57 protein-coding genes and 1 tRNA gene (1 of these 58 running past the window's edge) are annotated in these 55,766 nt (G+C 62.6%); 29 read left to right on the forward strand and 29 right to left on the reverse strand.

The window, feature by feature from the left end; translation table 11 throughout:
* Positions 1-250 precede the first annotated feature (250 nt).
* On the reverse strand, positions 251-2,506 hold the full coding sequence (locus ACIQ17_RS02640; RefSeq protein ID WP_398465088.1) for a TonB-dependent receptor: 2,256 nt from the start codon (positions 2,504-2,506) through the stop codon (positions 251-253).
* A 139-nt stretch (positions 2,507-2,645) separates the two neighbouring features.
* On the opposite strand from ACIQ17_RS02640, the gene nikR reads away from it, so the two are divergent.
* Positions 2,646-3,083: a nickel-responsive transcriptional regulator NikR gene (nikR, locus tag ACIQ17_RS02645; RefSeq protein WP_398465090.1), complete on the forward strand. Its 438-nt coding sequence runs from the start codon at positions 2,646-2,648 to the stop codon at positions 3,081-3,083.
* Between the two features lie 223 nt (positions 3,084-3,306).
* Here the strand turns inward: nikR and ACIQ17_RS02650 are convergent, their stop codons facing one another.
* On the reverse strand, positions 3,307-4,125 hold the full coding sequence (locus ACIQ17_RS02650; protein ID WP_398465092.1) for an aldo/keto reductase: 819 nt from the start codon (positions 4,123-4,125) through the stop codon (positions 3,307-3,309).
* 143 nt (positions 4,126-4,268) lie between these two features.
* Here ACIQ17_RS02650 and ACIQ17_RS02655 point away from each other — a divergent pair, with 143 nt between their 5' ends.
* Entirely contained in the window at positions 4,269-4,397 is a 129-nt protein-coding gene (locus tag ACIQ17_RS02655; protein WP_398465094.1) for a hypothetical protein, read from the forward strand.
* Between the two features lie 90 nt (positions 4,398-4,487).
* Here the strand turns inward: ACIQ17_RS02655 and ACIQ17_RS02660 are convergent, their stop codons facing one another.
* From ACIQ17_RS02660 to ACIQ17_RS02685, 6 genes are all read right to left on the reverse strand, one after another.
* Positions 4,488-5,438: a 2-hydroxyacid dehydrogenase gene (locus tag ACIQ17_RS02660; protein ID WP_398465096.1), complete on the reverse strand. Its 951-nt coding sequence runs from the start codon at positions 5,436-5,438 to the stop codon at positions 4,488-4,490.
* Positions 5,439-5,444: 6 nt separating this feature from the next.
* Complete coding sequence (locus ACIQ17_RS02665) at positions 5,445-7,064, reverse strand: ABC transporter ATP-binding protein (protein ID WP_398465098.1); 1,620 nt, start codon at positions 7,062-7,064, stop codon at positions 5,445-5,447.
* Positions 7,064-7,903, reverse strand: coding sequence for an ABC transporter permease (locus ACIQ17_RS02670; protein WP_398465100.1), 840 nt, complete (start codon positions 7,901-7,903; stop codon positions 7,064-7,066). The genes ACIQ17_RS02665 and ACIQ17_RS02670 overlap by 1 nt, the downstream gene beginning before the upstream one ends.
* Complete coding sequence (locus ACIQ17_RS02675) at positions 7,900-8,871, reverse strand: ABC transporter permease (RefSeq protein WP_398465103.1); 972 nt, start codon at positions 8,869-8,871, stop codon at positions 7,900-7,902. The genes ACIQ17_RS02670 and ACIQ17_RS02675 overlap by 4 nt, the downstream gene beginning before the upstream one ends.
* An 84-nt stretch (positions 8,872-8,955) precedes the next feature.
* Complete coding sequence (locus ACIQ17_RS02680) at positions 8,956-10,521, reverse strand: ABC transporter substrate-binding protein (protein WP_398465105.1); 1,566 nt, start codon at positions 10,519-10,521, stop codon at positions 8,956-8,958.
* Between the two features lie 65 nt (positions 10,522-10,586).
* Complete coding sequence (locus ACIQ17_RS02685) at positions 10,587-11,360, reverse strand: class II aldolase/adducin family protein (protein ID WP_398465201.1); 774 nt, start codon at positions 11,358-11,360, stop codon at positions 10,587-10,589.
* Positions 11,361-11,499: 139 nt separating this feature from the next.
* On the opposite strand from ACIQ17_RS02685, the gene ACIQ17_RS02690 reads away from it, so the two are divergent.
* From ACIQ17_RS02690 to ACIQ17_RS02705, 4 genes are all read left to right on the forward strand, one after another.
* Positions 11,500-12,198 carry a GntR family transcriptional regulator gene (locus ACIQ17_RS02690; protein WP_398465107.1) on the forward strand — a complete coding sequence of 233 codons (699 nt, stop codon included), beginning with the start codon at positions 11,500-11,502 and terminating at the stop codon, positions 12,196-12,198.
* Positions 12,195-13,220 (forward strand): histone deacetylase family protein, encoded by a 1,026-nt coding sequence (locus ACIQ17_RS02695; protein ID WP_398465109.1) that lies wholly within the window; start codon positions 12,195-12,197, stop codon positions 13,218-13,220. Before ACIQ17_RS02690 ends, ACIQ17_RS02695 begins: the two co-directional genes overlap by 4 nt.
* Before the next feature lie 26 nt (positions 13,221-13,246).
* The gene (gabT, locus tag ACIQ17_RS02700) at positions 13,247-14,524 is read left to right on the forward strand and encodes a 4-aminobutyrate--2-oxoglutarate transaminase (protein ID WP_398465111.1); all 1,278 of its coding nucleotides are present in this window, start codon (positions 13,247-13,249) and stop codon (positions 14,522-14,524) included.
* Positions 14,525-14,599: 75 nt separating this feature from the next.
* Positions 14,600-15,889, forward strand: a complete 1,290-nt coding sequence (locus tag ACIQ17_RS02705) for an ArgE/DapE family deacylase (RefSeq protein WP_398465113.1) — start codon at positions 14,600-14,602, stop codon at positions 15,887-15,889.
* A gap of 75 nt (positions 15,890-15,964) precedes the next feature.
* Here the strand turns inward: ACIQ17_RS02705 and ACIQ17_RS02710 are convergent, their stop codons facing one another.
* The gene (locus ACIQ17_RS02710) at positions 15,965-16,381 is read right to left on the reverse strand and encodes a hypothetical protein (protein WP_398465115.1); all 417 of its coding nucleotides are present in this window, start codon (positions 16,379-16,381) and stop codon (positions 15,965-15,967) included.
* Positions 16,382-16,611: 230 nt separating this feature from the next.
* Between ACIQ17_RS02710 and ACIQ17_RS02715 the strand changes: the two genes are divergently transcribed.
* The 6 genes from ACIQ17_RS02715 (at position 16,612) to ACIQ17_RS02740 (ending at position 22,133) form a co-directional block, all read left to right on the forward strand.
* Complete coding sequence (locus tag ACIQ17_RS02715) at positions 16,612-17,070, forward strand: DUF6455 family protein (RefSeq protein WP_398465117.1); 459 nt, start codon at positions 16,612-16,614, stop codon at positions 17,068-17,070.
* A 458-nt stretch (positions 17,071-17,528) separates the two neighbouring features.
* Positions 17,529-18,749, forward strand: a complete 1,221-nt coding sequence (locus ACIQ17_RS02720) for an ABC transporter substrate-binding protein (RefSeq protein WP_398465119.1) — start codon at positions 17,529-17,531, stop codon at positions 18,747-18,749.
* A 164-nt stretch (positions 18,750-18,913) separates the two neighbouring features.
* Complete coding sequence (locus tag ACIQ17_RS02725; RefSeq protein WP_398465121.1) at positions 18,914-19,768, forward strand: branched-chain amino acid ABC transporter permease; 855 nt, start codon at positions 18,914-18,916, stop codon at positions 19,766-19,768.
* A 1-nt stretch (position 19,769) separates the two neighbouring features.
* The gene (locus ACIQ17_RS02730; RefSeq protein WP_398465123.1) at positions 19,770-20,699 is read left to right on the forward strand and encodes a branched-chain amino acid ABC transporter permease; all 930 of its coding nucleotides are present in this window, start codon (positions 19,770-19,772) and stop codon (positions 20,697-20,699) included.
* Entirely contained in the window at positions 20,696-21,439 is a 744-nt protein-coding gene (locus ACIQ17_RS02735; protein WP_398465125.1) for an ABC transporter ATP-binding protein, read from the forward strand. The genes ACIQ17_RS02730 and ACIQ17_RS02735 overlap by 4 nt, the downstream gene beginning before the upstream one ends.
* The gene (locus ACIQ17_RS02740) at positions 21,426-22,133 is read left to right on the forward strand and encodes an ABC transporter ATP-binding protein (protein ID WP_398465127.1); all 708 of its coding nucleotides are present in this window, start codon (positions 21,426-21,428) and stop codon (positions 22,131-22,133) included. Before ACIQ17_RS02735 ends, ACIQ17_RS02740 begins: the two co-directional genes overlap by 14 nt.
* A 38-nt stretch (positions 22,134-22,171) precedes the next feature.
* On the opposite strand, the gene ACIQ17_RS02745 is transcribed toward ACIQ17_RS02740, so the two are convergent.
* Positions 22,172-23,386, reverse strand: coding sequence for a DUF3419 family protein (locus ACIQ17_RS02745; protein ID WP_398465129.1), 1,215 nt, complete (start codon positions 23,384-23,386; stop codon positions 22,172-22,174).
* Between the two features lie 254 nt (positions 23,387-23,640).
* On the opposite strand from ACIQ17_RS02745, the gene ACIQ17_RS02750 reads away from it, so the two are divergent.
* Complete coding sequence (locus ACIQ17_RS02750; RefSeq protein WP_398465203.1) at positions 23,641-24,264, forward strand: class I SAM-dependent methyltransferase; 624 nt, start codon at positions 23,641-23,643, stop codon at positions 24,262-24,264.
* A 105-nt stretch (positions 24,265-24,369) separates the two neighbouring features.
* Here ACIQ17_RS02750 and ACIQ17_RS02755 read toward each other — a convergent pair whose 3' ends face one another.
* Positions 24,370-25,341, reverse strand: coding sequence for a UPF0104 family protein (locus ACIQ17_RS02755; protein WP_398465131.1), 972 nt, complete (start codon positions 25,339-25,341; stop codon positions 24,370-24,372).
* Positions 25,342-25,578: 237 nt separating this feature from the next.
* On the opposite strand from ACIQ17_RS02755, the gene ACIQ17_RS02760 reads away from it, so the two are divergent.
* Positions 25,579-25,797, forward strand: coding sequence for a hypothetical protein (locus ACIQ17_RS02760; protein WP_398465133.1), 219 nt, complete (start codon positions 25,579-25,581; stop codon positions 25,795-25,797).
* A 19-nt stretch (positions 25,798-25,816) separates the two neighbouring features.
* On the opposite strand, the gene ACIQ17_RS02765 is transcribed toward ACIQ17_RS02760, so the two are convergent.
* From ACIQ17_RS02765 to ACIQ17_RS02805, 9 genes are all read right to left on the reverse strand, one after another.
* Entirely contained in the window at positions 25,817-26,020 is a 204-nt protein-coding gene (locus ACIQ17_RS02765; RefSeq protein ID WP_398465135.1) for a hypothetical protein, read from the reverse strand.
* A gap of 209 nt (positions 26,021-26,229) precedes the next feature.
* The gene (locus ACIQ17_RS02770; protein ID WP_398465137.1) at positions 26,230-26,943 is read right to left on the reverse strand and encodes an ABC transporter ATP-binding protein; all 714 of its coding nucleotides are present in this window, start codon (positions 26,941-26,943) and stop codon (positions 26,230-26,232) included.
* A complete protein-coding gene (locus ACIQ17_RS02775; RefSeq protein ID WP_398465139.1) occupies positions 26,924-27,688 on the reverse strand; it encodes an ABC transporter ATP-binding protein in 765 nt (254 codons plus the stop codon). The genes ACIQ17_RS02770 and ACIQ17_RS02775 overlap by 20 nt, the downstream gene beginning before the upstream one ends.
* Positions 27,685-28,686: a branched-chain amino acid ABC transporter permease gene (locus ACIQ17_RS02780; RefSeq protein WP_398465142.1), complete on the reverse strand. Its 1,002-nt coding sequence runs from the start codon at positions 28,684-28,686 to the stop codon at positions 27,685-27,687. The genes ACIQ17_RS02775 and ACIQ17_RS02780 overlap by 4 nt, the downstream gene beginning before the upstream one ends.
* Positions 28,683-29,552 (reverse strand): branched-chain amino acid ABC transporter permease, encoded by an 870-nt coding sequence (locus tag ACIQ17_RS02785; protein WP_398465144.1) that lies wholly within the window; start codon positions 29,550-29,552, stop codon positions 28,683-28,685. The genes ACIQ17_RS02780 and ACIQ17_RS02785 overlap by 4 nt, the downstream gene beginning before the upstream one ends.
* Before the next feature lie 8 nt (positions 29,553-29,560).
* Positions 29,561-31,192 (reverse strand): amidohydrolase, encoded by a 1,632-nt coding sequence (locus ACIQ17_RS02790; RefSeq protein ID WP_398465146.1) that lies wholly within the window; start codon positions 31,190-31,192, stop codon positions 29,561-29,563.
* 71 nt (positions 31,193-31,263) lie between these two features.
* Positions 31,264-32,430: an ABC transporter substrate-binding protein gene (locus ACIQ17_RS02795; protein WP_398465205.1), complete on the reverse strand. Its 1,167-nt coding sequence runs from the start codon at positions 32,428-32,430 to the stop codon at positions 31,264-31,266.
* 115 nt (positions 32,431-32,545) lie between these two features.
* On the reverse strand, positions 32,546-33,982 hold the full coding sequence (locus tag ACIQ17_RS02800; protein ID WP_398465148.1) for a glutamine synthetase family protein: 1,437 nt from the start codon (positions 33,980-33,982) through the stop codon (positions 32,546-32,548).
* Between the two features lie 27 nt (positions 33,983-34,009).
* Complete coding sequence (locus ACIQ17_RS02805) at positions 34,010-35,377, reverse strand: Rieske 2Fe-2S domain-containing protein (protein ID WP_398465150.1); 1,368 nt, start codon at positions 35,375-35,377, stop codon at positions 34,010-34,012.
* Positions 35,378-35,681: 304 nt separating this feature from the next.
* Between ACIQ17_RS02805 and ACIQ17_RS02810 the strand changes: the two genes are divergently transcribed.
* The 4 genes from ACIQ17_RS02810 to ACIQ17_RS02825 all read left to right on the forward strand — a co-directional run bounded on the left by ACIQ17_RS02810 (position 35,682) and on the right by ACIQ17_RS02825 (position 38,336).
* Positions 35,682-36,905 carry an NAD(P)/FAD-dependent oxidoreductase gene (locus tag ACIQ17_RS02810; RefSeq protein WP_398465152.1) on the forward strand — a complete coding sequence of 408 codons (1,224 nt, stop codon included), beginning with the start codon at positions 35,682-35,684 and terminating at the stop codon, positions 36,903-36,905.
* A gap of 11 nt (positions 36,906-36,916) precedes the next feature.
* On the forward strand, positions 36,917-37,702 hold the full coding sequence (locus ACIQ17_RS02815; protein ID WP_398465154.1) for an IclR family transcriptional regulator C-terminal domain-containing protein: 786 nt from the start codon (positions 36,917-36,919) through the stop codon (positions 37,700-37,702).
* A 17-nt stretch (positions 37,703-37,719) separates the two neighbouring features.
* The gene (locus tag ACIQ17_RS02820; RefSeq protein ID WP_398465156.1) at positions 37,720-38,067 is read left to right on the forward strand and encodes a 5-carboxymethyl-2-hydroxymuconate Delta-isomerase; all 348 of its coding nucleotides are present in this window, start codon (positions 37,720-37,722) and stop codon (positions 38,065-38,067) included.
* A gap of 140 nt (positions 38,068-38,207) precedes the next feature.
* Positions 38,208-38,336 (forward strand): hypothetical protein, encoded by a 129-nt coding sequence (locus ACIQ17_RS02825; RefSeq protein ID WP_398465158.1) that lies wholly within the window; start codon positions 38,208-38,210, stop codon positions 38,334-38,336.
* A gap of 410 nt (positions 38,337-38,746) precedes the next feature.
* On the opposite strand, the gene ACIQ17_RS02830 is transcribed toward ACIQ17_RS02825, so the two are convergent.
* Positions 38,747-38,823, reverse strand: a tRNA-Pro gene (locus ACIQ17_RS02830).
* Here ACIQ17_RS02830 and ACIQ17_RS02835 point away from each other — a divergent pair.
* The 3 genes from ACIQ17_RS02835 to ACIQ17_RS02845 are packed head-to-tail and all read left to right on the forward strand — an operon-like array spanning position 38,796 to position 41,819.
* Complete coding sequence (locus ACIQ17_RS02835; RefSeq protein ID WP_398465160.1) at positions 38,796-39,899, forward strand: L-threonylcarbamoyladenylate synthase; 1,104 nt, start codon at positions 38,796-38,798, stop codon at positions 39,897-39,899. The two genes, ACIQ17_RS02830 and ACIQ17_RS02835, sit on opposite strands and share 28 nt — an antisense overlap.
* A gap of 37 nt (positions 39,900-39,936) precedes the next feature.
* Positions 39,937-41,394 carry an FAD-binding oxidoreductase gene (locus tag ACIQ17_RS02840; RefSeq protein ID WP_398465162.1) on the forward strand — a complete coding sequence of 486 codons (1,458 nt, stop codon included), beginning with the start codon at positions 39,937-39,939 and terminating at the stop codon, positions 41,392-41,394.
* Positions 41,391-41,819, forward strand: coding sequence for a GNAT family acetyltransferase (locus ACIQ17_RS02845; RefSeq protein ID WP_398465164.1), 429 nt, complete (start codon positions 41,391-41,393; stop codon positions 41,817-41,819). The genes ACIQ17_RS02840 and ACIQ17_RS02845 overlap by 4 nt, the downstream gene beginning before the upstream one ends.
* Before the next feature lie 2 nt (positions 41,820-41,821).
* Here the strand turns inward: ACIQ17_RS02845 and ACIQ17_RS02850 are convergent, their stop codons facing one another.
* Positions 41,822-42,583 (reverse strand): SOS response-associated peptidase, encoded by a 762-nt coding sequence (locus ACIQ17_RS02850; protein ID WP_398465167.1) that lies wholly within the window; start codon positions 42,581-42,583, stop codon positions 41,822-41,824.
* 61 nt (positions 42,584-42,644) lie between these two features.
* Here ACIQ17_RS02850 and ACIQ17_RS02855 point away from each other — a divergent pair, with 61 nt between their 5' ends.
* The 4 genes from ACIQ17_RS02855 (at position 42,645) to ACIQ17_RS02870 (ending at position 44,682) form a co-directional block, all read left to right on the forward strand.
* Positions 42,645-43,160 carry a hypothetical protein gene (locus tag ACIQ17_RS02855; RefSeq protein ID WP_398465169.1) on the forward strand — a complete coding sequence of 172 codons (516 nt, stop codon included), beginning with the start codon at positions 42,645-42,647 and terminating at the stop codon, positions 43,158-43,160.
* Between the two features lie 9 nt (positions 43,161-43,169).
* On the forward strand, positions 43,170-43,586 hold the full coding sequence (locus ACIQ17_RS02860; protein WP_398465171.1) for an NUDIX hydrolase: 417 nt from the start codon (positions 43,170-43,172) through the stop codon (positions 43,584-43,586).
* A 77-nt stretch (positions 43,587-43,663) separates the two neighbouring features.
* Entirely contained in the window at positions 43,664-44,038 is a 375-nt protein-coding gene (locus tag ACIQ17_RS02865; RefSeq protein ID WP_398465173.1) for a TIGR02301 family protein, read from the forward strand.
* Between the two features lie 8 nt (positions 44,039-44,046).
* Positions 44,047-44,682, forward strand: coding sequence for an HAD family hydrolase (locus ACIQ17_RS02870; RefSeq protein WP_398465207.1), 636 nt, complete (start codon positions 44,047-44,049; stop codon positions 44,680-44,682).
* Between the two features lie 11 nt (positions 44,683-44,693).
* Here ACIQ17_RS02870 and ACIQ17_RS02875 read toward each other — a convergent pair whose 3' ends face one another.
* Entirely contained in the window at positions 44,694-45,149 is a 456-nt protein-coding gene (locus ACIQ17_RS02875; protein WP_398465175.1) for a cupin domain-containing protein, read from the reverse strand.
* 17 nt (positions 45,150-45,166) lie between these two features.
* A complete protein-coding gene (locus tag ACIQ17_RS02880) occupies positions 45,167-46,441 on the reverse strand; it encodes an acyl-CoA dehydrogenase family protein (RefSeq protein ID WP_398465177.1) in 1,275 nt (424 codons plus the stop codon).
* Positions 46,442-46,590: 149 nt separating this feature from the next.
* On the opposite strand from ACIQ17_RS02880, the gene ACIQ17_RS02885 reads away from it, so the two are divergent.
* Positions 46,591-47,370 carry an enoyl-CoA hydratase-related protein gene (locus ACIQ17_RS02885; protein ID WP_398465179.1) on the forward strand — a complete coding sequence of 260 codons (780 nt, stop codon included), beginning with the start codon at positions 46,591-46,593 and terminating at the stop codon, positions 47,368-47,370.
* 94 nt (positions 47,371-47,464) lie between these two features.
* Here the strand turns inward: ACIQ17_RS02885 and ACIQ17_RS02890 are convergent, their stop codons facing one another.
* The 3 genes from ACIQ17_RS02890 to ACIQ17_RS02900 are packed head-to-tail and all read right to left on the reverse strand — an operon-like array spanning position 47,465 to position 49,631.
* Complete coding sequence (locus ACIQ17_RS02890; RefSeq protein ID WP_398465181.1) at positions 47,465-47,833, reverse strand: DUF6285 domain-containing protein; 369 nt, start codon at positions 47,831-47,833, stop codon at positions 47,465-47,467.
* Between the two features lies 1 nt (position 47,834).
* Positions 47,835-48,836: a phosphotransferase family protein gene (locus ACIQ17_RS02895; RefSeq protein ID WP_398465183.1), complete on the reverse strand. Its 1,002-nt coding sequence runs from the start codon at positions 48,834-48,836 to the stop codon at positions 47,835-47,837.
* Between the two features lie 3 nt (positions 48,837-48,839).
* The gene (locus ACIQ17_RS02900) at positions 48,840-49,631 is read right to left on the reverse strand and encodes an enoyl-CoA hydratase/isomerase (protein ID WP_398465186.1); all 792 of its coding nucleotides are present in this window, start codon (positions 49,629-49,631) and stop codon (positions 48,840-48,842) included.
* Between the two features lie 159 nt (positions 49,632-49,790).
* On the opposite strand from ACIQ17_RS02900, the gene ACIQ17_RS02905 reads away from it, so the two are divergent.
* Positions 49,791-50,573 (forward strand): SDR family NAD(P)-dependent oxidoreductase, encoded by a 783-nt coding sequence (locus ACIQ17_RS02905; RefSeq protein ID WP_398465188.1) that lies wholly within the window; start codon positions 49,791-49,793, stop codon positions 50,571-50,573.
* Between the two features lie 119 nt (positions 50,574-50,692).
* Here the strand turns inward: ACIQ17_RS02905 and ACIQ17_RS02910 are convergent, their stop codons facing one another.
* Entirely contained in the window at positions 50,693-52,360 is a 1,668-nt protein-coding gene (locus ACIQ17_RS02910; protein WP_398465190.1) for a flavin-containing monooxygenase, read from the reverse strand.
* A gap of 294 nt (positions 52,361-52,654) precedes the next feature.
* Here ACIQ17_RS02910 and ACIQ17_RS02915 point away from each other — a divergent pair, with 294 nt between their 5' ends.
* Both ACIQ17_RS02915 and ACIQ17_RS02920 read left to right on the forward strand, forming a co-directional pair.
* Positions 52,655-53,788 carry a nitronate monooxygenase gene (locus ACIQ17_RS02915; RefSeq protein ID WP_398465192.1) on the forward strand — a complete coding sequence of 378 codons (1,134 nt, stop codon included), beginning with the start codon at positions 52,655-52,657 and terminating at the stop codon, positions 53,786-53,788.
* Positions 53,789-53,805: 17 nt separating this feature from the next.
* The gene (locus ACIQ17_RS02920) at positions 53,806-55,317 is read left to right on the forward strand and encodes an acetyl-CoA acetyltransferase (protein WP_398465194.1); all 1,512 of its coding nucleotides are present in this window, start codon (positions 53,806-53,808) and stop codon (positions 55,315-55,317) included.
* 189 nt (positions 55,318-55,506) lie between these two features.
* On the opposite strand, the gene ACIQ17_RS02925 is transcribed toward ACIQ17_RS02920, so the two are convergent.
* Positions 55,507-55,766, reverse strand: partial view of an efflux RND transporter periplasmic adaptor subunit gene (locus tag ACIQ17_RS02925; RefSeq protein ID WP_398465196.1) — the final stretch only. Its footprint extends 958 nt past the window's final position; the window shows 260 of its 1,218 coding nt (coding positions 959-1,218); its start codon lies beyond the right edge, outside the window; it ends in the stop codon at positions 55,507-55,509.

Genomic DNA, 55,766 nt, shown 5'->3' on the forward strand with positions numbered 1-55,766 from the left:
CGTCTCGACGGCGGACAGGTCGCCATTCGGCTTCAATTCGAGAACGCTGATATCCTGGCTGTCGGCATTGCCGACATAGACGAAGGTGGCCGCGCTGGCTGATGACATCAGCGCTCCCCAGGTGAGGACGACCACCATCGACACATGTACGCACCATGAGACATTGGGCATCGTTCCCCCGGAGCTTGATGTGGCATCGGGAGGATGATGATCCTGCGACATCACCTGCGCAAGCTGCACTGCGGCAAGATCAGAATGCGCCGGCCACCGTGAGGCGCAGCGCCAGTGGTTCAACCGGATGCAGAATGCGATCCATGATGCCGGTCTGACACACGGCGGCAGGCGCTGTCGGCGCACCACCGCCCGCAGAAAAACACGCCGCGAACAGCGAGTCGGTCTTCAGCAGCGAGCCATAGGCATAGGTGATCTGGTCCGACCTGCTGTCGAGGATGTTGAATGCATCGAGCTGAACGCGCCAGCCGTTGTCGAAACGATAGCCGATCTGGCCATTGAGCAGGCCCGTGGCCGGCGAGATGAAGGCGGCATCTTCCGTGAGCGGGCGCGGGCCGAAATAGCGATAGCGCAGCGCGCCGAACCAGCCCCTCGCTTCGCCGAGACGGATACCGGCCGAAGCGATCATGTTCGGCGCGCCGGGAATGAAATGGCCGGGAGCGTTGCCGATCTGCGAGGCCGGATAGCCGTCGAGCTCGGCATAGGCGGCGGCCTGATCGGCGTTGCTGCCACGGAAGCGCGCACGCGTCATGGCGAGATCCGCCTCCAGGCTGAGCCAGGATGTCGGCTTGTAGTCATTGGTCCATTCGAAGCCGACGCGACGGCTCGGCCGGCTGGCTTCGGTGTCGCCGGCATCGCCGACGAACAGGATTTCCGATGCTGATTCCAGCGTGAACAGGGCGATCGAGCTGGTGAGGCCGGGAACGAGTTTTGTGCGCAGGCCGACTTCGGCGCCGCGCGTCTTGACGAGGAACGGCGACGATTCCACCGGCGAACCATCGGAGGGCGACTCCCTGATGGTCACGCCGCGCGCGTCATTGCTGTGAAAACCTTCGCCGGCATTGATGAACAGCTCGGTCCTCGCAAACGGGCCGAAGACGAGGCCCGCTTTGGGGCTGCCGATGGTCGCATTGGCGGTGCCTGAATTGGCGGCGAGCAGAAGCGAATTGACCGTTGCGTTGTAATAGTCCCCTCGCCAGCCGACATGGCTGCGCAGCCAGTCGGTCCACCACGTGGTGTTCTGCACGAAGAAGCCGGCGCTGCCCTGCATCACGAGATCGCTGCGCGTGCCCGAGAGATATTGCCGTTGCACGGTGTTGCCGAGCGAGACGCTGATATTGTCGTAGCGGCTTTGCACGCCGACCTCGGTTTCGGTGCGAAAGCCGCCGACCGTGCCCCTGAAAGTATGCGACGCATTGATGCCGCCGAGCACGCGGTCGTCGTGCTGGTGAAACTGGTCGCCGTTGACGGGATCGCTCAGGAAAAACGTAAAATTGTTCCAGAGATTGAGCTTGCTCTTGATGGCGTAAAAATCGACCTTGGTGGCCCCGGTCGCGTCACTATCGCGATAGCGGCCGGAGATGGAGAAGCGCTCGGCATTGCCGCCATCGGTGGGATCGAGCGCGCCGTAGAGACCGATCTGCCCGGAAGTGATGGCGCGCAGCGGCACCTGATCGGTGGAATTCCAGCGATTGGCATAGGCCATGCCGGTCAGCGAGAAGCCGCTGTCCGGGGTGCCCTGGCTGTAACGCACCACGGCATTGAGCTTCTTAAGCTTGTCGGGATGATCCCAGGGGCCATTGTAGATATTTGTCTCAGCGGCAACGAGGAGATTGCCATCGCCGGCCTTGCCCGAGGTGACGCCAAAGGCGCGGTTGTAACCGAAGCTGCCAGAGGTGATCGACGCCATGGTCCGGGCGACGCTGTCGATCAGGCTGACATGGATGGCGCCGACCGAGGAGAAATCGCCTTCATCGGCGAAATACGGGCCCTTGCGGACATTGACCACACTGATCAGTTCCGGGATCAGGAAATTCATGTCGGCATAGCCCTGGCCGTGGCCATGGGTGCGCATGTTCACCGGCATGCCATCGACGGTGATGGCGAGGTCGGTGCCGTGATCGAGATTCACGCCGCGGAGAAAATACTGGTTGGCTTTGCCGTCGCCGGAATGCTGGGTGATGATCAGGCCCGGCGCGACTTCGAGCGCTTCGGCCGGACGCGAGAGTGGACGGGCATTCACCTCGGCGCCGCCGACGTTCTTCTCACTGGCAGCGCTGACGGGAAGCTGGGCGGTGTTGAAGCCGGGGCTGTTGCCGCCGGTGCCGCTCGTGACGGCGACCTGCGCTGCGGTTCGCGGCGCAAGGCGGCGATCGGTGATGGCGGATGCGCGTTGCCTTGCAGGGGCGGCGACACGCGGCTTCGGCGCATCGATTTCGACGGGCGTGAGCATGGTCGCCAGCTGCGCCTGCGAGGGCACTGACGCGGCCAGCATCGCGGACACCGAGACACCCACCGAAAAACAGAGAGAGCGATACATCAGTCGGGCGGCCGGTTATGCTGCGTTCAACCTGATCACACTGACATGGCGAGTATGACGAAGTCAAAGATTCATCATACTCTCGGGAGGACTTATGCAGCGCATCACGATCACGCTCGACGATGACCTGATGGAAGAGCTGGATGCGTTGATCGCCGTGCGCGGCTATCAGAACCGATCCGAGGCGATTCGCGACCTGACGCGTGCAGGTATGCAGCAGGCTGCAGAGGAGCAGGGCAAGTCCGGCGACTGTGTCGCGGCGCTGGTCTATGTCTATGACCACGCCCAGCGCGACCTGTCACGCCGGCTGGTGGACACCTATCACCACCACCACGACCTCTCGCTGGCGACACTGCATGTGCATCTCGACGACGACAACTGCATGGAGGTGACGGCGCTGCGCGGGCCGGGCAAGGACGTGCAGCATTTTGCCGATCACATCATTGCAGAGCGCGGGGTGAAGTATGGACGCGTGGTGATGATGCCGGCGGGGAAGAAGGCGGCTGGGAAGAAGGGGCACTCGCATAAGTGAGGGAGCGCCGCCGATGGTCTCCCTCCCCCAAGCGTAGCGCAGTGGGGAGGGGCCGCTGATAGGCGGGGGCTTGCCCCGGCGGAGCTCGCAGAGCGAAGCCGGGTGGGATCTCTCCCCGCGATAGAACAGAGTGTGGGGCAGCACCCCACCCGTCTCGACGGCTACGCCGTCGATCCACCCTCCCCACGGCGCGCGCATACGCGCGCTTGGGGGAGGGAGAAAGCTAGTCCCAATCCGGCGCAAATGCGGGCTTCACGAGGCGTTCGTCCTTCGGCAAGCCTGCGATCACCTTGCGGTCCTCGTCATCCAGCGTGACTTTCAGCGCATTGAGATTGGCCTGCTGGCTCTCCTTCCGCGACGCTTTCGGGATGGCGGCGACGCCGTCCTGATCGAGCAGCCATTTCAGCGCGACCTGCGCGGCGCTCACGCTATGCTTGGCGGCAATCTTCTTCATCGCGTCATTGTCGGCGAGACGGCCCTGGCCCAGCGGACAGTAAGCCACCAGCGGGATCGACTTCGAGCGCAGATAGGTCAGCAGCTTGGTCTGGTCGAGCAGCGCATGATATTCGACCTGGTTACAGGCGACCGGCGCACCGATTTCCTCCACCGCCTGCTTCATCAGCGCCACCGGGAAATTGGCAACGCCGAGCGCGCGGATGCGGCCTTCGTCCTTGAACTTCAGCAGCGTCTCGAAGATCGCCGGCAGGTTCATGCCCTTCGAGGGCCAATGCACCAGATAGAGATCGATGACATCGAGGCCGAGCTTGGTCTGGCTGGCATCGAAGGCGCGCTTGATGGCGTCGGGCGCCAGATTCTCGTGCCAGACTTTTGTCGTGACATGCAGATCGCTGCGCGGCAGGCCGGCGGCCTTGATGCCGGCACCGACTTCCGCCTCATTGCCATACATCTCGGCGGTGTCGATATGGCGATAGCCGAGTTTCAGCGCAGTCTCCACGCCGGCAATGCAGGCATCGCCCGTGAGCTTGAACGTGCCGAGGCCGAGCTGAGGCACCTCGATGCCCTGCGTTTCCAGAACTTTCATGCAATCTCCTGAATCTCTTGATGGGGCGTGACCTGATCCGAAAGGATCATACCCCGAGGCGGCCCGCCACAGGACGGTGGCCGCGCGATGTGATACGTTGCCCGCCGCAAAACAGGAACTCACATCCCGGGGAGATGTTCAAGGTGGAGAAAGCGCTTCGCGCATGGCTGGACTCGCACGGCCTGCTCGCCATCACGCTTGCTGTCGGCGGCATCATCGTCACGCTGGCCGTGGCTCTCGTGCTCGGCGGATTCTGGCTGGCAAGGCCGTAGGATGGGTTGAGCGCAGGCGCAATACCCATCACGGTCGCGCGCAAGCGGTGATGGGTTTCGCTACGCTCTACCCATCCTACGACTCCGCGCTCAATATCCCCTCACCCGATCGACCGTATCCCTCGGCCGCAGCCCCGCCTGGACCGCCTCGGCCGTCGCGCGGATTGTGCCGCCGACCGCGGCCATGGTGACGTCGCAGGCATCGTGTGGCGTCAGCAGGATTTTCGGATGGGTCCAGAACGGGCTGTCGGTCGGCAGCGGTTCGATGGGAAACACGTCGATCGACGCACCCGACAATTGACCGCTGTCGAGCGCTGCAAAGATATCGTGCTCGACCATGTGAGCGCCGCGGCCGACATGGATCAGATAGGCGCCCCGCCGCAGCTTCGCGAACAGCGAGGCATTGAGGATGCCGCGGGTCTCGGATGTCAGCGGCAACAGATTGATCAGCACCTCGGTATCATCAAGCATCCTGTCGAGACCGTCGGTGCCGTGAAAGCCGGCCACACCGGCCGACGTCATCTTCGGCGTCCGGCTCCAGACCTTGACCGGAAAACCGAGCATCGACAGATCCGACGCCACGCGCGCACCGATGGCGCCATAACCGAGAATACCGACCGGCACCTCGCGCGCGGCACGCTGCGGCAGACGCTGCCAGACCTTGTCGCGCTGCTGCTGCAGATACGTGCCCATCCGGCGCTGATGATAGATCGCGTGCCAGATCACGAAGCCCGACATCATCTCGGCCTGGGCCGGCTCGATCACGCGCACGATGTCGATGCTGTCGCGCATGCTCGGACAATGCAGCAGGCTATCGGCGCCCGCTGCAATCGAGCAGGCCGCCTTGATGTTCGGATAATGCGTAAACGCATCCGGTTCAGGATGCCAGCCCACTGCCATCTCGACATCGGCCGCATCGCTGCCGTCGAGATGATCGACGAAGCTCACGATGCCATCGAGCCGCGCAATCTCAGGCGCGAGATAGTCCCGCAGGTCCAGGGTGGTGCTGAGGAGGACGCAGCGCGTAGTCTTGTTCGGCATCGAGGGTCAGGCGGCCTGTGATGGCGAGCTCTGGCCGGGGACGGCGCTCAGAAGCTCGCGGGTATAGGAATGTTCGGGCGATGCGAAGAGCTGGGCCGTCGGCTTCAACTCGACGATCTCGCCACGCTGCATCACCGCGATGCGATCGCAGATCTGCGCGGCGACGCGCAAGTCGTGGGTGATGAACAGCATCGACAGCCCCAGGCGGGCCTTGAGATCTTCCAGCAGCTTCAGCACCTGCGCCTGCACCGACACGTCGAGCGCCGACACCGCCTCATCCGCGACGATGATTTCCGGGTCCATGGCAAGCGCGCGGGCGATGCCGAGACGCTGGCGCTGGCCGCCGGAGAATTCGTGCGGATAGCGATCGAGCGAGCCGGCATCGAGACCGACCATGCCGAGCAATTCGCGCGCACGCTCCATCGCCTTCTTCGGATCGGCACCGTGGGAGATCGGACCATCGGTGATGATCTGGCCGACCTTGCGGCGCGGATTGAGCGAGGCGAACGGATCCTGAAAAATCATCTGGATGCGATGGCGCTGGTCGCGCAGCGCCTTGCCCTTGAGGGCGGTGAGATCGACATCGCCGATACGGACGGTGCCGCGATCGGCCTCGATCAGGCGCATCACGAGGCGCGCAACGGAGGACTTGCCCGAACCGGACTCGCCAACAAGGCCGACGGTCTCGCCCTTGAGAATCGAGAAGGTCACCTCATTGGCGGCCTGCACCCGGCGATCCGGCTTGAACCAGCCAGTCGGCGTCACATAGGTCTTGTCGAGACCGATGACGTCGACAGCCTTGTTGGTCTCGTCGAGCGGCGCGCGCGCGGGCGGGTCCATCGACGGCACCGCGGCAAGCAGCGCCTTGGTGTAATCGTGCTGCGGATTCCTGAACACCGCATCGATGGAGCCTTCCTCGACGATCTTGCCGTGACGGAGCACGACGACGCGATCGGCGATATCCGCCACCACGCCGAAATCGTGGGTGATGAACATCACCGCCATGTTGCGGCTGCGCTGCAGGTTGCGGATCAGCTTTAGAATTTGCGCCTGCGTCGTCACGTCCAGAGCTGTCGTGGGCTCGTCGGCCACCAGCACCGAAGGCTCCAGCGCGAGCGCCATTGCGATCATGGCACGCTGGCGCTGGCCACCGGAGAGCTGATGCGGATAAGCGCGGATGATGCGCTCGGGATCGGGTAGACCCACTTCCTTCGCCAGATTGAGCGCCTTGGCGCGGCGCTCCTTCGGCGTCAGCAGACCATGGGCCTCGAACATCTCCATCATCTGGTCGCCGATGCGCATTAGGGGATTGAGCGCGGTCATCGGCTCCTGGAACACCATGGCGATGTCACGGCCGCGCACTTCGCGCCAGCCGTCTTCGGTCAGCTTGAGAAGGTTCTTGCCGCCGAAGGCGATTTCGCCGGCTTCGGTCTTCACCGTATCCGGCAGCAGCCCCATCAGCGCGTGGGCGCACATGGACTTGCCGGACCCGGATTCACCGACGAGACAGACGATCTCGCCGGGGATGAGGTCGATGGACACATCCTCGACCGCATAGGAGCGTTCGCCGCTCTTGGGCAGTGCGATCTTGAGGTTCTTGATGGCAATGGCGGGCGCTTTGGACATCAGCGGCTATCCTTTGCCAGGCGCGGATTGAGTGCGTCGTTGAGGCCTTCGCCGATCAGGTTCATGGCGAGCACCGAGAGCAGGATGGCAATGCCGGGGAATACGGTGATCCACCAGGCCTGGCGGATGACGGTGCGGCCGGCGCCGACCATGTAGCCCCAGGACATCAGATTGGGATCGCCGAGACCGAGGAAGGAAAGCGAGGATTCCAGCAGGATCGCATTGGCGACCATCAGCGATGCGAGCACGATGATGGGCGAGATCGTGTTCGGCAGGATCTCGCGCCAGATGATCCAGCTGTTGCTCTGGCCGGTGACGACCGCGGCCTGCACATATTCGCGGGTGCGCAACGACAGCACCTCACCGCGGACGAGGCGCGCGACGGGAGGCCATGACACGATGGCGATGGCGCCGACGATGGAATAGATCGACGGCTGCAGGATCGCCACCAGCACGATGGCCAGCGCGAAGCTCGGGATGGTCTGGAAGAATTCGGTGCCGCGCATCATCGCGTCATCGACCTTGCCGCCGAAATAGCCGGCAATGGCGCCAACCGGCACGCCGATGGTCAGCGCCACCGTGGTGGAGACGAGGCCGACCAGCAGCGATACGCGCGCGCCATAGATCAGGCCCGCGAACACGTCGCGGCCGAGCGCATCGGTGCCGAGGGTCACCATCGGATTGGTGAAGGGCGGCAGGAACGGCCGCTGCACCATGCGCCATGGCGAGGTCGGGAACATCATCGGGCCGAACACGGCGATGACGATGGCGACGGTCAGGAGGATCAGACCGATGACGCCGCCGGGATTGCGCAGCATCAATTTCCAGAACTTCTTCATTTGGCAAACTCGATGCGCGGATCGACTAGGCGATAGACGAGATCGGTGACGAGATTGAAGATCAGCACCATGGCCGAGCAGACGGTGAAGACGCCGAGCAGAAGGTTGTAGTCGCGTTGCAGCAGCGCCTCATAGAGCAGACGGCCGATGCCGGGCCATGCGAACACCGTCTCGGTGAGCACGGCGCCGCCGACCAGCGTGCCCGAATGCACGCCTGCCAGCGTCACCACCGGCAGCAGCGCATTGCGCAGCACGTGGCGGCGCTGGATGATGTTGTTGCGCAGACCCTTGGCGCGCGCGGTCTTGACGAAATCGAGCCGCTTCACCTCGAGCATCGAGGCGCGGGTCATGCGGGTATAGGTCGCCATGAAGAACAGGCCGATGGTCATCGCCGGCATGATCAGATGCAACGCGACGTCCTTCACATGGGCCCAGCCGGTGTAATTGGCGCCCACGGTCTCGTAGCCGAAACTGGGCAGCCAGCCGAGATAGACGGAGAACAGCAGGATCGACATCAGCGCGACCCAGAAGATCGGCGTCGCGTAGAACAACAATGCCGAGACAGTGATGGCGGTGTCCGCCCACGTCCCCGCAAATCTTGCGGCCAGCGTGCCGAAGGTGATGCCCAATATCAGCGAGATGGCGAAGGCCGTCAGCGTCAGCAGCAGCGTCGCCGGCAGGCGCTCGGCGATCAGTGTGGACACCGGCATCTGCTGGCGAAACGAGTAGCCGAGGTCGAGCTGCACGACGCCCTTCACATAGGTGAAGAGCTGCTCGGGCAGCGGTCGGTCGAGCGAGAACTTTTCACGGAGCTGCTGGACGAACATCGGGTCGGACGCGCCGGCCTCGCCGGCCATCACCGATGCCGGATCGCCCGGCGCGAGGCGGATCAGGAAGAAGTTCATCACGACGATCGCGAGCAAGACGAACACGCCCTTCACGATCCTCTGGGAAACGAATGACAGCATCGGCGATCCACCGCAGTCCGGTCAGAGAGCAAAAGAAAACCCGTGACGATCATGGCGATCGTCACGGGCACTGGGCAGTTCTACTTACTTGTCGATCCAAGCATCACGGAAGCCGTCATTGACGCCGATGCCGGTGGTGATGAGGTTCTTCACCTTGCAGTTCATGATGGTAGGGAACTGCAGTTCGAGCAGCCAGGCCACCGGAACGTCTTCGACGAGAATCTTCTGGACCTTGTCGTAGAGCTCCTTGCGCTTCGAATCCGGCGTCGCGACGGCGCCTTCGGCGAACAGCTTGTCGACCTCGGGGTTCGAATAGCCTTCAAGATTGTTGAAGAGCTGACCCTTCACGATCTGGCTGGAGATGTAGTTACGGGCGACGCCGAGCGCCGGATCACCATACTGATAGAGATAGGTGAAGGAGATATCGAAGTCCCACTCGCTGTTGCGCTGGTTCGAGCCCGGCACGTCGGTCGCGATGGTTTCGATGTTCATGCCGACATCGACGAGGTTCTGCTTCACAGCTTCGCCCCAGCGCTGCCAGGTCTCGCCATAGGGCAGCGGCATGATGCGGATCTTCTCGCCCTTGTAACCGGCTTCCTTCAGGAGGGCCTTGGCCTTGGCCGGGTCATAGGGATATTTCGGCACGTCATCGGTGTAGAACTTGATGGTCGAGGCCGACGGGCCGGTCGCCACCTTGCCGAGGCCGTTCCAGATCACGTCCTTGGCGAATTCGCGATCCACCGCATACATGATGGCCTGACGGACCTTCTTGTTGGCGAGGATCGGATTGCGGTTGTTCAGCCACATCCAGGCGAGCGGCGAGAAGAATTCCCAGCCTTCGCCGGTCACGCACGTGTTCGGCAGCTTGCTGACGCGTGGCACGTCGAAATTCTCGATCGAGCCACCGGGCAGCACATCGACCTTGCCGGTCTCATAAGCCACCGAGCGCGCGGCGGCGTCCGGGATGACCTGCCAGTAGATGCCGTCGATATAGGGCTTGCCCTGGACGTGATAGTTCGGGTTCTTCACCAGCTGGATGAATGAGCCCTTCTTCCACTCCTTCAGCATGAAGGGACCGGTGCCGATCGGCGTGTTGTTCGCCGGATTGGTCTTGATGTCGGTGCCTTCATAGATGTGCTTCGGGATCATCGGCATCGAGCCGACTTCGAAGATGCCGATGAACGGGCCGAAAGGCTGCTTCAGCGTGAAGACGACGGTATGGTCGTCGGGCGCCTCGACCTTGTCGAGCTGGACGAGATTGCCGCGCGCACGGGCGTGGGTGACTTTCAGCGTCTCAATGGAGAACAGCACGTCGGCCGAGGTGAACGGCTTGCCGTCGTGCCAGGTGACGCCCTGCTTGAGCTTGAAGGTGTAGGTCTTGGAGTCCGGGCTGATGGTCCAGCTCTCGGCCAGACCGGGCTGCGGCTCCAGCTTCTTGTTGTAGCGCAGCAGGCCTTCATAGATGTTGCCCGACACCATCTGGGTCGGACCGTTCTGCACCAGCGCCAGCATCAGGCCAGGCGGTTCGGGCTGGATCACGGCATTGATGGTGCCGCCGAGTTTCGGCTCCTGCGCCAGAGCAAATGTGCTCGTGAAGACGAGCGGGCTAACGCTGCCGAGCGCGAGAGCCAGTACCAGTTTCTTCAACATATCTTCCCCCTGGTGCCCAGCGGCACGTACCTTAGATTCGTTGACGATGTTCGGTGCTAATCGGATCAGTTCTTGTAATCGGCGTCCGTCCTGTCGAGCATGCGCTTGAACGCATCCCACTCGCTGTCCGGCTTGCCGCCGCCTTCTCCATGCACTTTCTCGTAACCGCGGTCATACTGACCAGCCGTGTGCGAGGCAATGGCATGCGAGGGGCGAATGACTTCAGCGCCGGCTGCAAGGATCGCGAGCTGCGCGCGGCAGGAACGCTCCATGTTGAACATCAGCTTGAAAGCCTCGCCGACCGAGCGACCGCAGGTGAGCAGGCCGTGATTGCGCAGGATCAACACCATCTTGTCGCCGAGATCGGCAACCAGGCGCTCACGCTCGGACAGATCCAGCGCGATGCCTTCGAAGTCATGATAGGCGATACGATCGGTGAACTGCATCGACCACTGGTTCAGCGGCATCAGGCCTTCCTTGAGGCATGACACTGCGACGCCGGCCACCGTATGCGTATGCAGCACGCAATTGGCGTCGTGGCGCACCGCATGAACAGCGCTGTGGATAGTGAAGCCGGCCGGATTGATGCCGAGGCCGAGAGGATCATCAACAACTTTACCGTCGGTATCGACGGTGACGAGATTCGACGCCGTCACTTCCTCGAAGCGCATGCCATAGGGATTGATGAGGAAGCGATCCTTGGTGCCGGGCACGCGAACGGAGATATGCGTGTAGATGCTGTCATCGAGGCCGTGGCGATGAATCAGGCGATAGGCAGCGGCGAGATCGACACGGACCTGCTTGGCAGCATCGAGGGTCGGCGTCAGATTGGCATGCATATTCACAGGCGTACTTCCCGTCTTTTTAAGATGCCGAAAGCAAACACAAACGCATGGCAGGCGGCAAGATTAAACTGTCGACAATCGACGCTTAATTCTTGTACACGGCATGAAACGGGCCTTTTCCCCCATGCGTTTGATGTCCCCACCAGTTGGCCTTGCTGCCCTCGCCGATACCGATCTCGTCGGTCAGGTGGCGCGCGTCCTGACGCAGGCCGTGGTTAACGGCCAGCTCGCGCCGGGCGCAAAGGTCGTCGAAGCCGGCATCGCCCGCGAGCTCGGTATCAGCCGTGCGCCGGTACGTGAAGCCGCGCGGCTGCTCGAGCAGCAGGGGCTTCTCGTCTCGCATCCGCGCCGCGGCTTCTTCGTCCGCAAGCTGGAAGCAGGCGATATCGACGAAATCTACGATCTGCGCATCTGCGTGGAATGTCACGCCGCCGTGCTCGCGGCAAAAAACCTCACCCCTGCCAATCGCGATGCGCTGCGTCGCCAGATAGAGGTCCTGCATGAGACCGCCGATCTGGAGGACCATGCGAGGCAAGTGGAAGAGGACTATAAATTCCATCGCATGATCGTCGAGATGGCCGGCAACAAGCGCTTGTTGAAGGTGTTCGATGACCTGTCGTCGGAGATGCGCATGGTGATCGGCCTGATCGGGCGCCTCTATGACGACCCGCACCGCATCGCGCAGACCCACGACGTTCTGCTCGACGTGCTCGACCAGGGCCACGCCGACGTCATCACCGCAAGGTTCGACTACCACATCGCGTCGGCCTGGCGCGAAGTCGGCAAGCTGGTCCGCGACATCCCTGCATCAACGAACGGAGCCGCAACGTGAAGGCAGTTACTTCCGACAAGCACAGCGCCCACGATCCGCAATTCTACCTGGTGCGCGGCCAGATCCGCAAAACCACCGAGCAGCCCGAGCGCGCGGTGCGCCTGCTCAAGGGCCTCAATGACGGCAAGCACACGCTGGTGGCGCCGACCGAATTCGGCCAGGGCCCGCGGGCCCGCGTGCATTCGCCGGAATATCTGCGCTTCCTCGAAACCGCGTGGGAAGAATGGATTAAGCTGCCGGACTACGGCACCGAGATGATCCCGAACATTCATCCGAACCGCGTACCGGGCAGCTATCCCACCCACATCGTCGGCAAGCTCGGCTGGCACACGGTCGATACGTCGGCGCCGATCGGTCCGGGCACCTGGGCCGGCGCCTGCGCGGCGACCGACATCGCCGTCACCGCCGCGCAGATGGTGATGGATGGCGAGGACGCGGTTTACGCCCTGTGCCGCCCGCCCGGCCATCACGCCTACCGCGATCTCGCCGGCGGCTTCTGCTTCATGAACAACTCGGCCATCGCCGCCGAGCATCTGCGCACCAAGCATGAGCGCGTCGCCATCCTCGACGTCGACGTGCATCACGGCAACGGCACCCAGGGCATCTTCTATTCGCGCCCGGACGTGCTGACCGTCTCGATCCATGCCGACCCGACCGGCTACTACCCGTTTGTCTGGGGCTATGCGGATGAGAAGGGCGAAGGCAATGGCCTCGGCACCAATCTCAATATCCCGCTCGCCATCGGCACCGGCGACGACGGCTTTATCGATGCGCTCGCTGTCGCCGAGAAGACCATCAAGTCGTTTGCGCCGACCGCGCTTGTGCTGGCGCTTGGTCTCGATGCCTCCGAGCACGATCCGCTCGCAGCGCTGAAGGTTACCACGCCGGGGTTCAACCGTATCGGCGCGGCCGTTGCACGCTTCGGCCTGCCCACCGTCATCGTTCAGGAAGGCGGATATCTGTCCGACATTCTGGGCGCCAATCTCACCTCCACGCTCGCTGGCTTTGAATCAGCGCGCTAACAACAGAAAAGTAAGGACAAACTCGAATGGCTACCAATGCAGAAATCTTCGCGCGCCGCGAAGCCGCGGTGCCACGCGGCATCGGCCACTCCACCCCGATCTCGGCGCAGCGTGCGCTGAACGCCGAAGTCTGGGACGTCGAAGGCAAGCGCTACGTCGATTTCGCCGGCGGCATCGCGGTGCTCAACACCGGCCACTGCCATCCGCAAGTCATGGCTGCCGTGAAGGCGCAGATGGAAAACTTCACGCACACCTGCTTCCAGGTGCTGCTGTATGAATCCTATGTCACCCTCGCCGAGCGTCTCAACAAGCTGGTCCCGATCGACGGCGACACCAAGACCGCCTTCTTCACCACCGGCGCCGAAGCCACCGAAAACGCCATCAAGATGGCCCGTGCGGCGACCGGCCGCGCCGGCGTGATCGCCTTCACCGGCGGCTTCCATGGCCGCACCCACATGACCATGACCATGACGGGCAAGGTGTTCCCCTACAAGAAGGGCTTTGGCGCTTCGATGCCGGAAGTCTGGCACGTGCCCTTCCCGGCCGCGCAGCTCGACGTGACCGTTGAAGAGTCGCTGAAGTATCTCAACTTCCTGTTCAAGGCCGATATCGATCCGGCCCGCGTTGCCGCGATCATCATCGAGCCCGTGCAGGGCGAAGGCGGCTTCCACCAGGCGCCGCCGGAGCTGATGCGCGCGCTGCGCAAGATCTGCGACGAGAACGGCATCGTCCTCATCGCCGACGAAGTGCAGACCGGTTACGGCCGCACCGGCAAGATGTTCGCCATGGAACATTACGACGTGAAGCCTGACCTCATCACCGTGGCCAAGAGCCTGGCCGGCGGCTTCCCGCTGTCGGGCGTGATCGGCAAGGCCAAGATCATGGACGCCGCCGATCCGGGCGGCCTTGGCGGCACCTATGCCGGCAACCCGCTGGCGATTGCGGCTGCTATGGCCGTGCTCGACGTGTTCGAGAAGGAGAAGCTGGTCGACCGCGCCAACCATATCGGCGAGCGCATCACCACGCGCCTGAAGAAGATGCAGCAGCGCAACGACCTCGTGCCGATCGCCTCGATCCGCAATGTCGGCGCCATGATTGCCTTCGACATCGTCAAGGAACGCGGCACCGACACGCCGGACGCCGATGCGACCAAGAAGGTGACGCAGAAGGCCGTCGAGGAAGGCCTCGTGCTGCTGTCCTGCGGCGTCAACTTCAACACCATCCGCGTGCTCGTTCCGCTCACCGCCCAGGACGAGATCCTGGACGAAGGCATGGAAAAGCTCGAACGCGCGCTGACGGCCTAAATCTCTCCACCGTCACTGCGAGGAGAAAGCTCCTCGCAGTGACGACAACTTCTACAAACGTACAAGGACATTCCCATGGCTCTCGATCCCGCCCTGCGCGACAAGATCATCGCCGCCGTCGACAAGGGTTTTGACGCCCAGGTCAAGTTCACCCAGGACATGGTTCGTCACCAGTCCACCCGCGGCAACGAACACACCATGCAGGACTTCATGTTCCGCGCCATGAAAGAGCGCGGCTACAGCATGGAGCGCTTCAACATGGATCCGGAAGCGCTGAAGCGTCATCCCGGCGCCGGCGCCTGGGACGAGCTGCATTCGCAGGCCCCGATCGTGGTCGGCACCCATCGCCCGCGCAACGAGACCGGCCGTTCGCTCATCATGCAGGGTCACGTCGACGTGGTGCCGGAAGGCCCGCTCGATATGTGGAGCACCCCGCCCTACGATCCCGTCATCCAGGGCGACTGGATGCAGGGCCGCGGCGCCGGCGACATGAAGGCAGGCTGCGCCTCCAACATCTTCGCGCTCGACGCGCTGAAGAGCCTCGACCTGCAGCCGGCCGCAACCGTATACCTGCAGTCGGTGGTGGAAGAAGAGTCCACTGGCGACGGCGCCCTGATGACGCATCTGCGCGGCTACAAGGCCGATGCCGTCGTCGTCTCCGAGCCGTCGCATGAGACCATCACCCGCGCCAATATCGGCGTTGTCTGGTTCCAGGTGGAAGTGCGCGGCGTGCCGGTTCATGTGCAGCGCATGGGCACCGGCGCCAATGCCATCGACGGCGCCTATCGCGTGGTCGGCGAGCTGCGCAAGCTGGAAGCCGAGTGGAACGCCACCAAGGGCGAGCACGAGCACTTCAAGCACATCGAGAAGCCGGTCAACCTGAACATCGGCAAGATCGCCGGTGGCGACTGGGCCTCGTCGGTCCCGGCCTGGTGCAAGATCGACTTCCGCATCTCGCTGCTGCCTGGCAAGACCGCCGAAGCCGCCAAGAAGGAAATCGTCGACCGCGTCGCCGCCTTCTCGCGCCAGGACCCGTTCCTGTCGAACATCCCGCCAACCGTGACCTTCAACGGCTTCCAGGCCGAAGGTTACGAGCTGAAGCCCGGTTCGGATGCCGAGAACACGCTCGCTGCCGCGCATGAAATCGTGTTCGGCCAGAAGCCGAAGCCGGAGACGTCGCTGGCCTATCTCGACAGCCGCGTCTACGCGCTGTTCGACAAGATCCCGACGCTCAACTACGGCTGCATCTCGCGCGGCGTCTATGGCTTCGACGAAGGCGTCAACCTGCCCTCGCTGAAGAAGACCACGACGGCACTGGCGCTGTTCATTGCCGAATGGTGCGGCGTGGAAGAGATCAAGGGCTGATCCCACTTCTGATACAGACAACGCAAAACGGCGGCGCATTGCGCCGCCGTTTTCATTTGCAAAGGCGAAGCTGGCTTATCTCTGCCAGTTACAAATCCCGCCTGTCCGGCACGGCCATGTCTGGATACGCGTATCAGCCGCATTCGCGTCGAGCGGATTGCTGCGCGGACGCGCGACGCGGCTGCGCGCAGGCGGCTGCGGGCGCGTTGCGACGTTGCGGGGCAGCTTGGCTACGGGCATCACCTTCTCCGCGACCGGCTTGTCCGCCGCCGCATCGATCGCGTTCTTGGCATCGGAGCGGGCCTCGATCGGATAGGCTTCGAACTGCGCACCGGGCCCCAGCGGCTTCGGCGACAGCAGTGCCTGCCGCAGATCGAGCGTGAGGAATTCTCCCGCTTTGTAAGTCTGCGCGACCGGTCCGGCCTGCGCGACCACAGATCCCGCCAGCAACGCAATGCCGACTGCGGGTGAGGTGAAGTATCTGAACGTCATCTACGCCTCCTGAGGCCACGTTCCCGGCTTCTGGAAATGACAATGTCTCCAATCTATGGACGAATAACCGGGAATCCAGCCCGGTCGTTCCCGGTAAATCGCTGCGGGACAGGGCTTTCTGCCGATAAGCCTAACCGTCCCGGCCGCAACCGCCGATTGATCCAAAGCAATGCGGCGGGCCCCCATCGGACCGACCCTGCATGCAGCATCGTCAGCAGCAGGAGATCGCGATGACACAAGTACAGCCCTATCCCGTGGTCAGCTATCTGATCGACCAGTTCGGCGCATGGCTCACGCAGCGTCGTCAGCTCCACGAACTGAGCCAGCTCGACCACGGCGAATTCACCCGGATGGCGCATGAACTTGGGCTCGCCCCTGGCGATCTCCAGGCGCTGGTCCGCCGCGGCGTCGATGGCGCAGAAGAGCTTCCGCAGATGTTGCGGGCGCTCGGTTTCGATGAGACCACGATCAACACGATTGCGCCGCCGCAAATCATGGAGATGCGCCATGCCTGCGCCGGATGCGCCCACAAGCACGCCTGCCACCAGGATCTTGCTGCGAAGACCGCAGCTGCGAACTACGAGGACTACTGCGCCAATGCGAACGAAATCACCCTGATGCGTGCAAAGCGGGATCGCGGAGAAAATTATTCTGCGACCTTGGCGGAATTGCTCGAAAAGCCGGCCTAGTAAGCCTAATCGGTTAGGTTAAGATTTGAACTAAGTTGCAGCAAACACGGCATAATATACCGTCGATCCCGTGTCGTGCAGCGTGGATGCGGAAGTCGCTTTCCCTTCCCCGGATTTTAATGTTCGGCACGGGACCGCCGTTTTTACCTGCGTCGGCGGTCCCACCCCTTCGGTGTTTTCAAACAAGAATTCAAACGCTGTTTGCGGTGTTCGCTTCCGCGACGCACTGCACATGCCGGCAGCGGTCGCGCAGTCGTCTGTTGCCTGATCAGAGTGCACATCGACAACGTCCTCATCGCGTTGCAACAGAAGCTCTACTCACAAAGCAAAAGGACAACGCTGCCTCATTGCACGATCACGCGTGATCTTTCTTGACTCGCTCTCGCGGCGCTTGGCAGTCTGCTCTCCATACAAAAAGCATCCGGCAATGACCGAGATGTATTCTAGGGAGAGATACCATGAACTCATTTCTGAGGCCGCTTGCGGCTGCCAGTGTGATTGTTGCTGGCGCCCTCGCTTCCACCGCGCCCGTTTCGGCGCAACAGCCGATCAAGATCGGCCTTCCCACATCGATCCAGTTGCAGGTCGGCCGTGACACCCAGAATGCGGCGAAGATGGCGATCGAGGAAATCAACGCCAAAGGCGGACTGCTCGGCCGCAAGCTGGAAATCGTCGTCGCCGACGAGACCGAGAATCCCGAACAGGGCATCGCTGCGATCAAGAAGCTGACCGCCGACGAGAAGGTCGACGTGCTGATCGGCGGCTACACATCCGGCGTGACGCTGGCGCAGTTGCCGCACATCTCCAACGCCAAGACGATCTATCTCGGTGTCGGCGCCGCCTCCCCGGCCATCACTGCCAAGGTGAAGACGGACTATGAGAACTACAAATACATCTTCCGCGTCTCGCCGATCCACGCCGGCCACCAGGCCCGCGCGCTGGTCGACTTCATCAATGGCAAGCTCAAGGGTGAGATGGGCCTGAAGAAGGTCGCCATTGTCGGCGAGAATGCCAAATGGGTGCAGGACCTCGTTCCGATCCTGAAGAAGGGCGCCGTCGAAGGCGGCACCGAAGTGCCGATGTCGGAATTCTTCGACACCTCGACCTCGGACTTCTCGCCGCTGTTCGCCAAGGTGAAGAATTCCGGCGCGCAATATCTGATCGTGATCCTGTCGCATGCCTCGTCGGATATCTTCGTCAAGCAGTGGCATGACGCGCAGGTGCCGATCCCGATCGGCGGCATCGACGTCAAGAGCCAGGACGCCGACTTCTTCACCCGCGTCAGCGGCAAGGCCCTCGCCGAGACCGTCGGCCTGTTTGCCACTCGCGCCGAACTGACGCCGAAGACGATTCCGTTCTGGGACGAATTCGTGAAGCGCTTCGGCACCGCTCCGGTCTATACCGGCGTGGGCACCTATGATGCGGTTCATGTCTATGCCGAGGCAGTGAAGCGCGCCAATTCAGTGGAGCCGGCCGCCGTCATCAAGGAGCTGGAGAAGACCGACTATGTCGGTATCGCCGGCAAGATCCAGTTCGACGAAGTGCATGACGTGAAGCAGGGACCGGGCCTGCAGAACCTGCTGTTCGCCCAGTGGCAGAAAGACGGCGCCCGCGTCGTGGTGTGGCCGAAGGACTCCGCCAAGGGACCGATGATCGCGCCGCCGTGGATGAGCAACTGAGGTCAGTGCCTCATACACCGACTGTCATCCCCGCGCATGCGGGGATCCAGTAAGCACCGCCGCTTCGGATCGAACCGCGGCACCTCGGTTTACTGGATCACCCGCTTTCGCGGGTGATGACAAGCGGCAAAGCTTCACCGTCCAGCCCACACCTGCGGAATGTCATGCTTCAGATCCTGATCTACGGTGCCGTGTCGAGCGCCATCTATGCCATGCTGGCCGTCGGCTTCACGCTGATCTTCGGTGTCGCCCGTATCCTCAATCTCGCTCACGGCGCGTTCTATGCGCTCGGCGCTTATTCAGCCTATGTCTTCACGTCGCTGCTCGGTTTTCCGCTGCTGATCGCAGCGCCACTTGCGGTGTTGCTGGTGGCGGGCTTCGGCGTGTTGATGGAACGTTTCCTGGTGCGCCCGCTGCGCTCGTCGCAGCTTGCGGTGCTGATGATCACGCTTGCCGTGTCGCTTGCTGTCGAACAGGCGCTGTTCATCACCTTCGGCTCCGAATATCGCAACGTCCCCTCTTTCGTGGCCGACAAGCTGACCATCGGCGGTGTCGATATCGGCGGCCAGCGGCTGCTGGCGCTGGTGATGGGCGTGCTCGTGCTGCTGCTGCTGTGGCTGTTCATCCAGCGCACCCGGCTGGGCGCCGCGATCCTCGCGGTGTCGCAGGATCCGGAGGCCGCGCAATATATGGGCATCCCCACCAATCGCATCTTCTCCATCGTGATGGCGATCTCGGCCGGTACCGCAGCACTTGCGGGCATCCTGGTGTCGCCCTTCCTCACCGTGCAGCCGACCATGGGCCTGCTGCCGATGGTGAAAGCCTTTGCAATCGTCATCGTCGGCGGGCTCGGCTCGATCCCTGGCAGCATCATCGCGTCGCTGATCCTCGGCTATTCCGAAACCATCGTCGCCTATTTGATCTCCACGTCATGGACGGAGCTGGTGTCGCTGGTGGCGGTCGTGGTCACGCTGATGATCCGGCCGGCAGGCATCCTCGGGCGACGGGCGGCATTCTGACATGAAACGCATCGCACCGATCGACATCATCGGCGGCATCATTGTCGTCGCCATCCTCGCCGCCATCCCGGCGGTGACCGGCAGCAATTATCTCACCGGCGTGCTCACGGTCTGCGTGATCTACGGCATCTGGGCATCAAGCTGGGATTTCATGTCCGGGCTCACCGGCCGCGAGAATTTCGGCCACTCGCTGTTCATCGGTGCCGGCGCCTATACAGCCGGCTTCCTGTCGTCGCTATGGGCGGCGAATCCGTGGTACAGCCTGCCGCTCGCGGTGATCGTCGCCGTCGCTTTCGCCGTCCTGGTCGGCTTCCCGACCCTGCGATTGCGCGGGCCCTATTTCGCGCTGGCGATGCTGTCGACCTCGGCGATCCTGCAGCGGCTCTGCCTGATCTTCTGGGAATATACCGGCGGCGAAGAAGGCATCTATGGCCTCGATCCGCTGATGAAATCGCCGCTGTACTACTACTGGTTCGCACTCGGCATTCTTGTCGTCACCGTGATCGTGCTGACATTGCTGGCGCGCTCGCATTGGGGCCTGCTGCTGCGCGCGATCCGCGGTGATGAAGCGACCTGCCAGGCGGCGGGCATCAATGTCACCTTCTACAAGATCGTGTCGCTGATGATCTCCGCCGCCTTCGCCGGCCTCGGCGGCGCCCTTTACGCGCATTACCAGCTACAGGTCTCGCCGCCACTGTTCTCCGTCATCGTCTCCATCACGGTGATCATCATGGTCTATGTGGGCGGCATCGGCTCGATCTATGGCGCCGCCGTCGCCGCGATCCTGCTGACGCTGCTCACCGAGATGCTGCGCGGCTTCGGCGAGTATCGCCTCTGGATCTATACGCTGACCCTGATGCTGATCCTTTTCTTCCTGCCCAATGGTTTGATCGCGCCGCTCTGGCGTCGGATGACGGAGCGCCTGCGATGAGCGACCTCCTCGAAGTCAACGGTGTCACAAAGCGCTTCGGCGGCCTTACCGCCGTGAAGAATGCCAGCTTCACCCTCAAGAAGGGCGACTTCACCGGCATCCTTGGCCCCAATGGCGCCGGCAAAACGACCTTGTTCAACATCCTTACCGGCTTCATGCCGCCGACCTCCGGCACCATCCACTTCAATGGCGAACTGGTGCGTGAATTGGCGCCCTACAAGGTGGTGAATCGCGGCATGGCCCGCACCTTCCAGCTCACCCGGCCGTTCATCGGCATGAACCTGCTGGAAAACGTGCTGGTGGCCTGCATGTCGCCGCGCGCGAAAGAGGACAAGGACAAGGAGGAGCGCGCGCGTCATCTCCTTGCCCAGGTCGGCCTCGGCGGCCGCGACAAGGAGCCGGTGGAGACGCTGCCTTACGGCGACCTCCGTCGTCTCGAGATCGCGCGCGCATTGGCGACACGGCCGGACCTGCTGCTGCTCGACGAACCGTTTGCCGGCCTCGGCAGCAGCGAGATCGAGCAGCTGGCACAACTGATCCGCCGCCTGCATCGCGAGGAGAACCTCACCATTCTGCTGATCGAGCACAAGCTGCGCGAATTCATGGCGCTGGTGTCGCGCGTGATCGCAATGAACTTTGGCGAGATCATCGCCGTCGGACCACCCGAGGAAATCGTGAAGAACGAGAAGGTGATCGAGGCCTATATCGGCAAGACGGAGGACGCCCATGCCTCTGCTTGACGTGAAGGACCTCAAGGTCAGCTATGGCAAGGCCCTGGCGATCGAATCCGTCTCGATCAGGGTCGAGAAAGGCGAATTGATCGGCGTGCTCGGCCCCAATGGCGCCGGCAAGACGACGCTTCTCAAGGCGATCTCGCGCTCCATTCCGGCCCAGGGCACACTGAATTTCAAGGATGCGTCGCTGCATCCCATCGAGCCCTACAATGTCGTCGCCAAGGGTATCTGCCATTGCCCGGAAGGACGAAAGCTGTTCTCCGAACTGTCGGTGCTGAAAAACCTGCAGCTCGGTGCCTATCTGCGCAAGAACAAGTCCGAGATCGACACCGACCTCGAACGTGTCTTCAACCTTTTCCCGGTGTTGCGTGAGCGGCAGTGGCAGCAGTCGAGCACGCTATCCGGCGGTGAGCAGCAGATGGTGGCGATCGGACGCGCGCTGATGGGCCGACCGGAACTGCTCCTGCTCGATGAGCCCTCGGTCGGCATCGCGCCGCGACTGAAAGGGCTGATCTTCGATTCGATCATGCAGATCAGGAAGGACGGGACGGCGATCCTGATCGTCGAGCAGGACGCGACCTCGACCCTGCGGATCGCGGATCGCGTCTATGTGCTGGAGCATGGCCGCACGGTGCGCGAAGGCACGGCGCAGGAGATCGCCAGCGACAAATATATCCAGCAGATCTATCTAGGGGTGTGAGGGTGACCTCTTCCCGCTTGCGGGAAGAGGTCGGAAATTCACTGCTTCCGCTTATACAGATGGAAGCCGCCATAGATGCCCGAGCGATCCTGGGCATGGCCCAGGGCACTGCGCTCCACATCGCGCTGCCAGGTCTGGCGCAACGGCGCGTGGATTTCTTCCTCCAGCGGCGACTCGGCGCCGGCGGTGCGGAAGATGACGCGGATGCCGTCATTGCCGGCACGGTCGATGGCATCCCACAACGCACGGATTTCATCCGGCGCCATCCAGTCCTGTGAGTCCAGCAGCACAACGGCATCGATCGCTCGCGCCGGCAGGCTTTCGATGAAGACGCGCAGATTGGCATGCACCGGCGTGACCAGCGCAGCGCGGCTCGACGTGTCGGCGTAGCGGCTCTCCTGCAGATAGGGCGGCAGGCAGGTATCACCGGGACCGACATAGCTGCGGCTCAGGGCCTGCCAGGCGAAGTAATTATTGGCATTCGGATGCACGTCGATCAGCGCCATCGTGCGCTGGTACAGGACTTCGTTCAGCGGCTGGTCGCCCGCGAGCAGCGTGCGCTGCTGTGGCGGGATGCCGAGACTGAACACCAGCGCCGGCGTCCGCGTCAGCAGCTTGGCGAACCAGGAGTGATACACGCTGTGCAGCTTCTCCAGCGCCTGCTTGCGCTTGGGCGAGCCGGCCTCGCATTTCAGCAGTGCATCGAGATCGACGCCGGCGACCTTCGCAATCATGTGGCCGAAACCGATGAAGCGGCCGAGCGCGCCATGGCGATAGAAGCCATCAGTGAAATAGCTGTAGCGCGGCCGACCGACGCCGAAGAACGTGCGCTCGTCCCAGTAGCCGCGGGCCTCCTCGTCGAGATAGGGACGCAGGCGATCGCGATAGAGCTGGGCATTCGCCTTCGAATTGCCCTCGCCGAAGAAGGTCCAGAAATCCTGATAGCTTGGCAGTGCGCGCAGGCCGGCGAGCTTCAGCTTCAGCAGCGACAAATGGGCTTCATTGAGGTCGACCGCATAGACATGTGCCGGCTTGGCCGCGAGATAGGACAGCGCATTGCAGCCGCCGCTCGAGATGGTGACGATCGACGACCCCGGCTTCAACTGCAGCGCCGCCATGTCGGCTTCCGGATCTTCCCAGATCTGCGTGTAGACGAGCCGACGGAACCAGAAGGCGAAGAGAGAGTCCCACACCGTCGCTTCATCGCTGGAGCGGCTGTTGCGTACGGCGTCGGCGATTAGCTGGGTGTTCATAGCGGTCCTTTTGACGGCCCCAAATCGACAATCTGAAATTTTTATCAACCGCAGACTGCAGTTTTGCGACAGACCTTCTCCGGACCACGCCCCCCGTATGACAAATCCACTGTCACATCGTCGTCGCGTTGGAGTGACAAGGCTGCGATTCAATCCGACATGTGACGAGGTGCATCGTGACGATCGTATCCGAAGCCGAAACCACGCCCGGCACGATTCCTCAGGCGACCTGGCCGAACGACGCCACCCATCGCATGAACCGGATGTATCGCTGGCAGCGCTTCATCTATGACGCCACGCGCCGCTACTACCTGCTGGGCCGCGACCAGCTGATCGTGGACCTCAAGCCCGCAGCGGGTGCGCAGGTGCTGGAGATCGGCTGCGGCACCGGCCGCAATCTGGTGCAGGCGGCACGTCGGTATCCCGACGCACGATTCACCGGCATCGACGTCTCGACGGAAATGCTCACCACGGCATTGGGTTCAATCAAGCGCCATGGCCTCGACAACCGCATCCGCGTCGCCCATGGCGATGCCACCGATTTCGATCCCATCAAGATTTTCGGCGTCGCGCCGGATCACATCGTGATCTCCTATGCGCTCTCGATGATCCCGGACTGGCAGGGCGTGCTCGATGAAGCCGTCACGCGGCTGAAGCCCGACGGCCAGCTGCACATCGTCGATTTCGGTCATCAGGAGCGCCTACCCGCCAGCGCGCGCCGCGTGCTGCAGCGATGGCTGGCGCTGTTCGACGTGACACCGCGCGCCGACCTGCAGGACGCACTGATCACCCTGGCCGAACGCCATCAGGCCCGGCTCGATTTCAAGCGGCCGTTCCGCGGCTACGCGCAGTCGGCCGTGCTGACGCTGAAGCAGTAAATCCTTGCCGCGGCGGATTAGCCGAAGGCGTAATCCGCCGCGGAGCGTCAATGCAAACTCGGCCGGTGGATTACGCTTCGCTAATCCGCCCTGCGAATGCGTGCCTCACGCCAGCTTCTTCTTCGTCACATTCCGGTATGCCTCCACGCCGCCGAACAGTGCGAGCGAGAGCACGAACGGGATCAGGTGATAGAACAGGCGGAACAGCAACAGCACGGCAAGCAATTGCTCGGTGTGCTCGCCGCCGAGGCCGATCAGGATCGTCGCGTCGAACACACCGATGCCTGCCGGCGCGTGGCTGGCGAAGCCAAGCAGCGTCGCAGCGATGAACACCACGATCACCTGTGCAAGGCTGACATCCATCGTCTCCGGAATCAGCACATACATGGACAGGGCTGCGGCGCCGAGATCGACCAGGCCGATGCCGATCTGCAGAAATACATTGCGGCCGCTCGGAACAGGCACCGACCACTGGCCACCGCCGATGGCACGGGTGCCGTTCCACGTCCAGAACACATAGCCGACAATGCCAAGCAGGATCGTGATGGCAATGGCGCGGTTCACCTCGGGCGCCAGCTGGTCGATCTTGCTGATCGCGTCGGGCGCATAGAGAGTGCTGAGCGCCAGCGCGGTGAGATTACCGAGCCAGAATGTCATGCCGGTGAGAAAGCAGATGCGGGCCACACCGCCGGGACCGATGCCGTGGGGTGCATAGATCCGGTAACGCACAGCCGACGAGATCAGCAGCACGGCACCGACACCGTGGGCGATGGGATAGCTGGTGAAATTGGCCAGCGCCGCCACGCGATAAGGCAGGTCTCCCCGCCCGATCACCTTCAGTGCCAGCCAGTCATACAGCGTCAGACTGCCGTAGGAGATGGCGACCAGGGCCAGCGACAGCGCGATGGCCATGGGTTCCACCATGCGCATCGCGACAAGGACCTTGTCGATGTCGACGCCTTTGAGGGCCTTGTTCAACGCCAGGAACGCAATGACGGCAATCGCAAGGCTGACAGCGATGCCGAGAATCCGCAAAGTGAGGCGATGGCGCATCACATCGATGATATTTCGTAACACGGCTGGCACGCGGCTCCGCTTTTCTCTAGATGTGAATGCGACGTGATTCGCGCCCGCAGTAAGCGCGCCTATGTGACACGTCGATATGACAGCCGCGCAAAACAGCGCGAGAGCGTCGCCCGACAAATAAACCGGTGCACTCCAGATTCAGCCGCAAGGTTGTCGCAAGGGATTCATGCGAACGCCCTAAGCGACAAACGCCTATTCATTCACGTGCCCATTACGAAACCAGACATCATGTTGATCGATACCGAATTGCAGCTCAGCGCCAATCAATGGGAGATGCTTCGCGCCCTTCGCCCCGGTGCGCCCGCCAGCCGCCTCAATCGCTACGTGCTCGACCAGCTGGTCGAGCTCGGCCTGGTGACACTGGCCGATGACACGCCGTCCCTGACCGCGACTGGCCGCGCTGTCGTGCTGCGCGGCTGTCCCCGTCTGTGGGATCTGGCGGCCTGAGTCGACATAACCAGACTGGTCAGACTTTATCCGGATGGGATCCGTTGTCGTTCTGTGCGACCGGATCGTCATTGCTGTCAGTCCATGTCGGACTGATGCTCAGAATTGTCATGCCGATCAGGCTGGCTGCCACACTGAAACCGAGGCGCTTGGCCTCGGATCTGGCAGTTGAAAGACGCTGCAGGAGTGCGCGCTTCGCATGGTCTGGCGGTATGGCTGCCATGGCGACGTCCCGTTGGACTGAGATCATCAAGGTAAGTCGCATTCTTCAACCGAGCGATGCGGCATCGGTCATCACCCATTTGGGTGATGTCTCATTTCGCGCAGTTAGATCAGATAGCTTTATCAGCGAGCTTTCTCGTTGAGACATCAAGAAACTTGGCCCCGGGACCTCACCGTTCTCGGGGTTATTTTTCTCTAGGCGGCATTACATCAATGAATGCCGACGCCGACCAGACGATCGATCAGCCCATGATCGCTCTTCAGGGTTTCGGGCGTGCCGTTCCAGCTGGTGCGACCGCGTTCCATCACCATGACGCTATTGGCGAAGTCGAGAGCGCGCTCGATCTGCTGTTCCACCAGAACGATGGTCATCTCGCCGCCGGCAGCAAGCTGCACCAGCATGGCCATCAACTCGTCGCAGATGACGGGGGCGAGACCTTCGAGCGGCTCGTCGAGCAACAGGATCGACGGCTTGCCGAGCAGCGTGCGGGCCATAGACAGCATCTGCTGCTCACCGCCCGAGAGTTGCTTGCCGAAATTGCCGCGCCGCTCGCGCAGGCGCGGGAACATCGCGTAGGCCTCATCCAGCGCCGACAGCGGACGGCCCTTGAGGCCGGCACGCAGGTTCTCCTCCACCGTGAGCGATGCGAAGATGTCACGTGTCTGCGGCACATAGCCGATGCCGAGTTCCGCGCGCGCCGATGTGCGCCGGCCGGCGATGTCGTGCTCGCCAAGCCTGATCTCGCCGCCGTGACGCGTGGTCAGGCCCATCAACGTCGCCAGCAGCGTCGTCTTGCCCATGCCGTTGCGACCAAGCACGGCGAGACGATCCCCCCGATTGATGGTGAAGGAGATATCCTCAATGATCCGCGTCGGCCCGTAGCCGGCGCGCAGATTGCGGATCTCAAGCGCTGTGGCGGGCATCGGCATAGCTCCCGAGATAGGCGCGGCGCACCTCGTGATCGGCGGTGACATCCTGCGGCGATCCCTCAAAGATCAACCGACCGGCAGCAAGCACCAGCACACGCTTGGCAAATTTGAACACCAGATCCATGTCGTGCTCGATCATCAGCACGGCGATATCCGACGGCAGACGATTGATGGCATCGAGGATCTTCGGCGCCTCGTCATGCGGCACGCCGGCGGCGGGTTCGTCGAGCAACAGCACTTTCGGATGCAGCGCAAGGCCGATGGCGAGTTCGATCAGGCGCTGCTGGCCATAAGCAAGCTCGACGACCTTGCGATAGGCGAGACGATCGAGGCCGAGATGGGCAAGGATTTCGCTCCATTCGGCTTTGACGTCCGGCAGTTCCGTGGAACTGGAGAAGAACCGGCGGCTGATGCGCTTGCGCTGCATGATCGCCAGCGCGACATTGTCCGCCACAGTGAGATTGGCGAACAGCCGCGTGGTCTGGAACGTACGCACGAGACCACGGCGGACGCGTTCGGGAATGCTGAGCTGCGTGATGTCGTCGCCGGCCATCAGGAACCGGCCTTCGCTCGGCGCGAGGTCGCCGGTGATCAGGTTCACCAGCGTGGTCTTGCCGGCGCCGTTCGGGCCGATCAAGGCCACGCGATCGCCGGAGGCAAGCTTGAAATTGACGTCGCGGGTGACATGCAGGCCACCGAACGAGCGCGAGACGCCGCGGGCTTCGAGAAGTTCGGTCATGCCGCCTCTCCCTTGCGCCTGGACTTCGCCCAGAGAGACAGCACCGGTTCGATCAAGCCGCGCGGCGCGAACACCACGATGAGGATCAGCAACAGGCCGACCAGCGTCATCCAGTGGAACGGGTTGGCGGCTGCCACGATGTGCTCGAAGATCATGAAGATCACGGTGCCGGCCAGCGCGCCCCACAGATGCCCGGCGCCGCCCAGCACGAGCATAACCAGCACTTCGGCGGAGCGCTCGAAGCTGACGCTGTCGAGGCCGACGACGCCGGTCGAGATCGCCGTCAGCGCGCCGCCGATGCCGGCCACGGCGCCAGCGACGCCATACATCACGACAAGCCGCGGATAGATCGAGACGCCGATCATCTTGGCGCGCAGGTCGTCATCCTTGATGCCTCGGCACATCAGGCCGAATGGCGAACTGACAAAGCGCTTCAGCACGACGAAGGTGATGGCCAGTACGCCGAGCGAGAATAGGAAGGCGGTGCGGCTATACATATCGAAGCCGAACACGCCGAAGACCTTGCCTGGCTCGATCCCGGAGAGGCCATCGCTGCCGCCCGTGAGCCAGGACAGCTTGTTGGCAAGACCGGCAACGAGCTGGCCAACTGCGATCGACAGCACCAGTTGTGGCAAGCCGCGGAAACGCGTGATCAGGGCGCCGGAGATCAGGCCCATCACCGTGCCGGCGAACACCCCCACGGCCAGCAGAGCGACGGGATCGGTGATGCCGCGAATGCAGGCGATGCCGGCTGCATAGGCCCCGACGCCGAACTGCGCGGCATGGCCAAGCGTCGCGACGCCGCAATAGCCGGTGACCAGGTCGAGCGACAGCACCAGGAAGGCAATGCCGATCAGGCGCGTCAGGAAAGCGAGATCATCCGGAAACAGAAAGTAGCCGACGGCACCGAGCGCCAGAATGGCGATCGCGCCGGCCGCTTCCTGCGCGAAGGGGACGTTGCGCTTGTGGGGAACAAGGGTCACTGCAATCTCGCTCATGCGTGCGCCTTGCCGAACAGGCCGTGCGGGAACAGAAACACGATGAAGATCACCGACAGGTAGAAGAAGAAATCGCCGAATTCCGGCGCGAGATATTTTCCGGTCGTATCCGCCAGTCCGAGCAGGAGCGATGCCGACAGCGCGCCGAGGATCGAACCGGCGCCGCCCACGGAGACAACCACGAGAAAGGTCACCATGTAGCGCAGCGCATAATAAGGCTCGATGGGCAGGATCTCCGCGCCGACCACGCCGCCGAAGGCGCCAAGGCCGATAGCCAGGGCAAAGGTCGCGGCATAGATGATCTCGGTGCGGATGCCGAGCGCATCGGCCATGCCGCTGTGATCGACCGAGGCGCGCAGCTTGATGCCGAACTCGGTCTTCTCGATCAGCAGCCACAGCGCCAGCGCCACCACGATGCCGCAGACGATGACGAAGACGCGATGGGTTGGCAGCATGCGGAAGCCGATATCGAGCGGGCCGCTCAAGGTCGCGGGCAACGGGATCGGCTTCAGCGACGGGCCGAAGATGAAATTGACGATGCCGATGATGAAGAACGTGATGCCGATGGTCATCAGCACCTGCATCAGGGGATCAGCCTTGCGATAGATGCGGCGATACAGCAGCAGCTCGAACGGGATCGATGCGACGATCGCACCGACCACCGCCAGCAGGATGGCGACGCTGTAATGCACGCCGAGATCGCGCAGCGCATAGGATGCGAGATAACCGCCGATCATGGCGAAGGCGCCATGGGCGAGATTCACCACGCGCATCAGACCCATCATGATCGACAGGCCGATGGAGATGATGAACAGCACCATGCCATAGGCGACGGCGTCGGTCAGGATGCTGAAAACAGTGCGCATGAGTGATCCTATGCCGAATGCCGGGCCGGGCGCCATTCGCCCTGCTGCGGCATGGCGTCATGGACGACGGAGCCGCGCACCATGGTGAGCAGCACCTGCGTCGATTTCAGCGAAGCGGCATCCGTGGTGAAGGGGTCGCGGTCGAGGACGATCAGGTCGGCGGCCATGCCGGGCATCAGCGTGCCGCGCCACTGCTCCTGCTTCATCGCGATGGCGCCGCCCACCGTGTAGCTGTGAAGCGCCTCGCGCACGCTCACGGCTTCGCCCGGCCCGATCGCCTGGCCGCTGTCCGAGGCGCGGCCGACGGCATCGCCGATGCCATCCCATGGTGACCACGCGCCGGTCGGCGCATCCGAACTGGCAATGTAAGTGACGCCGGCATCGATGACCGATCGGCCGGGATAGCAGCGATCGGCGCGTGAACCGAACGCCCCGGCGATGGAGCGGCGCATGCGGGTGAGAAAGCTGGGCTGGGTGACGACCAATGCGCCCAGTGCCTTCATCCGCGCCAGACCGCCCTCGGGCGGCACAAAATAATGCTCGATGCGATGGCGCATATTTTCACGCGGATGCGCGGCCTGCGCCTTCTCATAGGCTTCGATGATGCAATCCGTTGCTCGGTCGCCGCAGCAATGCACCGCCACCTGCCAGCCGGCGGCCTGTGCCGCGCCGATCACGCGTTGCAACTCGGCCTCGTCACGCATGAAGAAGCCGCGGCTCTCCGTATCTGCATAGTCTTCGCTAACGGCAGCGGTGCGCGCGCCGACGATGCCATCGGCGAAGTATTTCAGGCTGATGGATTGCCAGTCCGCATCCGGCGTCGGCGTCAGGCCGCGCTCGGCTGCCTCGTCGGGATCGAGCTGGTTCATGAAGCCAAGGCGCATCGGTACCGGACCGGTTTTGCGCAGCTCGTTCCAAACAGCGAATTCGTCGTCGAAGCCGACAGTGAAACCAACCGCGGCTTCCACGGCGGCGACGAGGCCCATGCGCGTGCTGTCCACGATGGTCGCGCGCAAGGCGGCGATCAACTCATCGCGATCCATGGCAGGCGCGGCGCGGAAAATCTGCTCGGCCGCGCTCTCCTTGGCGCAGCCATCGAGCGCGCCATCGGCGGCACGACCGAAAGTGCCGCCTTCGGGATCGGCGATGCCGTCGTCGATTCCGAGCAACTTGAGCGCCTTGCTGTTGACGACGGCGACATGGCCGCAGAAACGGCGGATCAGGACGGGATGATCGGGAATGACGGCGTCGATCTCGGCACGCGTCGGCAAGCGAAGTTCGGCGAGGCCGTTTTCGTCTAGGCCGGCACCGAGAACCCACTTGTCGGTCGTGATCTCGCTTGCGCGTCTCGTCAGCAGCGCCAGCACCGCGGCGATCGTCGGTGCATCGCGTGGCGTCACCGGCACCTGCAATCGCGCATGTGCGATGGCGAAGAGATGGATATGCGCGTCGGTCAGGCCAGGGATGACTGTCGTGCCGCCGAGATCGACGGTCTCGTCAGCGGCCGGCGCGGCAGCGGCGGCGCCGGTCCAGATCACCTTGCCATCGCTGACAACAATGCTGTCCGTGGGGGTTTCGTCCCAGGCGGACCGATAGATGCGGCCATTGGTGAGCAGGATGGAAGACACGACGCGGGTCATCTGAGATTCAATGTTGAGAGATTTCGGGGCGCGCGTGGCTCACGCGACATGCGCCCCGAAATAACGAGATCTTACTGCTTGCTGAGCGCCCAGTCGGGCTGATCGGCAAATGTCTGCTCTTCCTTGTTGATCAGCTTGCCGTCCACCTTTGCCACGCTGCGCAGATAGACGTTCTGGCGGATGTGACGGGTAGTCGGATCGATCGACACCGGACCGCGCGGGGAGACCCACTTCATGTCCTTGATCGCATCGACGGCCTTGGCCGGATCGCGCTTTCCGTCGGTGGCCTCGATCATCTTGTAGATCAGGCGCGCACCGTCATAAGCCGCCACCGAGGTCATGGTGACATCATCGACGCTGGCGCCGCCCTTCTTGAGCTGCGCGAGGAACGCGGCGTTTTCCTTGGAGTCGTGCGACACCGCGTAGTGATAGGTGGACAAAATACCGATGCCGGCATCGCCGATATTCGGCAAGTCTGGCTCGGTCACCACGTCGCCGGTGGACATCAGCTTGACGCCGCCCGCCTTCAGGCCGTTGTCGATATAGGCTTTGACAAAGCCCAGCGTCGGCGGGCCCGACGGCAGGAAGGTGAAGATCGTGTCCGCACCGGAGTCCTTGATACGCTGCATGATCGGGCTGAAGTCGGTGGTGGCAAGCGGAATGCGAACCGCCTCGACGACGGCGCCCCCCTCGGCTTCAAACGTCTTCTTGAACGCCGCCTCGGCATCGATGCCCGGACCGTAATCGCTGACCGCGATCGCAACCTTCTTCGCACCATTCTTGAACGCGACCTTCGCCGCCGGCACGGTGTTCTGCCACATGGTGAAGGAAGTGCGGACGATATAGGGGCTCTTCTCGACAATCGCCGAGGTCGCTGCGTTCATCACGATCAGCGGCGTCTTGGATTCCTCGAGCAGCGGCGCGATCGCCATCGCATTCGGCGTGAAATAGACGCCGGCGAGATACTGCACCTTCTCCTTGACCAGCAATTCCTGCGCGAGCGCCTTGGACTTGGCCGGGTTCGGGCTTTCCTCGTCGCGATAGACGAATTCGACGGTGTGGTTACCGACCTTGTTGCCGTGTTCGGCAACCCAGGCGTCGATGCCCATCTTGAAATTCTTGCCGAACAGCGAATACGGCCCCGACATGGTGCCGATGATGCCGACCTTGATGACGTCGGCCGATGCCGTTCCTGTCATCGCGCCGACGATGGCGAGTGCAAGAATCGAATGCTTCATTTTTGTCATTCTGGTTATCCCCCTGTGTGACCGAGACTGTGATGCCGCGGTTTCGTATTCAATAAACGTGCCGATTGTCGCTGCAACGACGGCGGGTGCGCGCCATCGTCGCGGCTCAGAACATTTCAAAGTATTCGCGCTGCTCCCAGTCGGAAACTTCCGCCTGGAAACGATCGATCTCAGCATTCTTGATGTGTGTGTAATAGTCGACCATGGTCGCACCCATCTTCTCGCGGAAGAACGGATCTTCCTTCAGCGCGAAGGTCGCCTCGCGCAGCGATTTTGGCAGAAGATCGGCATTGGTCTCGTAAGGCGTGTCGGCGGATGGACCGGGATCGAGCTTGCGATCGACACCGTCGAGACCCGAGAGGATTTGCGACGACATATAGAGATAGGGATTTGCGGCGGGCTCGCCGACGCGATTCTCGATGCGCGTGGCGGAATCATTGAGTCCGCCCAGCACGCGTAGCATGGCGCCGCGATTGTCGCGGCCCCAGATGGCACGGTCCGGCGCCAGCGAATAGGAGCGATAGCGCTTGTAGCCGTTGATCGTCGGCGTGGTGAACACCGTCGCCGCGCGGGCATGCGCGAGCAATCCTGCGAGGTAGCCCTGCCCGAACGGTGACAGCGGCTGCGTGCCCTCGGTCGGCATGAAAGCATTGGCGCCGTTGGCGCGTGACACAATGGACTGATGCAGATGCCAGCCCGACGACACGACATTTGGGATCTTCGGACGACACATGAAGGTGGCGTGATAGCCGTGGCGATGCGCGATCTGCTTCACGGCTGATCGAAACAGCACCATGCTGTCGGCCGGCGTCAGGCCCACCGTCGGCTGGAAGGTGAATTCGCACTGGCTCGGGCCGTATTCGACTTCCACCGACCGCAACGGCAGATTCAGCGCCAGCACATCGCGCCGGATGATCTCCAGCACCGGCTCCATCTGATCGTAACGCTGTTCGGTAAGATAATTATAGCCATGCGACAGCAGGCTCACTTCAGGCGGATTGCCGGGCTGGCCGGCATCCTCCGGCTTCATATGCTCGTTCTCGACGCGGAAGATATGAAACTCGACTTCGAGGCCGGCGATGAAATCATAGCCGCGGGCTTCGAGATCGCCGAGCACCTTCTTGAAGAGATTGCGCGTCGCGAACGGCACCGGGCGGCCATCAGCGAAATGCACGTCGCACAAAATCCAGCCGGTCTCTGGCGCCCAGGGCAGCACCCGGAACGTCGAGGGATCGGGAATCATCAGGACGTCGGCGGCGCCCTGCATCTCCGGGATGCCGAAACCGCCGCCGGCGGTGAACACCGGAAACACCGTCTTGTGCGACGTGTCCTTGGCGAACATGGTCGTGGTGATGGAGCAGCCGCTTTCGAGGCAGCGCAGCGCCTCGCTCGCGATCAGCGTCTTGCCGCGCAGAATGCCGTGCTGATCGGGAAACGAGAGCCGGATCACTTCCAGCTTCTGTTCCTCGACAATGGCGCGCAGCCGCTTTGCTGCGTCCTTCTGCTCCGCGGACCACAGTCCGTGACGTTCAACGAAACTCAACGCACTCTCCCGCGGGTCGCTTGAAACTTACTCTGCCGCCGGCAGATGGACGACACTCGAGCCCGGCTCGGTCTGGTCGGCCGGCACCGGCGCCATCCATGGCGCGCCGCGGCGGCGGGCGACGTCGACCTCCATCCAGTAGGTCTCCCAGCCCTTGCTCGGCCCGATGCCATCCATCGTACCCGGGCCCTGGATGCTGCGCGCGCTGGCCTCATCGAGGAACAACATCGGCTTCTGGCCGCCGGCGACCTTCTCGATCTCGGCACGAAGCAGCTTGCGATAGGCGATGATCGCCTTGTCGCTCTGACCCAGATGCTCGCGGGTGCGATCCTGGATCGCGCCCATGGACTCCACCGCCCACTGGTCGTGAACATTGATGTCGGCGCCCATGCCCGTATAGGTCTCGTGCTTCTGTTCGTGCGGATCGAAGCCGTAATCGTTGCGCTTGTTCTTGCGCGAGGTGTAGTTCGGCAGCTCATAGAGCTCGAGCCGCTGGTCGGTCATCTTCTTCTTGTCCACCGGCTTGGTGTAGCTGGTGAAGATCGCATACCAGTAGCAATTCTCGTCATCCACCGGCACATGCCACTGGGTGATGGTCATCTCCGCGCTCATGGGAATGACGAAGCCATGCGGAAACAGCTGGTTGGTGACGCGCACATGGGTGCGCTCCTCGTCCAGCTCGCGCAGCGCAATCAGGCGCAGGCCGTATTCGGTGGATTCCACATTGATGATCGGACGATCATATTCACGCAGGATCTTGGTCATCGGCACTTCGGTGCCGGCCGAGGCGCCACGGAACTGCTTGCCATAGGACGCCTTGACGTCCTCGTCCTCGAAGAAGCGATGCAGGAACGAGGCATGGGCGGGATCGATGCCGACCTCCAGCGCCTGCAGCCAGTTGCATTCGAACAGGCCCTTGAAGGCGAAGGTGTATTGCTCAGGCGCTGCAAAGCAGTCGATCTCCGGGAAAGCCGGCGGCTCGCCTTCGCCGAGATAGGTCCAGAGAATGCCGCCCTTCTCCATCACAGGGTAAGCGCGCTGCTTGATGCCCTGGCACAGGCGCGAATTCTTCGGCTCGGCCGGCGTCTCCAGGCACTTGCCTTCGACATCGAACAGCCAGCCATGGAAAGCACAGCGCACACCGCCGCCTTCAAGGCGACCGAAAGCGAGGTCGGCACCGCGATGCGGGCAATCGCGATCGAGCAGGCCGTAGCGGCCCTGTTCGTCGCGGAAAATCACAAAGTCCTCGCCCAGCAGACGCACCGGACGGATCGGGCGCTCGCCTTCGAGCTCGGCGGTGAGCGCGGCGGGCTGCCAATACATACGCATCAATTTGCCCGCGGGCGCCTTGGGCCCGATGCGGGTGATCAGGTCGTTCTGCTCTTGGCTCATCATGGCGTTGGACCTTTCCTCATTTTGCTCGACTTGACCGGAGCGCTTCGATCCCGTGAGCGAAGTCAGCTTTGAACAGCTCTTGTTCGTCTATTGAACTTATGTACGAATTTTATCGTTGGACTAATTCTAAGCAAGCAGAATTTTGCAGCATGAACTGCTGTCTTACTGAGCAACTGCAGCATTTCGCGCCCAAAGCATCGGCTTGCGAGTGGCGAACAGTTGTTCAATATACGGACAAAGATCAGGAGCGGACGATGTCGAAGACTTTGAAATTGCGAGCCGATCGGATCGCGGGAGCGCGGCCATGAGCAACGGGCTCGTCATTGTCGGCGCCTCTTATGCAGGCGTCCAGGCTGGCATCAGCGCCCGCGAAAAAGGCTATCAGGAGCCGATCCGCATTGTCGCGGACGAAATCCACCTGCCCTATCAGCGTCCGCCGCTGTCCAAGGCATTCCTGTCCACCGACTTCGCGCACAACAGTCTTTTCCTGCGCGGCGATGATTACTTCAAGGGCCAGGGCATCGAACTGGTGCTCGGCCATCGCGCCGTCGAACTCGATCGCGCCGCCAGCCGCATCAAACTCGAAGGCGGCGACAGCCTGCCTTTCGATTCCCTGGTCATCGCCACCGGCTCGCGCGCGCGGCGCCTCACCATTCCTGGCGCCGACCGCGATGGCATCGTCTATCTGCGCACCCTCGATGATGCGATGACGCTGAAGCCGCGCCTCGAAGCCGCGAGCGATGTCGTCATCGTCGGCGGCGGCTTCATTGGACTGGAAGTCGCATCCACGGCCGCGAAGACCGGCAAGAAGGTGACACTGATCGAGGCGCAGTCGCGCTTGCTGGAACGGGCGGTGTCGCCACTGATCTCGCAATTCCTGCTCGACATCCATCGCTCGCATGGTGTCGATATCCGCTTCAACGAGTCCGTTGTTGCGATCGAAGGTACCGGCGCCGTGAACGAGGTCATCACCTCAAGCGGCCTGCGCGTGCGCGCCGATCTCATCGTCGCCGGCATCGGCGGCATCGCCAATGACGAGCTGGCCGTGCAGGCCGGCATCACCAGCGCGAATGGCATCGATGTCGACGAGCACGGCCGCACGGATGCACCGAACATCTATGCGGCCGGCGATGTCAGCAATCATCACAACAGCTTTGCGGGCCGCCGCGTGCGCCTTGAAGCCGTGCAGAACGCCACCGATCAGGGCAAGGCCGTAGGTTCGATGATCGCGGGCAAGCCGGAAGCCTATGACGCCGTGCCGCGCTTTTGGTCCGATCAATATGACGCCAAATTGCAGATCGTGGGCCTCTCCGCACCTACTGATGTGGCCGTGGTGCGCGGCGACATGACCGAAGGCAAATTCTCGGTGTTCTACTATCGCGATGGCAAGCTCACGGCCGTGGACAGCATCAACCGGCCCGGCGACCAGATGATCGCGCGCCGCCTGATCACTGCCTCGCTGTCGCCGACGCCGGAACAGGCCGCTGATCTCGTTTTCGATCTGAAGAAATTCGAAGCGGGCAAATAGATCGGGACAGCATGCCGAAACTCAAGCGCCCCGACGACGAGCGCAGCAATACCGATTTCATCGAAAGCCTCGACCGCGGCCTGCGCGTGTTCGAACTGTTCGGTGGGCAGTCGCGTCCGATGACGCTGAGCGATGTGGCCAAGGCGGCGGACCTGCCGCGCGCCACTGCGCGGCGCATCCTGTTTACGCTGGAGCACCGCGGCTATGTGGTCAGCGACGGCAAGCTGTTTGCGCTGACCCCAAAGGTGCTGGCACTGGCCGGCTCCTACATGACATCGAACCAGGTCGTCACCATCCTGCAGCCGGTGCTGGATCAGATCTCCAGCGACGCACAGGAGATCTCGTCCCTCGCCGTGCTGCACGGCCATGACGTGATCTTTGTCGCTCGTGCGAGCCCGGCGCGCGTGTTCTCCGCCGGGATCGATCTCGGCTATCGCCTGCCTGCCTACTGCTCGTCAGTCGGTCGCGCGATGCTCGGCAAATATTCGAATGAGGACCTGACCGAGATTCTCGATACGATGACGCTGACGGCGATGACGCCGTTCACGGTGACCGACAGGGAGTCGCTCAAGGCCGCCATCATTACCGATCGCGAAAAGGGCTATTCGCTGGTGGACCGCGAGGCCGAGCCCGGTTTCCGCTCGATCTCGGTACCCGTGCGGCGCTATGATGATGCCATCGTCGCCGCCATCAATATGGGCGCCCATGTGGACCGTGTCTCGACCGGCGAAATGATCGACCGCTTCCTGCCGCTGCTGCGCGATGCGGCCGCGACGGTGAAGCCGCTGCTGCTCTGATCAACTGGGGAACGTCCATGCCGCATCTCGTCATCGAATATTCCAGCGACGGCCATGGCGGCCTGCTCGACGTCGCCAAGCTGATGGAAGCCGTGCACGACACCGCAGCGGACACCGGCGCGATGAAGGCGGCCGATATCAAGGTCCGCGCGACATCGTTCTCGGATTATCTGGTCGCGCGTGAGAAGGACGGCTTCTGCCATGTCTCGGTCTATCTGCTTGAAGGCCGGACCCACGCGCAGAAGATCATGGTGAGCGAGTCGCTGCGCGAGACACTTGTGGCCATGTTGCCGGAGACCAAGAGCCTCAGCGTCGATATCCGCGACATGGACCCGATCGCCTATCGCAAGCGCCTGCACGACTGAACGGCGTTACGCTGCAAAGCGGCATGAAACGCGCCGCAACGCAACATCGATAGTATCTAGACACGCAACCTCCCATCGTTACGATTTGCTTAAGTGCCGGCCTCCGATGCCGGTGCAAGAACAACGATTGGGAGAGACGATTGACCGTTCAAGGAAAGACCGCGCGCAAGGGCCCGGACGAAGCGACCATCATCGGCTGGAGCCTGTTCGGTTTCGTGCTGGTATCAGCCGTCACGATGATCGGCCTGTATCTCGGATTTCGCCACTGACACGGCGCGCGATCTGATCACGACCTTCAAAAGCCCGCCTGGATCATCCGGCGGGCTTTTTCCTTGCCGCAATCACAGCCCTGAAATTGGCAAGAGGCCGTTCAGCATCAGCCGAACGACCTCTCTATCGGATACCGGCCAGGAAGGCTCCGGTGCCACCGCATGAACCGGAGGCTGGGCCGACGTGGTTAACAGGAGGTTAATGACAGCATCACGAGGATCGATCGGTCCGCATGCCGCCTGAAACGAGCGGTGAATCAGGATCGGTCACCGTCGACCTGGCAACGATAGGAAATTCGTCAATTTAGGGAAGGCTGGGCAGCGCCTGATCGGATCGGCCTCGGGCGTATCCGGAAGTCACGAACTGCATGGGCCGGTTTCCCATCAGATTCGCTAAGTCTTTGAAATCATGGTCGGAGTGGCAGGATTCGAACCTGCGACCCCTGCGTCCCGAACGCAGTGCTCTACCGGGCTGAGCCACACTCCGACAAGAGCCGGCTGTATAGCGACGGGTTTCGCAGTCCGCAAGAACCCCTGTATGAAGCAGACGACATTTTTATTATGAACCCTGCCATGCAAACGGCCCTCACCACCAAAATCATCGATGCCGCCGCTGTCACCGAGGCGGCCGATGCGCTACGCGCGGGCCGTCTGGTGGCGTTTCCCACCGAGACGGTCTACGGGCTCGGCGCCGACGCGGCCAATCCGCGGGCGGTGGCGGGGATTTATGAAGCCAAGGGCCGGCCGAGTTTCAATCCGCTGATCGCCCATGTGGCCAACCTCGGAGCCGCCCGGCGCATCGCCCGTTTCGATTCGCGCGCGCTGGCGCTGGCCGAAGCGTTCTGGCCGGGGCCGCTGACGCTGGTGCTGCCCAAATTGGATAATTGGGCCGACAACTGCCCGGTCTCGGATCTGGCCACCGCCGGCCTCGACACGGTGGCGATCCGGGTGCCGGATCATCCCGTCGCGCATGCGCTGCTGGCGGCCTTCGGCGGCGCCGTGGTGGCACCTTCCGCCAATATCTCCGGCCATGTGTCGCCGACCAACGCCGCCCATGTGAAGGCCGATCTGGATGGCCGCATCGACATGATCGTCGATGGCGGGCCGGTGGAGGTCGGCGTAGAATCGACCATTGTGGGCTGCTTTGAACAACCGATGCTGCTGCGACCGGGCGGGCTGCCCCGCGAAGCGATCGAACAGGTGTTGGGCATGGCACTCGCGCGACCGCCGGAAGAACCGGAAACTGACAATCATCAACCGCTCGCACCGGGCATGCTGGCCTCGCATTATGCGCCGCGCACGCGCGTACGGTTGCTGGCGGAGGATGTAAAGCCCGGCGAAGCGCTGCTCGCATTTGGTCGCGCCGAACTGCCAGGTATCGACAACGCCAAGGTTGTGATGAACCTATCCGAAAGCAGCGATCTCGGGGAAGCCGCCGCCAACCTTTTCGGCTATCTTCGCGCGCTCGATGCGAAAGGTGCGGCCGGGATCGCCGTGATGCCGGTGCCAAGCCACGGCCTCGGTGAAGCGATCAATGACCGACTGCGCCGCGCGGCCGTGTAACCGGACTTAAGACCAAGAAACGCGTCAGGGAATTTCCATGAATTTCGTTCCGCCGAAGCCGGCACCGCTCTCGCCCGACCTCATCGCCCGCTTTGCCGCCATCGTCGGCGACAAGCAGGCGCTCACCGACGCCGCCGACGTGCATTCCTATGTCACCGAAGAGCGCAACCTGTTCTCCGGCACTTCGCCGCTGGTGCTGCGCCCGGGATCGACGGCCGAAGTCGCCGCGATCTGCAAGCTCGCCACCGAGACCCGCACGGCGATCGTGCCCCAGGGCGGCAATACCGGCCTTGTCGGTGGCCAGACGCCCTATGGCGGCGAAGTCGTGCTGTCCATGAAGCGCATGGACAAGATCCGCGACCTCGACACCTCGTCGAACACCATGACGGCCGAAGCCGGCTTGGTGCTGCAGGTCGCCCAGCAGCGTGCGGCCGATGCGGACCGTCTGTTTCCGCTGTCGCTCGGCTCCGAAGGCAGTTGCACGATCGGCGGCAATCTCTCCAGCAATGCCGGCGGCACCACGGCACTCGCCTATGGCGTCGCGCGCGAAATGGCGCTCGGTCTCGAAGTCGTGCTGGCCGATGGCCGTATCCTCAACGGCCTGTCCAAGCTGAAGAAGGACAATACCGGCTACGACCTGCGCAACATCTTCATCGGCGCCGAAGGCACGCTCGGCATCATCACCGCAGCGACGCTCAAGCTGTTTCCGAAGCCCCGCGCCGTGGAGACGGCTTTCGTCGGCCTGAAATCGCCGGCCGATGCGCTCAAGCTGCTCGACATCTCACGCAGTGCTGCCGGCGGCAATCTCACCAGCTTCGAGCTGATCGCTGAAATCGCCGTGGACTTCACGGTTCGTCATGGCATCGGCATCCGTGATCCGCTCACGAGCAAGCATGACTGGTACGTGCTGATGGAGCTGTCTTCCGGCCGTGACGACGCTCGCGCCACGCTGGAATCGATCCTCGAACGTGGTTTCGAAGACGGCATCGTCGATGACGCCGTGATCGCCGAGAACATGAGCCAGCGCCAGGCGTTCTGGAAACTACGCGAGGAAATTTCGCCGGCACAGAAGCCCGAGGGCGGCTCGATCAAGCACGACATCTCAGTGCCCGTCGCCGCCGTGCCGGCCTTTATCGCTGAAGCCAATGCCGCCGTGGCGAAGGTGCTGCCAGATGCGCGGCCTGTGCCGTTTGGCCATCTCGGCGACGGCAACATCCACTACAATGTCAGCCAGCCCGCCGCGACGGTCGGCGACGACGCCGCGAAGCAGGCATTTTTGGCGCGCTGGCACGATATCGCCGATGTCGTGTTTGAAGTCGTGTTGCGCATGGGTGGCTCGATCTCCGCAGAGCATGGCATAGGCCAGCTCAAGGCCGCGGATCTGCCGGGCGTGAAGGATCCCGTCGCCATGGAGCTGATGCGCAGCTTCAAGGCGATGCTGGACCCTCTCAACATCCTGAACCCCGGCAAAGTGCTGCTGCCGGTGCAGCCATGAAGATCAGGCCCATCGTCGATGCTGATGTGCCCGTGGTCATCGATCTCTGGCAGCGCTGCAATCTCGCGCGGCCGTGGAACGACAGCGGCGCCGATATCGCCCTCGCGCGCCGGGATGAGAATTCCGATATCCTGATTGGCCGCGACGGCGAGCGCATCGTCGCCTCGGTGCTGGTCGGCCACGACGGCCATCGCGGCTGGGTCTACTACGTCGCCGTCGATCCCGACCATCAGGGCAAGGACTATGGCCGCGGCATCATGGCTGCTGCCGAAGACTGGCTGCGTGCGCGTGGCATCGAGAAGCTGATGCTGCTGGTGCGCTCGGACAATACGCAGGTGCAGAAATTCTATGAGCGGCTCGATTATGTCGAGCAGGATCGGGTCATCTATGCGAAGTGGCTCGATGGACGGCCGATGACGCCCTAGTCTCAGAACAACGAGCCCTGCCCGCTGTCCTCCGCGGGCGGAGTGAGCTTTCGTTGAACTTTCTTCGCCGGTCGCTCCGTCGCCGCCGACATCTCCTCTTCCGAAATCGGCAGGATCAATTGCGGCTCGTCGATTGCGACGCGCCCGACCACCGGCGAGACCGGATGCCATGCAAAAGCGCCATCTGCAGGCGGCGCCAACAGTTCCATGACGTCTGATGCGCGATCGCTGCTACAATCCAGCCAGTGGCCAAACTGGTCTGCCGAAATGGTCACCGGCACGCGATGATGCAGCACCGACATCCCGGTAGCCGCCTCGGCCGTGATGATGGCAACGCTGTCGATCTCCTCGCCATTTGGCCCCATCCAGGTTTCGGCAAGACCGGCAAAGCCGATCGGGCCGCCGGCGCGTGGATAGATAAAATACGGCTGTTTGCGTCCACTGCTGTTTTGCCATTCGTAATAGCCGTCAGCTGGAATCAGGCAGCGACGGCGCCGAATCGCGTTCTTGAAGGCCGGCTTTTCTTGCACGGTTTCGGCGCGTGCATTAATCAGCAGCGTAAACTTGCGCGGGTCCTTCACCCATGACGGAACGAAGCCCCAGCGCATTAAACGAAAATGACGGGCGCCGTTCTCGACGATCACGACAGGTACAGGCTGGGTCGGCGCGATATTGTAACGTGTCGGGAAATTCGGCTGCTCCACGTAGCCAAATACCTGTCGCATCGCCTCCGGCGTCGATGTAATGACGAACCGCCCACACATTCAGATGATCGAACCCTGAGTCTTCAGGTCGTTTTAACCGGAAACGCCAACAGTGGCGAATATGAGCATAACGGCCCTGCAACCGGCGCAAGACAATCGCCCCGATTGGGACAGCGCGAGCACGGGTCTCCCGGCATCGGCGGAGGTGCTGGCTGCCGCCAATATCAATCCGCGCACTGGCCTCGCCACCGACTATCTGAATCACTTCAACGAAGCGATCATGCTGCTCGAGCTGATCCCGGACATGCCGGACTGCTACGAGCTGTTTCTGGAATGGCAGCCGCTCAGCTATGCCGAGCACTTCATCAAGTCGAATTTCAAGGGCCGCGACCTTGCCATCGCCGCCTATGAGGCCGCGCCGTTCGCTGTGCGGACCGAGTTCGATGCAATGATCAGCAAGATGACGCAAATTCTCACCACGGTGGGCGACGCCATGCGCACCGTGCAACAGGACGCCACCCGTGCCACGCTGGCCGAGCAGGCGGCCGGCTGGGTCAAGCCGATGATCGGCACCACCGGCGGCATCATCAACGGCCGCGACGATCAGTCCGACGTTGACACCATCATGGCACAGTAAGGCCCGTTCGTGTCCCAGCCCACGCATCCGCAGCTCGCCACCAGTGCCGCGATTTTTCGCGACGGCAAGGTCCTTCTGGTCCGCCGCGCCCGTTCCCCCGCCGAGGGATTCTATTCGCTGCCCGGCGGCCGCGTCGAATTCGGCGAGTCCCTCGCCGAGGCGCTCGCCCGCGAGGTGATGGAAGAAACGAGCCTCGTGATCGACCTCGTCGGCCTGTCCGGCTTCCGCGAGGTGCTGCCGAAGGACGGTGTGGGCGGACACTATCTCATCATGTCCTTCGCCGCCCGCTGGGTGGAAGGTGAGCCCGAACTGAATGACGAACTGGACGATTTCGCGTGGGTCGATCCTGCCGATATCGGCCAGTACAAGACCACCGATGGTCTGGCGGCGATTCTGGCCATGGCGCAGGATCTGGCCGGGGGCTGAGAGCCTTGCCACCCTCGCCGCTCCGCCTTGCTTCGGCCGTGTCCAGCAGGCATATCAGCCGGGTTCCCGGACCAATCATGCGCAAGCCCATCCTCACCCTCCTGATCATCGCTGCCCTTGGCTCCCCGCCCGCGCTTGCGCAGGACGGCGCCGCGCCATTCGATGGCGAGTTGCAGCGCATGTCGGAAATCCTCGGCGCCCTGCACTATCTGCGCGGCATTTGCGGCAATAACGAAGGCAACAAGTGGCGCAGCGAGATGCAGGCGCTGGTGGATGCCGAAACGCCATCCGGTGAACGCCGCGGCCGCATGATCGCAGCCTTCAATCGCGGCTATAACGGCTTCCAGCAGACCTATCGCACCTGTACGCCCGCGGCGAACACGGCAATCCGCCGCCATGTCGAGGAAGGCGCGCGGATCTCGCGCGATCTCACCGCGAGGTATGCGAACTGATGCGCAACATCGACACCATCTTCTTCGATCTCGACGGCACGCTGACCGATCCCAAGATCGGCATCACCGGCTCCATCCAGTATGCGCTGGCAAAGCTCGGCATTCCCGTGCCGACGCAGGACGAACTGACCTGGTGCATCGGCCCGCCGCTGCGCGCCAGCTTCGTGGCACTGCTGGGCGGTGAGCAAGATGCCGATCGCGGCGTGGAGCTCTATCGCGAGCGCTTCGGCACCATCGGCTTGTTCGAGAACACGCTGTATGACGGCATCGTCCCGGTGCTGGCGGCACTGCATGGCTCCGGGCGCAAGCTCTATGTCGCCACCAGCAAGCCGCATGTATTTGCGGATCGCATCATCGATCACTTCGAGCTGCGCAAGTATTTTGCGCGCGTGTTCGGCTCGGAGCTGGATGGTACCCGTGTCGATAAAAGCGACCTGCTGCGCTATGCGCTGGATCAGACCGAGACCTATCCAGCCCGCGCCATCATGATTGGCGATCGCAAGCATGATGTCATTGGCGCCGCGAATAACGGGATGTCGGCGATTGGTGTTGAGTATGGCTATGGTGGTCGGACGGAGCTCATCGAGGCTGGCGCAAAGCATCTGGTAACCTCGCCGGCCGAGATCACCGCGCTGATTGATTGATCCAATCAAACTTACTCATACGACCTGCCGTCCTTATGCACAAAGCGGCCGTCGGCATTTGAGCTCATCAAATCGATATCAGAACATGTGGTGAGGTCATCGGGATTGCGCGATCCCATTTCCAGATAGAATGCGACGGACGCAGATCGATTGATCATGTGATGCCCGTTTCCGGTTCCTTTCGGAAAGGCCGCGCAATCGCCCCTGCGCAACACCGTCTCGCCGCCATCCTCGATCAGCGTCAACTCACCTTCGACGATGTAGACAAACTCATCTTCATGACTGTGCCAGTGACGCTGGCTGGACCAGCCGCCCGGCGGCAATGTCATCAGATTAATGCCGAAGTCCCGGAGCCCACCAGCGTCGCCAAGACGGCGGCGCATCCGGGCAGCGCAAGGTGCATCGAATGGCGCCGGATAGCCCGAGCCGGACCGGACAGGCACGGTTTCGATGTGCACTTTCGGCATATATGCGTCCTTCGCAGCTAGTGCTTCCCGGCCCCCATGTAGCCAAACAAGAATCCCGCCACCTTGCGCTTCTGGATTTCCTCGCTGCCTTCGGTGATCCGATAGCGGCGGTGGTGGCGATAGATGTGCTCGAACGGCTTGTGACGCGAATAACCCATGCCGCCATGCACCTGCATGGCGCGATCGGCGGACTCGCAGCACAGCCGGTTGGCCCAGTAGTTACACATGGACACCTTGTCCGACAGCGTGTGTTCCACCTGCGCCTGGGTGAGCTGGTCCATCTCCCATGCCGTCTTGCGGATCAGGAGGCGCAGCATCTCGGCCTGCGTCGCCAATTCGACCAGCGGAAACTGGATGCCCTGATTGCGCGCCAGCTCTTCGCCAAAGGGCTTTCGCTCGCGCGCATATTTCACGCTCTCATTGATGCAATAGACCGCAGCACCGAGCGAGCTGGCCGCCTGGCGGATCCGGTTCTCATGCACGAAGCACTGCGCGAGTGAGAGACCGCGGCCGATCTCGCCGAACAGCGCATCTTCCGGCACAAACACGTCGGTGAACGACACGCGCGGATGATCCGTCGGCATGTTGAAGGTCCACATGTACTCCTCGACCTTCACGCCCGGCGTTTTCGCCGGCACCAGGAAGCAGGTGATGCCGCGCGCATCGCCATCCTTGCCAGAGGTGCGCGCGAACACCGAGCAATGGGTCGCCACATGCATGCCCGTGGTCCACATCTTCTCGCCATTGATGAGCCAGCCCTTGACGCCATCGCGGGTCGTCTCGACCGCGGTCGTCTCCATATGCGTTGCATCGGAGCCGTGCTCGGGTTCGGTGAGGCCGAAAGTGATGCGATATTTTCCCGTGATCGAGCCTTCGATCATTTCCTTCTGATCGTCGCGACCGTAGCGATCGAGCATGGTGACGATCGGCAGATTGCCGACGATGGAGTGCTCGTTCTGCAGATCGTTATGCAGACCAAGTCCCTTTGCGGCAAAATGCTCGCGGATGACGGCCATCCAGAGATTGCTGCCATCCTTGCCGCCATAGCGCTTCGGGATCGCGAAGCGGAGATGACCGGCTGCATCGGCGCGGTTCTTCGTTTCGCGCAGCAGCTTTTCCCATTCATGGCGCGGCAGGCCGCCATTTTCGAAATCGGTGCGCGCCCATTCGCGGCGGTGATCGAAGAAGCGGATATTGTCGTCCTGCTCTTCGAGCGGCTTGATCTCACGGAGAATGAAGGCGTCGAGCTCGGCGAGATAGGCGACCAGATCGGCCGGCAAGGAGAAATCCACGGCGCTGCTCCCGATGTTGTGTGCGTGCTTTGTTGCTCTTGTTAATCGGGCGATTAAGATGGCATCGTGTAGCCAAGTCAAGCGCAGCCATTCCGCGCTTCGAAATTCTGCGCAACGAAAAACACCGCACCAGAAACCGGGAGGCCGCAATGGCTCTGCAATTCTCCACCGTCACCCGCAAGGGCCCGATCACCATCGTGACGCTGTCGCGCCCAGAGGTCTACAACGCGCTGCACACCGATGCGCATAACGAATTGCATGAGGTGTTCAACGAATTCGCCAACGATCCCGAGCAGTGGATCGCTGTCGTCACCGGCGCCGGCGACAAGGCGTTCTGCGCCGGCAACGACCTGAAATGGCAGGCGGCCGGCGGCAAGCGCGGCTGGAACACGTCGGGCTTCGCCGGCCTCACCGCGCGCTTCGATTGTGACAAGCCGATCATCGCGGCGGTCAACGGCGTCGCCATGGGCGGCGGCTTTGAAATCGCGCTGGCCTGCGACCTCATCATCGCGGCGGAGAATGCGACCTTTGCGCTGCCCGAGCCGCGTGTCGGTCTTGCCGCCCTCGCCGGTGGCCTGCAGCGCCTGCCGCGCCAGATCGGCATGAAGCGCGCCATGGGCATGATCCTCACCGCGCGCCATGTGAAGGCGCAGGAAGGCTATGAACTCGGCTTCGTCAACGAAGTGGTTCCGCAGGGCGAGGCGCTGAACGCTGCCGTACGCTGGGCGGAGACGATCTGCCAGAACTCGCCGATGTCGATCCGCGCCTCCAAGCAGGCGATCCAGAAGGGCATGCAGGTCTCGCTTGAGCAGGCGATCACCGAACAGCGCGACTATCCCGCCGTGAAGGCAATGGCCGCGTCGGAGGATTACGTCGAAGGCCCGAAGGCGTTTTCGGAAAAGCGCAAGCCGAACTGGAAGGGGAAGTAGAACCCTCCGTCATTGCGAGCGCAGCGAAGCAATCGAGAAAGCCAAGAAGGAAGATCTGGATTGCTTCGTCGCTTCGCTCCTCGCAATGACGGCGTTATTCCGTCTCCCGCTTATACGCAGCATAATTCGGCTGATCGACCTCAAGCTTCGCCAAAGTCGTCTGCCACAGATGCTCCTTCAGACCAGGCGAATCCAGATCGAGATTGCCGCTGCGAATGCCCTCAGCGAGATCGTGGTTCAACCCATCCAGCGTGCCGTTGACACCGAGCAACATCGTCAGCCGATGCAGTTCGGCGGCATCGCTCTCGCCCGCCAGCGTCAGTTGCCGCGTCACCAGATCCAGCGCATTGATCGCCACGCGCAGCTTGAAGCCCGCGTGCCCCGAAATCTGCGGTGCGATATCGTTGCGGAGAAAATCCGCGACGGCCTTCACCAGTTCGTCCGGTCTCGGTTCATCCTGCATCTCATGACCTCCGCGGCGCCAGCAGCCTGAGCAGATCAATCTCCGTCTCCGACGATCGCCGCCCGATCATTGCGCGCTCCATCGAGTGATCCGGTCCGGTGCGAAACCGCTGCATCATGCCGACGCACATGACGCCCCAGCGCAGCGTGCCCATCACTTCCCAGAACTTTACACGTGCTGCATCGACCTTGATGCCGCTCGCGGCTTCATAGCCGGCGAACAATTCCTCGTACGCACCGAAGCCACCGACCGGCTTGTCGATGCCCCCGAAGCGCCAGGAGTTCACGCAGATCCAGCCGAGATCCTCCATGGGATCGCCGAGATGCGCGAGCTCCCAGTCGAGCACGGCCCGCACGCCGTCATTGCCAATCATCAGATTGCCGTGGCGAAAATCGCCATGCACCAGCGAGACGCGCGCGGATGGGCCGGGATCGTTGTCGCGCAACCAGCGCAAAGCGAGTTCGAAAACCGGCCTCGGCCAGCCGAAATTGTCGATCTCCTGCTGCAATTCGGCGACTTCTGTTGCGGCATCCATGCGTCGAAGTTGCGGCAAAGCAGAGGCAGGCAATCCATGGATGCCGGCGAGAATTTCCCCACACTGCCGTGCCAGTTTCGGCCGCGCGGTGGCGAATTCGTTGTCGCGCAGAATTTTTCGCGGGATCGTCTCGCCAGCGACTCGCTGCATGATGAAACCGGTGCCAAGTTCATCGGCTGCATTCAAAACATGCAGCACCCTCGGCGATGGTACGCCTGCGTCATAGGCCAGCTGCATCAGCACGGCTTCGGCATCAAGCCCGGCGGCACGGCCGGGCGCGGCACCATAGCCCGGCGGCGCACGGCGCAGGATCGCGCCAATGACGCCATCGGGATGCGTGATGTCGAACGACCACGTCTCCTGACTGGCGCCGCCGGACAAACGCTTCGCATCCGTCACGCCGGTGGCGCCGGGGCACCACGCCGCGACGCTGCGTGACAACAGCTCAGCGACCGAAGCTGAGCTCAAGGCTTACTTGCCCGTGAATTTTGCGGGACGCTTTTCGAGGAAGGCCGCAACACCTTCCTTGAAGTCCGGCGAATTGCCGGCGATGCGTTGCGACTTCACTTCGAGATTGATCTGGTCCTCGAACGTGTTCTGCGGGCTTTCCCAATACAGCGTGCGGATCAGCGACAGCGCTACGGTCGGACCATTGGCAAGATCATGCGCGAGCTTCATGGCTTCCTCCATCAGCACCGCATCGTCATAGACGCGATTGACGAGGCCCCATTCCAGCGCCTTTTCGGCCGGGAGCTTTTCGCCGAGCAATGACAGCTCCACCGAACGCGCCTTGCCGATCAGGCGCGGCAGGATCCAGGTCGAGCCGCAATCCGGCACGAGACCGATGCGGCGGAAAGCCTGCAGGAAGTAGGACGATTTTGCGCACAGGATGAGATCGCCCATCAGCGCAAAGCTCATGCCGGCGCCGGCAGCGGGGCCGTTGACCGCGGTGATGATCGGGCAATGCAGACCCTGCAATTTGCGCAGGAATGGATGGAAGGCCGTTTCCAGCGTCGCGCCGGCCCCGTTGCGCTTGGTCACATTGTTGTTGCGCCCCTGCAGATTGGCGCCGGTGCAGAACGCGCGGCCGGCGCCGGTGATGACCAGACAGCGCACGTCGTCGCGGCGCTCGTCGATCTCCGCCAGCGCTTCGGCGAGGCCACCGAGCATGTCGACGGAGACGGCATTCATCACCTCCTGATGATCGAGCTTCAGGATGGCGACCTGGCCGTCGAAATCGAGCGTGACGTGTTTGAACTGCATGGTTTCCTCGCAAACTAAATGGCGTTTATTCCGCGCGGTGGGCGCGATTGAATGTCGGTCGCCATATTTGATTTTTCAGGCGCGCTTGTCCATGCTTCCGATTGGAAAGCTGATCAACCAGGGATGCAGGCTCAACCTGCGCCAGACGAGGAAACACAGATGAGCAACATCTTCGATCTTTCCGGCCGCGTGGCCGTGGTTACCGGCGGCAATGGGGGTATCGGCCTCGGCATCGCGCAGGCGCTGGCTGCGGCAGGCTGCAATGTCTCGATCTGGAGCCGCAATGCGGAAAAGAACAAGGCGGCCGCCGCGAGTCTGGATGGCCTGGCCGGAAAAGTGCAGACGCAGATCTGCGACGTCACCGACACCGCCTCGGTGAAGGCCGCGATGGATGCGACGCTGAAGACCTTCGGTCGCGTCGATGGCTGCTTCGCCAATGCCGGCATCGGCGGCGGTGGCCGACACAATTTTATCGATCGCACCGAAGAACAGTGGCGCACGATGTTCGCGACCAATCTGGACGGCGTTTTCCATGCCTTCCAGGTGGCAGCGCGGCACATGACCGAGCGTGCCGAGGGCGGCGACAAATTCGGCCGCCTGGTCGCAACCTCGAGCCTCGCCTCGATCTTCGGCACCGCGCGCAACGAGCACTATGCCGCAACGAAGGCCGCGATCAACGCGCTGGTGCGCGCGCTGGCGGTGGAGCTGGCGCGTCAGGGCGTCACGGCAAATGCGATCCTGCCGGGCTGGATCAAGAGCGACATGACGGCGGGTATCATGGGCAACGAAAAGTTCGTCGCCAATGTGATGCCGCGCATCCCGACGCGCCGTTTCGGCGAACCATCGGATTTCGGCGGCATCGCGGTGTATCTGATGAGCAAGGCGTCGTCGTATCACACCGCGGATACGTTCGTGATCGATGGCGGGTACACGGCGTTCTAGTCGCACACGCTGTCATGCCCGGGCTTGACCCGGGCACCCATCTTTGCGGTAAACGCAGAAGATAAGGTGGATGGCCGGGTCGAGCCCGGCCATGACGTGGGGATAGGTCGGCGCGCTGCTTAAGCCGTCGCCGCCTCGCGTTGCTCCATCCCTACCCCCATCTCAAATCCCTCATAACCCTTCGCCGCCACCTCGTCGCAGATCTTGCGATAGACGCCGACGCCGCCGATATAAGGCATGAAGATGCGGGGCTTGCCGGGGATGTTGGCGCCCATGTACCAGGAATTGGCCTGCGGATAGAGCGTTCCTGCCGCCACCTCGTTGACGTGATCGACCCACTTGTCCTCAGCTGCGCGCGTCGCTTCGATGGTCTCTGCGCCACGCTTGCGCATTGCTGACAGGCAGTCGGTGATCCAGTCCACATGCTGCTCGATGGAAACCAGCATGTTCGACAGCACCGAGGGCGAGCCGGGCCCGGTGATGATGAAGAGGTTCGGGAAGCCGGCGCTCATCAGGCCGAGACAGGTGCGCGGACCCTCGGCCCACTTGTCGTTCAGCGTCTGTCCGTTGCGGCCACGGATCTCGATCTTCGCGACCGATCCTGTCATCGCATCGAAACCGGTAGCGAGCACGAGCGCATCCACCTCGTAGTCCGTGCCGCCTGTACGCACCGCATGCGGCAGGATTTCCTCAATGGGATGGGTCTTGATGTCGACCAGTTTGACATTCGGCCGGTTGAACGTCGTGTAGTAGTCGGTATCGACACAGATGCGCTTGGTGCCGACGGGATGGCTGTTCGGCTGCAACAGCCTTGCGGTTTCCGGATCCTTGACGATGTCGGCGATCTTGTCGCGGATGAAGCCGGCTGCGGTGTCGTTCGCGGCGAGATCGAGGCCGAGATTGTTGTAGACGCCCATGAAGGTAAGACCACCGGAGGTCCAACGCGCCTCGTATTTTTCACGGCGCGTCGCTTCGGGATCATCGAGTGCGCCGCGATCGGGCACGGGCTGATAAATGCCATTGCGCATCTCCTCACGGGCGACGCGACGGATCTCCGCATAATTGTCGCGAAAGCCCTGCCGCTCGGCGTTGGTGAGCTTGGCGTTGCGCGCCGGCACGCTGAAGTTTGCGGTGCGCTGGAACACATAAAGATGTTCGGCCTGATCGGCGATGAGCGGAATCGACTGGATCGCGGACGATCCGGTGCCAATGACACCGACGCGAAGCCCGGTGAAATCCACCTCGTCATGCGGCCAGCTGCCGGTGTGATAGACCTTGCCCTTGAAGTCCTTCAGTCCCTTGATGTCGGGCGAGCGTGCATTGGAGAGGCAGCCGGTGGCCAGCACGACATATTGCGCGACGGTGCTGGCGCCATCCGATGTCGTCACCGTCCAGCGATTGCCCTGCTCATCAAACACCGCGGATTCGACGCGGGTGTTGAAGGTGATGTCGCGGCGCAGGTCGTAGCGCTCGGCGACATGGCCGGCATAGCGCAGGATTTCCGGCTGCGGGGCGTAGCGCTCGCTCCAGTCCCATGTCTGCTGCAGGTCTTCATCGAAGGAAAAGGAATACTGCATGCTTTCAACGTCGCAGCGCGCGCCGGGATAGCGGTTCCAGTACCAGGTGCCGCCGACATCACCGCCCTGCTCGAAGACTTTCACGCTGAGGCCGAGATTGCGGAGCTTGTGCAGGAGATAGAGCCCGGAAAACCCGGCGCCGACCACGACCACATCGGCCTGTGCGCTTGTGCTTCGGGTTTGGACGGATTGCGGCTGCGCTGCGGCCATGAGTTCACTCCCGGATTTTTTGCTTTGCTTGTTGTCCGCAGCATTTCCCGTAGGGCGCGAAAGCGCAAGGATGAAATGGGACACGTATTTTGCGAGGCGGAATGTTTGGCCCGGTCTGTCATCCCCGCGAAAGCGGGGATCCAGTAGACACTGCCGGATGAGCTTCGTCTCAATTGACGCCGTTTACTGGATCACCCGCTTTCGCGGGTGATGACAAGAGAGTTTGCGTCATCCCCCTCATCAGCTAGCCTCCCGTCAACGTCGCCACATGAAGCGGCCATCCGGGAGACGCCCATGAAATCCCCCATCTGTGACATGCTGGGAATTGAGTTTCCCCTGCTTGCTTTCAGCCATTGCCGCGATGTCGTTGCCGCCGTCAGCCGCGCCGGCGGTTTCGGCGTGCTCGGGGCAACCGCGCATTCGCCAGAAACGCTTGAGCAGGAACTGAAATGGATCGACGATCATGTCGATGGCAAGCCTTACGGCATCGATGTGCTGATCCCGGAGAATATCTCCACAGCCGGCGAGAAGCATGTCACCTGGAAATCGCTGGAAAGCCGTATCACGCCGGAGCACCGCGATTTCACCAAAGGCCTGCTGCAGAAATACGGCGTTGATCTCCGCGTCACCGAGGTCTCTGCCGATCAGCCGCAGCCTTTCGATGGCGAGACCGCGCTGCGGCTGCTCGATATCTCGTTCCGGCATCCAATCCGCCTGATCGCCAATGCGCTCGGCGTGCCGCCGAAGGCGATGATCGAGATGGGCAAGGCGCATGGCGTACCTGTGGCCGCGCTGGGAGGCGCGAAGGAACATGCGATCCGCCAGGTCGCCGCGGGGGTCGATATTCTCGTCGCGCAAGGCACCGAGGCCGGCGGCCATTGCGGCGAGGTTTCGACCATGGTGCTGGTGCCGGAGGTGATCAAGGCCATCAAGCCGATCCGTGATGTGCCGGTGCTTGCGGCGGGCGGCATTATGACCGGCAGGCAGATGGCCGCGTGCATGGCGATGGGGGCGGCCGGCGTGTGGACCGGCTCGGTTTGGCTGGCGACGACGGAGTCGGAGACGTCCGAAATCTTCCGCGAAAAGATGATCGCGGCGTCCTCCCGCGATGCGATCCGCTCCAAAGGGCGCACGGGCAAGCCGGCGCGGCAGTTGCGCTCGGTATGGACCGATGCGTGGGATCGCGGGCCGGACAGCCCGGGCGCGCTGCCAATGCCGCTGCAGAGCCTGATCAGCCGCGATGCCTTCGCGTCGATCGATCGTTCCGCTGCCGCGGGAAATGCGCAGGCGCGCGATCTGGTCAGCTATTTCGTCGGCCAGGGCGTCGGGCTGATTGACAGCGTCAAGTCGGCGGGGGCAGTTGTGCAGGAGTTCAAGGAGGACTTTGCCGAAGCGGCAGAGCACCTCTCCATGCTGGTTTCGGAATAAAGGCAAGAGCAAGAACAATGGCAGCTTCGCAACCTGAAAAACGCATTCCCGTCATCGTCGGCGTCGGCGAATTCTCTGACCATCCGAAGGAACTGGCGCAAGGGCTCGAGCCGCTCGACCTGATGATTGAGGCACTGAAGCGCGCGGAGCAGGATGCCGGCGGCAAGCTGCTGAAGGACATCGACTCGCTCGACATCGTCAACTTCCTGAGCTGGCGCTATATCGCGCCGGAGAAGCAGCTCAGCGAAAGGCTCGGCATCACACCGAAGCATGCCTATTACGGCCCGGTCGGCGGCGAGAGCCCGATCCGCTACATTCACGAAGCGGCACAGCGCATCGCGCGTGGCGAGTCGCAGGTGGCGGCGATCACCGGCGCGGAATCGCAGGGCACGGCAACCAAGGCCGAGCGCGCGAAGGTCGAGCTACCCTGGACGCCGTTTGCCAAGGACGCGCCGGAGCCGTTGCGCGGCGCCGCCTATCAGAAGCCGATGGCGGTGAAGCTCGGCGTCAACAAGCCGGTGACGGTCTATCCGTTCTACGAGGCCGCATCCGCTGCGCATTGGGGGCAGACGCCGCGCGAGGCGCATCGCGAGAGTGGCGAACTATGGTCGCGCTATGCCGGCGTGGCCGCCACCAATCCAGAAGCCTGGAACAAGAAGGCGTTCACGCCGGACGAAATCACCACGCCGACGGCGGATAACCGGCTGATCGCCTGGCCCTATACGAAGCTCATGGTCGCCAATCCGATGGTGAACCAGTCATCGGCGATCCTTGTGACCAGCCTCGCAAAGGCGCGCGCCGCGGGCGTGCCGGAGGATCGCATGGTGCATATCGTCGGCGGCGCTTCAGCGGAGGAGCCGCGCGATTATCTCGACCGCGACCAGTATGTGGAGAGCCACGCGCAGAATGCGGTGCTGAAATCCGTGATGGCGCTGGTGGGAGGGTCAGGCAAGGCGTTCGATGCGATCGAGCTGTATAGCTGCTTCCCCTGCGTGCCGAAGATGGCAAGGCGCACGCTTGGCCTCGGCGATGACGTGATGCCGACGGTGACGGGCGGGCTGACTTTCTTCGGCGCGCCGCTGAATGACTACATGGCCCATGCGGCCTGCGCGATGGTGCGCAAGATCCGTGCGGGGACGAAGACCGGCCTGCTCTATGCGCAGGGTGGCTTCGTGACCAAGCATCATGCGCTGGTGGTGTCGAAGGATGCACCGTCAGGGCCGATCGCACAGAGCATCAGCGTGCAGGCGGAGGCGGATCGTGCGCGCGGGCCGGTGCCGCCCTATGTCACCGAGGCGTCGGGCGATGGGACCGTGGAGAGTTTTACGGTGATCTACGGCCGCGGCGGCGAGATCGAGCACGGCGTGGTGATCGTTCGCACGACCGCGAATGAGCGGGCGCTGGCGCGTGTGCCAGTCAATGACGCTGGCACGCTGGCGATGCTGATGGATCAGGACCGGACGCCAGTGGGCACCAAGGGCAAGATCAGCACCGCGGGCGATGGGGTGCTGGAGTGGACTGCTGGCTGAGGCGCGGCCTTGTCCCTCCCCCAAGCCGCGCAGCGGCGCCGTGGGGAGGGTGGATCAAAGCGAGCGTTCAGCGAGCTTTGAGACGGGTGGGGTGCTTCCACAAACTCCGACGTCACGTGGGGAGAGACCCCACCCCCGCCTATCGGCGGACCCTCCCCATTCGCTTCGCTCCGGGGAGGGAGACCATCCCTACCCCTTCACTTCCTTCTTCTCCGTCTCCGCGGTCGGCTTGCCGTCCTTCGCAGCCGGCCCGCCGGTGACGCGGACCTTGTCGCCGTCGTTCAGACCATCCGGCGGCGCGGTGACGATACGGTCGTCCGCGGCCAGACCCGAGCCGATCTCGATCTCGCGGCCGAGATCGCGGGCGATGGTGATGCTCTTGAACAGGATGCGGTCATCCGGCGTCACCGTCGCGATGCGCAGCCCCTTCTGGCCGAAGATCAGGGCGC

Source organism: Tardiphaga sp. (assembly GCF_044340795.1).
Taxonomy (GTDB): domain Bacteria; phylum Pseudomonadota; class Alphaproteobacteria; order Rhizobiales; family Xanthobacteraceae; genus Tardiphaga.

Bases quoted from the DNA above. Each gene is read 5' to 3' on its own strand.
- ACIQ17_RS02640 (WP_398465088.1), bottom strand. From the start codon at position 2,506: ATGCTGGCCGCGTCAGTGCCCTCGCAGGCGCAGCTGGCGACCATGCTC.
- nikR (WP_398465090.1), top strand. From the start codon at position 2,646: ATGCAGCGCATCACGATCACGCTCGACGATGACCTGATGGAAGAGCTG.
- ACIQ17_RS02650 (WP_398465092.1), bottom strand. From the start codon at position 4,125: ATGAAAGTTCTGGAAACGCAGGGCATCGAGGTGCCTCAGCTCGGCCTC.
- ACIQ17_RS02660 (WP_398465096.1), bottom strand. From the start codon at position 5,438: ATGCCGAACAAGACTACGCGCTGCGTCCTCCTCAGCACCACCCTGGAC.
- ACIQ17_RS02665 (WP_398465098.1), bottom strand. From the start codon at position 7,064: ATGTCCAAAGCGCCCGCCATTGCCATCAAGAACCTCAAGATCGCACTG.
- ACIQ17_RS02670 (WP_398465100.1), bottom strand. From the start codon at position 7,903: ATGAAGAAGTTCTGGAAATTGATGCTGCGCAATCCCGGCGGCGTCATC.
- ACIQ17_RS02675 (WP_398465103.1), bottom strand. From the start codon at position 8,871: ATGCTGTCATTCGTTTCCCAGAGGATCGTGAAGGGCGTGTTCGTCTTG.
- ACIQ17_RS02680 (WP_398465105.1), bottom strand. From the start codon at position 10,521: ATGTTGAAGAAACTGGTACTGGCTCTCGCGCTCGGCAGCGTTAGCCCG.
- ACIQ17_RS02685 (WP_398465201.1), bottom strand. From the start codon at position 11,360: ATGCATGCCAATCTGACGCCGACCCTCGATGCTGCCAAGCAGGTCCGT.
- ACIQ17_RS02690 (WP_398465107.1), top strand. From the start codon at position 11,500: ATGTCCCCACCAGTTGGCCTTGCTGCCCTCGCCGATACCGATCTCGTC.
- gabT (WP_398465111.1), top strand. From the start codon at position 13,247: ATGGCTACCAATGCAGAAATCTTCGCGCGCCGCGAAGCCGCGGTGCCA.
- ACIQ17_RS02705 (WP_398465113.1), top strand. From the start codon at position 14,600: ATGGCTCTCGATCCCGCCCTGCGCGACAAGATCATCGCCGCCGTCGAC.
- ACIQ17_RS02710 (WP_398465115.1), bottom strand. From the start codon at position 16,381: ATGACGTTCAGATACTTCACCTCACCCGCAGTCGGCATTGCGTTGCTG.
- ACIQ17_RS02715 (WP_398465117.1), top strand. From the start codon at position 16,612: ATGACACAAGTACAGCCCTATCCCGTGGTCAGCTATCTGATCGACCAG.
- ACIQ17_RS02720 (WP_398465119.1), top strand. From the start codon at position 17,529: ATGAACTCATTTCTGAGGCCGCTTGCGGCTGCCAGTGTGATTGTTGCT.
- ACIQ17_RS02725 (WP_398465121.1), top strand. From the start codon at position 18,914: ATGCTTCAGATCCTGATCTACGGTGCCGTGTCGAGCGCCATCTATGCC.
- ACIQ17_RS02730 (WP_398465123.1), top strand. From the start codon at position 19,770: ATGAAACGCATCGCACCGATCGACATCATCGGCGGCATCATTGTCGTC.
- ACIQ17_RS02735 (WP_398465125.1), top strand. From the start codon at position 20,696: ATGAGCGACCTCCTCGAAGTCAACGGTGTCACAAAGCGCTTCGGCGGC.
- ACIQ17_RS02740 (WP_398465127.1), top strand. From the start codon at position 21,426: ATGCCTCTGCTTGACGTGAAGGACCTCAAGGTCAGCTATGGCAAGGCC.
- ACIQ17_RS02745 (WP_398465129.1), bottom strand. From the start codon at position 23,386: ATGAACACCCAGCTAATCGCCGACGCCGTACGCAACAGCCGCTCCAGC.
- ACIQ17_RS02750 (WP_398465203.1), top strand. From the start codon at position 23,641: ATGAACCGGATGTATCGCTGGCAGCGCTTCATCTATGACGCCACGCGC.
- ACIQ17_RS02760 (WP_398465133.1), top strand. From the start codon at position 25,579: ATGTTGATCGATACCGAATTGCAGCTCAGCGCCAATCAATGGGAGATG.
- ACIQ17_RS02765 (WP_398465135.1), bottom strand. From the start codon at position 26,020: ATGGCAGCCATACCGCCAGACCATGCGAAGCGCGCACTCCTGCAGCGT.
- ACIQ17_RS02770 (WP_398465137.1), bottom strand. From the start codon at position 26,943: ATGCCCGCCACAGCGCTTGAGATCCGCAATCTGCGCGCCGGCTACGGG.
- ACIQ17_RS02775 (WP_398465139.1), bottom strand. From the start codon at position 27,688: ATGACCGAACTTCTCGAAGCCCGCGGCGTCTCGCGCTCGTTCGGTGGC.
- ACIQ17_RS02780 (WP_398465142.1), bottom strand. From the start codon at position 28,686: ATGAGCGAGATTGCAGTGACCCTTGTTCCCCACAAGCGCAACGTCCCC.
- ACIQ17_RS02785 (WP_398465144.1), bottom strand. From the start codon at position 29,552: ATGCGCACTGTTTTCAGCATCCTGACCGACGCCGTCGCCTATGGCATG.
- ACIQ17_RS02790 (WP_398465146.1), bottom strand. From the start codon at position 31,192: ATGACCCGCGTCGTGTCTTCCATCCTGCTCACCAATGGCCGCATCTAT.
- ACIQ17_RS02795 (WP_398465205.1), bottom strand. From the start codon at position 32,430: ATGAAGCATTCGATTCTTGCACTCGCCATCGTCGGCGCGATGACAGGA.
- ACIQ17_RS02805 (WP_398465150.1), bottom strand. From the start codon at position 35,377: ATGATGAGCCAAGAGCAGAACGACCTGATCACCCGCATCGGGCCCAAG.
- ACIQ17_RS02810 (WP_398465152.1), top strand. From the start codon at position 35,682: ATGAGCAACGGGCTCGTCATTGTCGGCGCCTCTTATGCAGGCGTCCAG.
- ACIQ17_RS02815 (WP_398465154.1), top strand. From the start codon at position 36,917: ATGCCGAAACTCAAGCGCCCCGACGACGAGCGCAGCAATACCGATTTC.
- ACIQ17_RS02820 (WP_398465156.1), top strand. From the start codon at position 37,720: ATGCCGCATCTCGTCATCGAATATTCCAGCGACGGCCATGGCGGCCTG.
- ACIQ17_RS02840 (WP_398465162.1), top strand. From the start codon at position 39,937: ATGAATTTCGTTCCGCCGAAGCCGGCACCGCTCTCGCCCGACCTCATC.
- ACIQ17_RS02845 (WP_398465164.1), top strand. From the start codon at position 41,391: ATGAAGATCAGGCCCATCGTCGATGCTGATGTGCCCGTGGTCATCGAT.
- ACIQ17_RS02850 (WP_398465167.1), bottom strand. From the start codon at position 42,583: ATGTGTGGGCGGTTCGTCATTACATCGACGCCGGAGGCGATGCGACAG.
- ACIQ17_RS02855 (WP_398465169.1), top strand. From the start codon at position 42,645: ATGAGCATAACGGCCCTGCAACCGGCGCAAGACAATCGCCCCGATTGG.
- ACIQ17_RS02865 (WP_398465173.1), top strand. From the start codon at position 43,664: ATGCGCAAGCCCATCCTCACCCTCCTGATCATCGCTGCCCTTGGCTCC.
- ACIQ17_RS02875 (WP_398465175.1), bottom strand. From the start codon at position 45,149: ATGCCGAAAGTGCACATCGAAACCGTGCCTGTCCGGTCCGGCTCGGGC.
- ACIQ17_RS02885 (WP_398465179.1), top strand. From the start codon at position 46,591: ATGGCTCTGCAATTCTCCACCGTCACCCGCAAGGGCCCGATCACCATC.
- ACIQ17_RS02890 (WP_398465181.1), bottom strand. From the start codon at position 47,833: ATGCAGGATGAACCGAGACCGGACGAACTGGTGAAGGCCGTCGCGGAT.
- ACIQ17_RS02900 (WP_398465186.1), bottom strand. From the start codon at position 49,631: ATGCAGTTCAAACACGTCACGCTCGATTTCGACGGCCAGGTCGCCATC.
- ACIQ17_RS02905 (WP_398465188.1), top strand. From the start codon at position 49,791: ATGAGCAACATCTTCGATCTTTCCGGCCGCGTGGCCGTGGTTACCGGC.
- ACIQ17_RS02910 (WP_398465190.1), bottom strand. From the start codon at position 52,360: ATGGCCGCAGCGCAGCCGCAATCCGTCCAAACCCGAAGCACAAGCGCA.
- ACIQ17_RS02915 (WP_398465192.1), top strand. From the start codon at position 52,655: ATGAAATCCCCCATCTGTGACATGCTGGGAATTGAGTTTCCCCTGCTT.
- ACIQ17_RS02920 (WP_398465194.1), top strand. From the start codon at position 53,806: ATGGCAGCTTCGCAACCTGAAAAACGCATTCCCGTCATCGTCGGCGTC.